59 protein-coding genes and 1 tRNA gene (1 of these 60 only partly in view) are annotated in these 55,174 nt (G+C 52.7%); 39 read left to right on the forward strand and 21 right to left on the reverse strand.

The window, feature by feature from the left end; genetic code table 11:
* The 3 genes in view from ACWAU0_RS09200 to ACWAU0_RS09210 are tightly spaced (at most 28 nt apart) and all read left to right on the forward strand, a layout consistent with a single transcriptional unit that may run on beyond the window.
* Positions 1-28, forward strand: partial view of a chemotaxis protein CheW gene (locus ACWAU0_RS09200; protein WP_033159399.1) — the 3' end only. It extends 446 nt beyond the left edge of the window; only the last 28 of its 474 coding nucleotides appear in the window; its start codon lies off the left edge, out of view; the stop codon is at positions 26-28.
* Positions 29-56: 28 nt separating this feature from the next.
* Positions 57-221, forward strand: a complete 165-nt coding sequence (locus ACWAU0_RS09205) for a hypothetical protein (RefSeq protein WP_458138986.1) — start codon at positions 57-59, stop codon at positions 219-221.
* Positions 221-643: a DUF2802 domain-containing protein gene (locus ACWAU0_RS09210; protein ID WP_033159398.1), complete on the forward strand. Its 423-nt coding sequence runs from the start codon at positions 221-223 to the stop codon at positions 641-643. Before ACWAU0_RS09205 ends, ACWAU0_RS09210 begins: the two co-directional genes overlap by 1 nt.
* Here ACWAU0_RS09210 and ACWAU0_RS09215 read toward each other — a convergent pair.
* From ACWAU0_RS09215 to ACWAU0_RS09235, 5 genes are all read right to left on the reverse strand, one after another.
* A complete protein-coding gene (locus ACWAU0_RS09215; protein ID WP_458138987.1) occupies positions 640-1,473 on the reverse strand; it encodes a glycosyltransferase family 2 protein in 834 nt (277 codons plus the stop codon). The two genes, ACWAU0_RS09210 and ACWAU0_RS09215, sit on opposite strands and share 4 nt — an antisense overlap.
* On the reverse strand, positions 1,470-2,219 hold the full coding sequence (locus ACWAU0_RS09220) for a glycosyltransferase family 2 protein (protein WP_458138988.1): 750 nt from the start codon (positions 2,217-2,219) through the stop codon (positions 1,470-1,472). Before ACWAU0_RS09220 ends, ACWAU0_RS09215 begins: the two co-directional genes overlap by 4 nt.
* Positions 2,212-3,432, reverse strand: a complete 1,221-nt coding sequence (locus tag ACWAU0_RS09225) for an O-antigen ligase family protein (protein ID WP_033159423.1) — start codon at positions 3,430-3,432, stop codon at positions 2,212-2,214. Before ACWAU0_RS09225 ends, ACWAU0_RS09220 begins: the two co-directional genes overlap by 8 nt.
* Before the next feature lie 11 nt (positions 3,433-3,443).
* On the reverse strand, positions 3,444-4,172 hold the full coding sequence (locus ACWAU0_RS09230; protein ID WP_033159395.1) for a glycosyltransferase family 25 protein: 729 nt from the start codon (positions 4,170-4,172) through the stop codon (positions 3,444-3,446).
* Between the two features lie 69 nt (positions 4,173-4,241).
* Positions 4,242-5,354: a glycosyltransferase family 9 protein gene (locus tag ACWAU0_RS09235; protein WP_458138989.1), complete on the reverse strand. Its 1,113-nt coding sequence runs from the start codon at positions 5,352-5,354 to the stop codon at positions 4,242-4,244.
* 57 nt (positions 5,355-5,411) lie between these two features.
* Here ACWAU0_RS09235 and msbA point away from each other — a divergent pair, with 57 nt between their 5' ends.
* Positions 5,412-7,175 (forward strand): lipid A export permease/ATP-binding protein MsbA, encoded by a 1,764-nt coding sequence (gene msbA, locus ACWAU0_RS09240; RefSeq protein WP_458139213.1) that lies wholly within the window; start codon positions 5,412-5,414, stop codon positions 7,173-7,175.
* A 45-nt stretch (positions 7,176-7,220) separates the two neighbouring features.
* Here the strand turns inward: msbA and pqqE are convergent, their stop codons facing one another.
* The 7 genes from pqqE to ACWAU0_RS09275 all read right to left on the reverse strand — a co-directional run bounded on the left by pqqE (position 7,221) and on the right by ACWAU0_RS09275 (position 11,973).
* On the reverse strand, positions 7,221-8,345 hold the full coding sequence (gene pqqE / locus ACWAU0_RS09245) for a pyrroloquinoline quinone biosynthesis protein PqqE (RefSeq protein ID WP_033159393.1): 1,125 nt from the start codon (positions 8,343-8,345) through the stop codon (positions 7,221-7,223).
* Complete coding sequence (gene pqqD / locus ACWAU0_RS09250) at positions 8,323-8,595, reverse strand: pyrroloquinoline quinone biosynthesis peptide chaperone PqqD (RefSeq protein ID WP_033159392.1); 273 nt, start codon at positions 8,593-8,595, stop codon at positions 8,323-8,325. The genes pqqE and pqqD overlap by 23 nt, the downstream gene beginning before the upstream one ends.
* Positions 8,596-8,628: 33 nt before the next feature.
* Positions 8,629-9,192 (reverse strand): Uma2 family endonuclease, encoded by a 564-nt coding sequence (locus ACWAU0_RS09255; protein ID WP_033159391.1) that lies wholly within the window; start codon positions 9,190-9,192, stop codon positions 8,629-8,631.
* 2 nt (positions 9,193-9,194) lie between these two features.
* Positions 9,195-9,923 carry a pyrroloquinoline-quinone synthase PqqC gene (pqqC, locus tag ACWAU0_RS09260; protein WP_033159390.1) on the reverse strand — a complete coding sequence of 243 codons (729 nt, stop codon included), beginning with the start codon at positions 9,921-9,923 and terminating at the stop codon, positions 9,195-9,197.
* 11 nt (positions 9,924-9,934) lie between these two features.
* Entirely contained in the window at positions 9,935-10,846 is a 912-nt protein-coding gene (pqqB, locus tag ACWAU0_RS09265) for a pyrroloquinoline quinone biosynthesis protein PqqB (RefSeq protein WP_033159389.1), read from the reverse strand.
* A gap of 109 nt (positions 10,847-10,955) precedes the next feature.
* Complete coding sequence (gene pqqA, locus ACWAU0_RS09270) at positions 10,956-11,030, reverse strand: pyrroloquinoline quinone precursor peptide PqqA (protein WP_054760176.1); 75 nt, start codon at positions 11,028-11,030, stop codon at positions 10,956-10,958.
* Positions 11,031-11,184: 154 nt separating this feature from the next.
* Positions 11,185-11,973: a sulfite exporter TauE/SafE family protein gene (locus ACWAU0_RS09275; RefSeq protein ID WP_458138990.1), complete on the reverse strand. Its 789-nt coding sequence runs from the start codon at positions 11,971-11,973 to the stop codon at positions 11,185-11,187.
* Between the two features lie 93 nt (positions 11,974-12,066).
* On the opposite strand from ACWAU0_RS09275, the gene ACWAU0_RS09280 reads away from it, so the two are divergent.
* The 6 genes from ACWAU0_RS09280 to pmbA are packed head-to-tail and all read left to right on the forward strand — an operon-like array spanning position 12,067 to position 17,902.
* Positions 12,067-13,314 (forward strand): multifunctional CCA addition/repair protein, encoded by a 1,248-nt coding sequence (locus ACWAU0_RS09280; RefSeq protein ID WP_458138991.1) that lies wholly within the window; start codon positions 12,067-12,069, stop codon positions 13,312-13,314.
* A complete protein-coding gene (locus tag ACWAU0_RS09285; RefSeq protein ID WP_033159387.1) occupies positions 13,311-13,661 on the forward strand; it encodes a DMT family protein in 351 nt (116 codons plus the stop codon). Before ACWAU0_RS09280 ends, ACWAU0_RS09285 begins: the two co-directional genes overlap by 4 nt.
* A 41-nt stretch (positions 13,662-13,702) precedes the next feature.
* Positions 13,703-14,569, forward strand: a complete 867-nt coding sequence (locus ACWAU0_RS09290) for a 23S rRNA (adenine(2030)-N(6))-methyltransferase RlmJ (protein WP_205451524.1) — start codon at positions 13,703-13,705, stop codon at positions 14,567-14,569.
* 2 nt (positions 14,570-14,571) lie between these two features.
* On the forward strand, positions 14,572-15,036 hold the full coding sequence (locus tag ACWAU0_RS09295) for a hypothetical protein (protein WP_033159385.1): 465 nt from the start codon (positions 14,572-14,574) through the stop codon (positions 15,034-15,036).
* A 43-nt stretch (positions 15,037-15,079) separates the two neighbouring features.
* Complete coding sequence (gene tldD / locus ACWAU0_RS09300; protein ID WP_101053255.1) at positions 15,080-16,519, forward strand: metalloprotease TldD; 1,440 nt, start codon at positions 15,080-15,082, stop codon at positions 16,517-16,519.
* Positions 16,520-16,570: 51 nt separating this feature from the next.
* The gene (gene pmbA, locus ACWAU0_RS09305) at positions 16,571-17,902 is read left to right on the forward strand and encodes a metalloprotease PmbA (RefSeq protein ID WP_033159383.1); all 1,332 of its coding nucleotides are present in this window, start codon (positions 16,571-16,573) and stop codon (positions 17,900-17,902) included.
* 174 nt (positions 17,903-18,076) lie between these two features.
* On the opposite strand, the gene ACWAU0_RS09310 is transcribed toward pmbA, so the two are convergent.
* Positions 18,077-18,556, reverse strand: coding sequence for a tautomerase family protein (locus ACWAU0_RS09310; protein ID WP_033159382.1), 480 nt, complete (start codon positions 18,554-18,556; stop codon positions 18,077-18,079).
* Positions 18,557-18,857: 301 nt separating this feature from the next.
* On the opposite strand from ACWAU0_RS09310, the gene ACWAU0_RS09315 reads away from it, so the two are divergent.
* Positions 18,858-19,814: a LysR family transcriptional regulator gene (locus ACWAU0_RS09315; RefSeq protein ID WP_458138992.1), complete on the forward strand. Its 957-nt coding sequence runs from the start codon at positions 18,858-18,860 to the stop codon at positions 19,812-19,814.
* On the opposite strand, the gene ACWAU0_RS09320 is transcribed toward ACWAU0_RS09315, so the two are convergent.
* Together ACWAU0_RS09320 and ACWAU0_RS09325 are read right to left on the reverse strand one after the other, a co-directional pair.
* The gene (locus ACWAU0_RS09320) at positions 19,775-20,500 is read right to left on the reverse strand and encodes a glutathione S-transferase family protein (protein WP_101053251.1); all 726 of its coding nucleotides are present in this window, start codon (positions 20,498-20,500) and stop codon (positions 19,775-19,777) included. The two genes, ACWAU0_RS09315 and ACWAU0_RS09320, sit on opposite strands and share 40 nt — an antisense overlap.
* 171 nt (positions 20,501-20,671) lie before the next feature.
* Entirely contained in the window at positions 20,672-21,115 is a 444-nt protein-coding gene (locus tag ACWAU0_RS09325) for a winged helix-turn-helix transcriptional regulator (protein WP_101053249.1), read from the reverse strand.
* A 101-nt stretch (positions 21,116-21,216) separates the two neighbouring features.
* Here ACWAU0_RS09325 and ACWAU0_RS09330 point away from each other — a divergent pair, with 101 nt between their 5' ends.
* The 7 genes from ACWAU0_RS09330 to ACWAU0_RS09360 all read left to right on the forward strand — a co-directional run bounded on the left by ACWAU0_RS09330 (position 21,217) and on the right by ACWAU0_RS09360 (position 30,405).
* Positions 21,217-22,032: an oxidoreductase gene (locus ACWAU0_RS09330; protein WP_101053247.1), complete on the forward strand. Its 816-nt coding sequence runs from the start codon at positions 21,217-21,219 to the stop codon at positions 22,030-22,032.
* 84 nt (positions 22,033-22,116) lie between these two features.
* Positions 22,117-22,575: a PaaI family thioesterase gene (locus ACWAU0_RS09335; protein WP_101053245.1), complete on the forward strand. Its 459-nt coding sequence runs from the start codon at positions 22,117-22,119 to the stop codon at positions 22,573-22,575.
* A 141-nt stretch (positions 22,576-22,716) separates the two neighbouring features.
* A complete protein-coding gene (locus ACWAU0_RS09340; RefSeq protein ID WP_458138993.1) occupies positions 22,717-23,910 on the forward strand; it encodes an efflux RND transporter periplasmic adaptor subunit in 1,194 nt (397 codons plus the stop codon).
* The gene (locus tag ACWAU0_RS09345) at positions 23,907-26,978 is read left to right on the forward strand and encodes an efflux RND transporter permease subunit (protein ID WP_458138994.1); all 3,072 of its coding nucleotides are present in this window, start codon (positions 23,907-23,909) and stop codon (positions 26,976-26,978) included. Before ACWAU0_RS09340 ends, ACWAU0_RS09345 begins: the two co-directional genes overlap by 4 nt.
* 161 nt (positions 26,979-27,139) lie before the next feature.
* A complete protein-coding gene (locus ACWAU0_RS09350) occupies positions 27,140-28,618 on the forward strand; it encodes an efflux transporter outer membrane subunit (protein ID WP_171697364.1) in 1,479 nt (492 codons plus the stop codon).
* 84 nt (positions 28,619-28,702) lie between these two features.
* On the forward strand, positions 28,703-29,647 hold the full coding sequence (locus ACWAU0_RS09355; RefSeq protein ID WP_171697365.1) for an ABC transporter ATP-binding protein: 945 nt from the start codon (positions 28,703-28,705) through the stop codon (positions 29,645-29,647).
* On the forward strand, positions 29,644-30,405 hold the full coding sequence (locus ACWAU0_RS09360) for an ABC transporter permease (protein WP_171697366.1): 762 nt from the start codon (positions 29,644-29,646) through the stop codon (positions 30,403-30,405). Before ACWAU0_RS09355 ends, ACWAU0_RS09360 begins: the two co-directional genes overlap by 4 nt.
* Before the next feature lie 51 nt (positions 30,406-30,456).
* Here ACWAU0_RS09360 and ACWAU0_RS09365 read toward each other — a convergent pair whose 3' ends face one another.
* Together ACWAU0_RS09365 and ACWAU0_RS09370 are read right to left on the reverse strand one after the other, a co-directional pair.
* Complete coding sequence (locus tag ACWAU0_RS09365; RefSeq protein WP_458138995.1) at positions 30,457-31,470, reverse strand: quinone-dependent dihydroorotate dehydrogenase; 1,014 nt, start codon at positions 31,468-31,470, stop codon at positions 30,457-30,459.
* Positions 31,467-32,570 carry an NAD(P)/FAD-dependent oxidoreductase gene (locus ACWAU0_RS09370; protein ID WP_171697368.1) on the reverse strand — a complete coding sequence of 368 codons (1,104 nt, stop codon included), beginning with the start codon at positions 32,568-32,570 and terminating at the stop codon, positions 31,467-31,469. The genes ACWAU0_RS09365 and ACWAU0_RS09370 overlap by 4 nt, the downstream gene beginning before the upstream one ends.
* Before the next feature lie 298 nt (positions 32,571-32,868).
* Between ACWAU0_RS09370 and ACWAU0_RS09375 the strand changes: the two genes are divergently transcribed.
* The 8 genes from ACWAU0_RS09375 to ACWAU0_RS09410 all read left to right on the forward strand — a co-directional run bounded on the left by ACWAU0_RS09375 (position 32,869) and on the right by ACWAU0_RS09410 (position 40,790).
* Complete coding sequence (locus tag ACWAU0_RS09375; RefSeq protein WP_458138996.1) at positions 32,869-33,798, forward strand: hypothetical protein; 930 nt, start codon at positions 32,869-32,871, stop codon at positions 33,796-33,798.
* Between the two features lie 67 nt (positions 33,799-33,865).
* Positions 33,866-34,810 carry a prolyl aminopeptidase gene (gene pip, locus ACWAU0_RS09380; protein ID WP_458139214.1) on the forward strand — a complete coding sequence of 315 codons (945 nt, stop codon included), beginning with the start codon at positions 33,866-33,868 and terminating at the stop codon, positions 34,808-34,810.
* An 11-nt stretch (positions 34,811-34,821) separates the two neighbouring features.
* Positions 34,822-35,403, forward strand: coding sequence for a UbiX family flavin prenyltransferase (locus ACWAU0_RS09385; RefSeq protein WP_101053228.1), 582 nt, complete (start codon positions 34,822-34,824; stop codon positions 35,401-35,403).
* Between the two features lie 220 nt (positions 35,404-35,623).
* The gene (hxlA, locus tag ACWAU0_RS09390) at positions 35,624-36,271 is read left to right on the forward strand and encodes a 3-hexulose-6-phosphate synthase (RefSeq protein WP_033159367.1); all 648 of its coding nucleotides are present in this window, start codon (positions 35,624-35,626) and stop codon (positions 36,269-36,271) included.
* A gap of 148 nt (positions 36,272-36,419) precedes the next feature.
* Complete coding sequence (gene tkt, locus ACWAU0_RS09395; protein ID WP_033157851.1) at positions 36,420-38,435, forward strand: transketolase; 2,016 nt, start codon at positions 36,420-36,422, stop codon at positions 38,433-38,435.
* Between the two features lie 77 nt (positions 38,436-38,512).
* Entirely contained in the window at positions 38,513-38,797 is a 285-nt protein-coding gene (locus ACWAU0_RS09400; protein WP_101054514.1) for a hypothetical protein, read from the forward strand.
* A gap of 79 nt (positions 38,798-38,876) precedes the next feature.
* Positions 38,877-40,274: a hypothetical protein gene (locus ACWAU0_RS09405; protein WP_101054511.1), complete on the forward strand. Its 1,398-nt coding sequence runs from the start codon at positions 38,877-38,879 to the stop codon at positions 40,272-40,274.
* Positions 40,275-40,436: 162 nt separating this feature from the next.
* Positions 40,437-40,790, forward strand: a complete 354-nt coding sequence (locus ACWAU0_RS09410; RefSeq protein WP_033157684.1) for a DUF2782 domain-containing protein — start codon at positions 40,437-40,439, stop codon at positions 40,788-40,790.
* Positions 40,791-40,828: 38 nt separating this feature from the next.
* On the opposite strand, the gene ACWAU0_RS09415 is transcribed toward ACWAU0_RS09410, so the two are convergent.
* Positions 40,829-41,239, reverse strand: coding sequence for a hypothetical protein (locus ACWAU0_RS09415; RefSeq protein WP_205451506.1), 411 nt, complete (start codon positions 41,237-41,239; stop codon positions 40,829-40,831).
* Between the two features lie 163 nt (positions 41,240-41,402).
* Between ACWAU0_RS09415 and ACWAU0_RS09420 the strand changes: the two genes are divergently transcribed.
* Both ACWAU0_RS09420 and ACWAU0_RS09425 read left to right on the forward strand, forming a co-directional pair.
* Positions 41,403-41,702, forward strand: a complete 300-nt coding sequence (locus ACWAU0_RS09420) for a hypothetical protein (RefSeq protein WP_308441618.1) — start codon at positions 41,403-41,405, stop codon at positions 41,700-41,702.
* On the forward strand, positions 41,703-42,434 hold the full coding sequence (locus ACWAU0_RS09425; protein ID WP_458138997.1) for a pteridine reductase: 732 nt from the start codon (positions 41,703-41,705) through the stop codon (positions 42,432-42,434).
* A 13-nt stretch (positions 42,435-42,447) separates the two neighbouring features.
* Here ACWAU0_RS09425 and folK read toward each other — a convergent pair whose 3' ends face one another.
* Complete coding sequence (folK, locus tag ACWAU0_RS09430; RefSeq protein ID WP_033157688.1) at positions 42,448-42,930, reverse strand: 2-amino-4-hydroxy-6-hydroxymethyldihydropteridine diphosphokinase; 483 nt, start codon at positions 42,928-42,930, stop codon at positions 42,448-42,450.
* A gap of 2 nt (positions 42,931-42,932) precedes the next feature.
* A complete protein-coding gene (gene folB, locus ACWAU0_RS09435; RefSeq protein ID WP_033157689.1) occupies positions 42,933-43,286 on the reverse strand; it encodes a dihydroneopterin aldolase in 354 nt (117 codons plus the stop codon).
* Positions 43,287-43,378: 92 nt separating this feature from the next.
* On the opposite strand from folB, the gene plsY reads away from it, so the two are divergent.
* On the forward strand, positions 43,379-43,948 hold the full coding sequence (gene plsY, locus ACWAU0_RS09440; RefSeq protein WP_458138998.1) for a glycerol-3-phosphate 1-O-acyltransferase PlsY: 570 nt from the start codon (positions 43,379-43,381) through the stop codon (positions 43,946-43,948).
* On the opposite strand, the gene tsaD is transcribed toward plsY, so the two are convergent.
* Positions 43,949-44,959, reverse strand: coding sequence for a tRNA (adenosine(37)-N6)-threonylcarbamoyltransferase complex transferase subunit TsaD (tsaD, locus tag ACWAU0_RS09445; RefSeq protein ID WP_458138999.1), 1,011 nt, complete (start codon positions 44,957-44,959; stop codon positions 43,949-43,951).
* Positions 44,960-45,063: 104 nt separating this feature from the next.
* On the opposite strand from tsaD, the gene rpsU reads away from it, so the two are divergent.
* The 10 genes from rpsU to ACWAU0_RS09495 all read left to right on the forward strand — a co-directional run bounded on the left by rpsU (position 45,064) and on the right by ACWAU0_RS09495 (position 55,095).
* Positions 45,064-45,297, forward strand: a complete 234-nt coding sequence (gene rpsU / locus ACWAU0_RS09450; RefSeq protein WP_020483611.1) for a 30S ribosomal protein S21 — start codon at positions 45,064-45,066, stop codon at positions 45,295-45,297.
* 8 nt (positions 45,298-45,305) lie between these two features.
* Positions 45,306-45,755 (forward strand): GatB/YqeY domain-containing protein, encoded by a 450-nt coding sequence (locus ACWAU0_RS09455; protein ID WP_033157692.1) that lies wholly within the window; start codon positions 45,306-45,308, stop codon positions 45,753-45,755.
* Positions 45,756-45,770: 15 nt separating this feature from the next.
* Positions 45,771-47,510, forward strand: a complete 1,740-nt coding sequence (gene dnaG / locus ACWAU0_RS09460; RefSeq protein ID WP_458139000.1) for a DNA primase — start codon at positions 45,771-45,773, stop codon at positions 47,508-47,510.
* A 76-nt stretch (positions 47,511-47,586) separates the two neighbouring features.
* Positions 47,587-49,398: an RNA polymerase sigma factor RpoD gene (gene rpoD / locus ACWAU0_RS09465; protein WP_171697379.1), complete on the forward strand. Its 1,812-nt coding sequence runs from the start codon at positions 47,587-47,589 to the stop codon at positions 49,396-49,398.
* 33 nt (positions 49,399-49,431) lie between these two features.
* Positions 49,432-49,508, forward strand: a tRNA-Ile gene (locus tag ACWAU0_RS09470).
* Between the two features lie 68 nt (positions 49,509-49,576).
* A complete protein-coding gene (gene metK, locus ACWAU0_RS09475) occupies positions 49,577-50,737 on the forward strand; it encodes a methionine adenosyltransferase (RefSeq protein WP_171697380.1) in 1,161 nt (386 codons plus the stop codon).
* Positions 50,738-50,756: 19 nt separating this feature from the next.
* The gene (gene ahcY / locus ACWAU0_RS09480) at positions 50,757-52,049 is read left to right on the forward strand and encodes an adenosylhomocysteinase (protein WP_171697381.1); all 1,293 of its coding nucleotides are present in this window, start codon (positions 50,757-50,759) and stop codon (positions 52,047-52,049) included.
* Between the two features lie 54 nt (positions 52,050-52,103).
* Positions 52,104-53,474, forward strand: a complete 1,371-nt coding sequence (locus tag ACWAU0_RS09485) for an adenosylmethionine--8-amino-7-oxononanoate transaminase (protein ID WP_458139001.1) — start codon at positions 52,104-52,106, stop codon at positions 53,472-53,474.
* Positions 53,474-54,202 (forward strand): 16S rRNA (uracil(1498)-N(3))-methyltransferase, encoded by a 729-nt coding sequence (locus tag ACWAU0_RS09490; RefSeq protein ID WP_458139002.1) that lies wholly within the window; start codon positions 53,474-53,476, stop codon positions 54,200-54,202. Before ACWAU0_RS09485 ends, ACWAU0_RS09490 begins: the two co-directional genes overlap by 1 nt.
* A complete protein-coding gene (locus ACWAU0_RS09495) occupies positions 54,199-55,095 on the forward strand; it encodes a CPBP family intramembrane glutamic endopeptidase (protein ID WP_458139003.1) in 897 nt (298 codons plus the stop codon). The genes ACWAU0_RS09490 and ACWAU0_RS09495 overlap by 4 nt, the downstream gene beginning before the upstream one ends.
* The last annotated feature ends 79 nt before the right edge of the window (positions 55,096-55,174 follow it).

Here is a 55,174-nt window from a genome sequence, read left to right on the forward strand (position 1 = left end):
CGAAAAAGCCGAGCTGGATATGTTTTGATTGCCTGACTAGGCATGCGAGGTGCAACATGACCGAAATAACACCGATCACGCCTTTTTCCCCAGTACACACGATATACAAGGTTGAGCGCGAAGAGCGTGAAAAGCGCCAGCCGCAAAAACAACCGCAGACCAAACCCGACCCAAACAAAGACAATAAACAGCCTGCCGAGCATGTTGACGAAATAGTGTGATGAGCGAATATTTAGTGCTGGTTTTGGCGGGGGTAGTCGTATTTATGCTAGCGGTGTTAGTTCGGCTGTTGCGCCAGCAGCAAACACTAAAACAACAATTTCAGCGTCTTGAAGAGCGGGTGCAGCGTAGCAACGAGGATGTGGCCGGCCTTTGCTCTGCCGCTGTGGCTGTTGATCGGCGGCTGGCGGCGAACGACTCGCGATTGAATAGCATTGTCGATCAAGTCAACACGCAACGGCAAACCGTTGCTGACGTGGCGCCCGCTGAACCTATCCCCGCAGGTGGCTATGAAGATGTCATCCAAAAAATCCGCAGCGGGGTTGGCATTGAGGCGCTGGTCCGGGATTGCGGCTTGACCCGTGATGAAGCGGTGTTATTAATGCGTTTGCATGGCGGCGGCAAACGTTCCGGTTTGGGTTAGGCGCTGGTCGTTTCCAGATACTGGTCCACGCCCCGTTCCGCACGAGTTATCGATATATCCGCTACCCTCTGTAACAAACGCCGGTAATTTTCATCGTGTTGACTTCTATCGTTATGCCGGTGCCAAAGATGTAATACCGGTACCGCAAAGCGGCCTTCTTTCCGTTTGACGCCTTGATGAATCAGGCGGATCACTAAGTCCGAATCTTCATATCCCCAGCCTTCGAAGACTTCATCAAAACCATTTGTTGCCAGAAAATCGTCTTTCCAGACCGCCAGATTGCAAGTCATGGCTTTTTGCCAATTCTGCGGTTGCCGATAACGCCAGCTGTGCAGCGGTAAGTACAGTAAAGGCAACAAACGGTTAATGCGGCCTTGCAGCCGTTGCCATAAAAAAAAGCCAAGTGACTGTTTGTGCAGGGGTATTTTTTGCCCTAATACCAGTGATGTGTAAGCTTCGTTCAATAACAGCCGGTTGCCCGGAACGAAATAACCGGTTTCGGCCAATTGTCGATGATTTCTAATAAAATCCGGTAGCGCGACGCAATCGCCGTCCATAAACAGCAGATAATCGCCGCGACTTGCGGCAACCGCTTTGTTACGGATAGTGCCGGCCCGAAATCCCTTATCCTCATGCCAAACGTGCCGCAATGGAATTTCGCTGGTTTCGATAAAGCCTTTGATCAATTCCTGCGTTGCAGTACCGGAACCGTCATCGGCGATGATGATTTCAAACCGGCGATCTTGTTGAGCCATCAGGGCGAGTAAACAGGCGGAAAGCGCGTCCGGCCAGTTATAGGTGGTGACGATGACAGAAATCAAGCTGTTCATTTGCTGGCTGTTTTACTGCAAAGCTCGCGTAGTTTCAGGTATTTGTAATAACTGCCCTCGGCGTTGGATATGGCCAACATTAAGCCTTCCGAGCCATCCAGAATGGCTGCCTGGACGAAGTAAGTGCGGATGAAGGTCCACAGGCCCTTGCCGATGGCTTTGCCCAAGCTGGCCCGCTTACCGTGATTGAACATTTTCTCGGCACCCAGCGAAGAATAAGCGTTGATCTTATGCAGCACCTCGGCGGGATCGACGAAGGCTTCGTGCCAAAGCGGGTTTTTGAGCCGACCGATAACCCCTTTAACCTCAATACGCTCATGCACGACTTCGCTGCTGAAGCGTCCGACATCGCGGCGAAACAGCCTAAGCACGTAATCCGGCCACCAGCCGCCATGCTTGATTGGCTTGCCGCAGTAGCTGGATAAGCGGGGGATTTCGAAGCCCTGCACCTCGTTTTGCTGCATGGCTTGCAGGATTTCGGCTTTTAACGCCGGCCCGATTTCTTCGTCGGCGTCGATAGATAGCACCCAGTCGCCGCGCGCCTTATCCAAGGCCCGCTGTTTTTGCGGGCCAAACCCGGGCCAGTCGGTGATGAAGACTTTGTTGGTAAATTGTCGGCAAATCGCGACAGTCTCATCGCTACTACCCGAGTCGAGAACAATGATTTCATCGGCCCAAGCAACCGATGCCAGGCAGCGGCCGATATGTTGCGCCTCGTTTTTGGTGATGACGATAACGCTAAGCATTGGCCTGACGAAGGGTGGAGTCGGCAGGATGACTGAGTAAGGCACCGAGAAAAAACGCCAGCAAATAGCCTTCAGCAAAAGTTTTGAAATGCGAGTTGAACAGGCTTGAAGCACAAATTGCCACCAAAAAACTGGCGGCAATCGGCCCGTAGGGCTTGTTATTCATGCCCTGGCGCAATGCGACGACAATATAAGCAAAGAACAACAGCAAGCCGACCAAGCCGTTTTCCAGCCAAATAAACAGGTATTGATTATGCGGGTCGCTAGTGCTGGTGCCTTGCCATCCCTGGCTTTTGGCCAAGGCATAATTACTGTAGGTCGGCTTGAACGATGACGTGCCATAGCCAAACCAAGGCGCTTTCTCGATGAGTTCCACGGTGTTTTTGTAAAAGACCACCCGAATGCCTACCGATGTTAAATCCTGGCTGCTTTGATAGCTTGATTGTTCGTCCCAGGCCAGTCTGAATCGGTCTTGCAAGGTGTTGGAGCTCAGGCCAAAGGCCACCAGCACGATGGCGGCTATCCCAATAATTTGTGGTAGTTTGCTGTAGCCATATATCGAGCCCAATGCAAAAACCGCGGCGATGGGTACGGCCAAATAGCCACTCCTACCGGTACTGATGAAGAAAATATTGAATAAAAATATGGCAATTCCCGCCCACACGGCACATTTCCAACGAGGGGTTAGCGGTTCCTGCACCAGGAAGATAGCGCATAGCAGGGCCGCCACAAAAGCAGTGCTCTGGGTGGCGTGATTGGTCATGAAAATACCGGCTTCCCGGCCGTCTCTAACGATAAGATCCAACGCCCAAAGCGGCATCGCAATCATGCCAGCCACCACCATGGCGACAAAATAGCTGTAGACAAAACGTTTTTGCCACTGCGATTGCTGAAAAACACCGAGTAGCAGAAACACGTAAAGTAGTTTTTTCCAGCTGGATAAGGTTTCCAATTTGCTGTGCCAGTCTGTTTCGGCGTAAAGCGTGCCGATGATTAACCAGGCAAAGAAAAGCACGATCATTTTTCCGACAGGCTGTTGCCAGGATAACTTAAGGGTCTGCACTGCCTGGCCGGAAAGTAGCCAGAATATCAGCAACGCCACGCTGGCTATGCTGGCAACCGCCGTGGAAACGGGGGCGGCGATAGCAGCGGCAATAGTGAGGCAGCGACAGATGTTGAGCGATGTCTCGGATGTCAGGGGGGATGCAAGCATATTTTGTAGCCTTAGCGCCATAACTGATAAATGTATTTACGCTTGAGTTTTTCCCAGCGGAAAAACAGTCCTTTCAGCCAGATGGGCGGATCGGCTTCCAAAGCACTTTTGAACAGGCCGTTTTTACTGCCTTGTTCGATGACAGGATCTTCCAGCCAAATCATTTGAATGCCGAGCTGTTTGTCGATTTTTTCGAACTGATTGTCAATCGGTTCGGCTATTTTGTTAGTTTTAATCCAGTCTAGTCTCTGGCGGGCGGTGCTGGAATCAATAAGATAGGAATCGGCAAAGCGACCGCGATGCCCGAGATACAGGTATTGATCCGGTTTGCGCTGACTCTTGGGCGTAAAAAAATTACCGCCGGAGCCGACGTAGATGACTTTGTTGTCGGGAAATTGCCCGCTCTGACTGAGCGCGCGTTGCAAACCGAGCTGAATATCCTTACTGAACACGGCATCGTCTTCCAGTACCAAACAGAATCCTTGGCCATTACCGTCCGCAATTCTCTGTAAGGCTGCCACATGCTTTAATGCGCAGGATTGCTGAGCCGTAGTCAGATGATGGTCGTCACGGAAATACTCGGCCACCACGCTGTCTGTCAAATCGCCTATATCCCAGTCGAAAATAAATTCCGCCGACATCCCGAAATCGCGTAGTTGTTGTTCCATGAACATACGGCGTTGACTGAACGCTTTGACATTCAAAACCAAAATGCGGTCAAGGCTAGGCGATTGCATCATGCGAAATTGTAGTTAGGCTGCTGAAAAAAGCGGCGATTATCGACGGTTTTGTGGAAAATAACATCATCGTTATGGCCGTTTGGCTTGCAATGTTTGCGCGATCACGTCGATCACCCGGCCACTGGATAACTGATCAAGGCAGGCGCTGTAGCTCTCACGGTGCCGGTCGCAACCTTCCAGTTGGCAGGGTAGGCAGTTTTGTTCGGTTTGGCCTTGCAGCAGATACACGTTATTTACTTGGCTTGCACCACGAGACGCGAATGGCGTTTTATCTTCGCCGTATCCGCACGGCCAGGGTGCCCATTTTTCCGGATCGGTGGGACCGAATAAGGCAAAAGTCAGTGTGCCGGTGGCCGCCGCCAAGTGGGTGATGCCGGTGTCTGGGCCGACGAAGAATGCGGCTTTGCCAATCAAGGCGGACAATTGCGCCAGCGACAGATGACCGGCAAGATTGATGACATCTGTTGGCAGTTGTTGCTGTATTTCTCGCAAGGCTGCCAACTCGGCGGGATTGCCGCTGCCGGTTAATACGACTTTAAAACCTTGCCGGTCTAAAAAGGCGATGAGCTCGCACCAGCCCTCGGCGTGCCACTGTTTATAGCGCCATTGCGGCATAATATGTAGAACGACGTAGGGATCAGTTATGCTGGGTATCGGCGTCGAGCTTTGCGGCGGAGTCAGGCGATAGCAAGGCGCTATTCCCAGTAACTTGCAGAAGCGCAAGTTTTCCAAGACGGCGTGACCGTAATCGCTGCTAAATACCAGCCAGCGCTTGAGTAGCGCTTTTTTCCACCAAGCCTTAGTAGCATCGCCAGGCACAAAGCCGATGCTGATTTTCCCGGCTATCGCTGCGCACAAAGTTGGCCGGTCGCCAGCTTGCGTGGAAATGGCTAAATCGTAACGCCGAAATAGGCTGAATAACAATTTGCCGAATGCCAAGCCGCCAGGCTTGCCCGCTACGGTTAATAAGCGCCGGATGTCGGGATTGCCTTCCAGCATACCGGCGTTGCTGGAAGGCAGTAGAACGTCAATGTCAGCGTCCGGATAGGCTTGCTTCAGCGACGAGATGAGTGGGGTAACCAGCAGCGTATCGCCTAGATAACGCAGGGTTATCACCAAAATGCGTTTAGGTTGTATATTGAGCGGTTTTTGGTTGGGCATGGAACGCTGGCTGATCAACATGGCTGTACATTTTAAAGGTAAACAGTATTGAACACGTTACAAAATTCGCGCAAAACCATGACGGACAGCCAGGTGTACAAACGCTTACTTGCGTTTGTGTTGCCGTATTGGCGTTTATTTTTGGTAACTGCCATCGGTTTTGCGATCTATGCCGCGACCGAGCCGGCGGTGGTCATGATTATTCAGCGCATCATCGACAGCTTTGGGGCGCCGGATCGGGGAGATATTCAATATCTGCCGCTGGCCTTCGTGGTGTTGTTTCTGGTACGCGGCATAGGCTCGTTTTTGGGTAATTATTACCTGGCGCGAATTTCCGGCAATTTGATTCACAAGCTGCGTTGCGAGATTTTTAATCAGTACACCCGCTTGTCGGTGCAATATTTCGATGCGCATAACAGCGGCTACATGATTTCGCGGATTACCAATAATATCGGCGAAGTCACGCGGGCGACGTCCGATTCGATTCGTTCTTTCGTGCGCGAAGGTTTTACTGCGGTGGGCTTGCTGGGTTATCTGGCTTATACCAACTGGCAGCTCTCCTTGGTGTTTTTGGCGATAGCACCGGTGGTAGCGATCATGGTGCGTTATGTCGGCAAACGTTTAAAACGGCTGAGCCGCAATATGCAAGACACGGTCGGTGATTTGACGCACATCACTTCGGAGATGGTCTCCGGAAACCGTATCGTAAAAAGTTTCGGCGGGGAAGATTACGAGCGGCAACGCTTTAAGAAAGCCAGTCTGGAAAATCGTGGTCAACATCGCAAGCTGATCATGACCGTATCGCTAAATAATCCGTTGATGCAACTGGTCATTTCTTTTGCCTTGGCCGGCATGATGTATCTGGCCTTGATCATGATGAAATCGTCCAGCCCGGGTGAATTTGTCGGCTTTTTTACCGCGGCATTCTTGTTGCCCAAGCCGATTCGGCAATTGAGCGATGCCAATTCCGAGATCTTGCGCGGTATCGCGGCGGCGGAGTCTTTGTTCGAAGTATTGGACGAGCCGGCGGAAATCGATGGTGGCGACTATCAGGTTGAGCGCAGTCAAGGCCGCATCGAATTCAAAAATCTCAGTTTTAGCTATCCCGGCAGCGAAACCCCGGCATTGAATAATATTAATGTGACAATTGAACCCGGCCAGACCGTAGCTTTGGTGGGTGCTTCAGGTGGCGGCAAAAGCACGATGATTAACCTGTTGCCACGTTTTTATGACTACGAGCAGGGCGAGATTTTGATTGATGGCGTGCCGTTAAAGCGTTACCGCTTGGACAGTTTGCGCCGACAGATTGCCTTGGTCACGCAGAATGTCACCTTGTTCAACGCTTCCGTCGCGAATAATATCGCCTATGGCGCGTTACAAGGCGCGGCCAGAGAGCAGATAGAGCAGGCCGCGGTCGATGCCTATGCGATGGACTTTATCAGCAAAATGCCGCAAGGATTGGAAACCGAAATCGGTGAGAACGGCGTGAAACTGTCCGGCGGCCAACGCCAGCGCTTGGCCTTGGCGCGAGCTTTGTTAAAAGATGCGCCGATTTTGATTCTGGATGAAGCCACCTCAGCGCTGGATACCGAATCGGAGCGCTATATTCAGGCGGCATTAAATCGGGTGATGCAAGGCCGCACGACTTTGGTGGTGGCGCATCGCTTGTCCACCATCGAGAGTGCGGACGTGATCTTGGTAATGGACAAAGGCCGGATTGTCGAACAAGGTTCGCATCGCGAACTGTTGGCTCGCGATGGGGCGTATGCCAAATTGCATAAGATGCAGTTTCAGGATGGCGGTCAAACAGAGCAGCCGGAGACTGCTGTCGGGCAGGAGTGAAGAGTCAGCCGGCGGCTCAGATGATCCGCCGGCTGGGATAGGCGTTTAAAATTGTTTGGAGTTTTTGCTGTTGCGGAATATCAGCGGCTTTTCCCGGTCGGACAAGGCGAGTTCGCGCGCCGAATCAATCGCGGCGTCAATTCTGTGTCGCTCCGGCGATTTGCTGCATACCGGGTCAGTACTGTACATGTCGCCATTGAACAAGAAGGCCTGGCAGCGGCAACCGCCGAAGTCTTTAAGCTTCTCGTCGCAGCTGCGGCAAGGCTCCTGCATCCACTCGGTGCCGCGGAAGAAGTTGAAGGTTTTCGACTCATTCCAGATTTCTTCGATGCTGAAATCCTTGACGTTCGGGCAATCTAGGCCGGGCAATTCGCGAGCCGAATGGCAGGGCAACGCGGTACCGTCCGGGGCGATGGTCAAAAACGTCGTGCCCCAACCGTTCATGCAGGCTTTTGGCCGGTCTTCGTAGTAGTCTGGCACCACGTAATAAATTTTCATTTTGCCGGCTACTTTTTCTTTATAAGCCTGGGCAATTTTTTCCGCTTCCTGAAACTGCTCGCGGGTGGGCAGCAAGGCGTCTCGATTCAAATGCGCCCAGCCGTAATATTGGGTGTTGGCCAGTTCCAGATAATCGGCGCCGAGGTTTTCGGCCATCTGCAAAATTTCCGGCATTTGGTGAATATTTTCGCGGTGGATCACCACACACAGCACCATTGGATAGCCGTGTTTCTTGATCAGCTTTGCCACTTCTTGCTTATGCTGATAAGTCGAAGTGCCGGCGATGTGGTCGTTCAGTTCCTGGGTGCTGGCCTGAATACTGATCTGGATATGGTCCAAACCGGCTTGTTTCAATTCGACGATTTTTTCTTCGCTCAAGCCATAACCCGAAGTGATCAGGTTGGAGTAATAACCCAGTTCGCGCGCGTATGCTACCAATTCTGTCAAGTCCTGGCGGGTTAGCGGTTCGCCGCCGGAAAAGCCTAGCTGTACCGCACCCATTTTGCGCGCTTGGCTTAATACGCGCTTCCAATCCTCGGTACTTAATTCGTTCGGATATTTAGCGTAATCCAAGGGGTTGGAGCAATAAGGGCATTGCAGCGGGCACTTGTAGCTCAGTTCCGCCAGCAGCCAGCGCGGTGGGGTGATATTAAGCTTGTCTGATCCAGCCATTTTGCAATGCTACGTTCAAAAAATTAGTGATGTCGTTGGTCAGGCCGGAGGTGGCGAATTTCTCCTCCAGTTCGCTGACGATTTGTGCCAGCAGCCGGCTACCGTCGCATAGCTTGAGGATTTCTGCCGAACTTTGGTTTAACTCGACCATGCCTTCGGGATAGAGAATCACATATTTTTGCTGGGCTTCTTCCCATTGCAGCCTGTGCAGGGGCGAGAATTGGATAAGTTGGTCTGGGGCGATGGTCATGGGGTTCCGGTGTTTAAGCAAACGCCTGGAGAATCAGGTCGTTTCGATGTCTTCAAAAATTTCCGCGAGCGGCAGGCTGAGGCTCAAACTGTGTAGTTGGCAATCGACGTCGCCTATGTAATCGTGCAGTAGCCAATCGTTTTCGGCTGTGCGGCGGAAGCACTCGACGCGGCGCGCGTCGATGTCGACGATCAGGTATTCCTGTAGCGACGCGAGTTTGCGGTAGGCGGCGAATTTGCCGCCGCGGTCGTAAGCAGCGGTCGAGTCGGATAGAACTTCGACGATCAGCGTTGGGTTGGAAATATATTGCTGGTTGCCTAGATCGCCAGGATGGCAGGATACCATCACATCAGGATAGAAAAACGCTTCGGCTGCTTCGACTTTCAATTTCAAATCTGCGATATAAGGCCGGCAAAACGTGCCGCGTAAGCGTTGTTTCAAGGCGGATGCGATATTCAGGCTGACGACGACATGATCCTGTCGAGCTCCCGTCATCGCAAACACTTCGCCGGCGACGAACTCGTGCTTCTCGGCCTGGGTTGCTTCCCAAGCCAGATAATCCTCGGCACTAAAATGAAGTCGCTCGGCGGTTTGCATGGTTATTTTTCGATATTGAAATACGGCGGCATGTCGGCGACATAAGCCAGATACATCGCATCGGCCATGCTCCACAATACATCCAGTTTAAATTTCAGAATTTGCACCATGCGTTCCTGCTGTTCGCGGGTTTTGTACCAGTCTAGCGTCAGTTCCAAGCCGTGTTCCACATCGCGGCGGGCTTCGGTCAGGCGTTTGCGGAAGTAAGTGTAACCCTCTTGTTCTACCCAAGGATAGACGTCGGGCCAGTTGTCCAAGCGCTGTTGATGAATTTTGGGGGCGAATAGTTCCGTTAGAGAGGAACTGGCGGCTTCATGCCACTCGGCGCGGCGGGCGAAATTGACGTAAGCGTCCACGGCAAAACGTACGCCGGGCAGCACGTGTTCCAGCGAAGTAATTTCTTCGCGGCTCAGGCCAACCGCGATGCCTAAACGTATCCAGGCTTCGATGCCACCCGGGTCGCCGGGATGGCCGTCGTGGTCGAGTATGCGTTGAACCCATTTGGCGCGGGTTTCTCGATCAGGACAGTTGGCCATGATATTGGCGTCCTTGATCGGAATCATCACCTGGTAATAAAAGCGGTTGGCTACCCAGCCTTGCAATTGTTGCTTGGTCAGTTTGCCTTCATTCATCAGCGTGTGCATCGGATGATGGATGTGGTAGAACTTTTCCATCCCACGCAATTTGGCTTCGAATTCTTCGCGGCTCCACGGTTGATTATCTGCAGTCATGTCACACCTTTTTATAAGTCAATTTCCAGTCCGTCGTAAGCCACTTCGATGCCGTTGGCATCCAGGGTTTTACGCTCCGGCGAATCTTCGTCGAGAATCGGGTTGGTGTTGTTGATATGAATCAAAATCTTGCGAGCGTTCGCCACGCCATTCAATACTTCAATCATGCCGCCAGGCCCGGACTGCGGCAAGTGGCCAATGTCGCGAGCACGTTTTTGGCTAATGCCGCGTGTCACCATTTCGTCATCGGTCCAGAAGGTACCGTCTACCATTAGACAGTCAACGTTCAGCATCGCTTGCAGGACGTGAGGCTCGATCTCACCGAGGCCGGGTGAGTAATACAGTTTTTTACCGGTGGAAATTTGCTCGACGATGACGCCGATGTTGTCGCCGTCGTGCGGATCGTGGCGGTGCGGCGAATAGGGCGGTGCCTTGCTTTTCAGGGCGTGGGCATAAATGCGGATGTCATCAATGCCGGGAATCTCGAACGGGGTTTCGTCGCAGGCAATCGGATGGTGATTGACGGTGCAATAGTCTTTCAACATGTTGAATAGCGGAAAACCGCTAGTCAAATCCTGCCTGACCATCTCGGTACAATACACGTTCAACGGTTTGCCTTCGCGCAGCATCAGCATGCCGGTGGTATGGTCGATCTGGCTGTCGATCAAGAGCACGGCCTTGATACCGGTATCGCGGATGCCTTCTTTAGGCTGAATGGCGGGAAACGCCTCCAATTGGGCGCGAATGTCCGGCGAGGTGTTAAACAGCAGCCAGTTGCGGTTGTCGGTACTGATCGCGATTGATGACTGGGTGCGGGCTTTGCCGTTGAATTGGCCATTACGCAGGCGTCGGCAATTGTCGCAGTTGCAGTTCCATTGCGGAAAGCCGCCGCCGGCGCCGGCGCCGAGAACTCTAATCTTCATGTTTGCCTAAGGGGAATGATGAATGAGCGCCGCATGATACGGGATTAAAAAACGCCAGGCAAAAAAAAGGGGCAGGAAAATGCCCCTTTTTTATCGTCATCCCTAAGGATTAACGGTTGTAGATGTACATGGTAACTTCAAAACCGAAACGCATGTCATTGTAAGCTGGTGTTTCCCATTTCATTTATATACCCTCCAGAGGTTTTGTTGTTGTGTGCGATAGCTTGATCGAGAAAGCTGCGCCGAAGTATACGATGAAGTTTTTCTTTGCGCAACAGAGCAATCAAACCGGAACTAACAGCACTTGGAGCGATGTCTCTGCGCTTAAGTTCCCGGCCTTACCAGGCCATTTTCAGCGCAAGTGCCAACAGCACAATCGCAAAGTAACGCTTCAATTTTTGCGCCGGCAAACTGTGCGCCAATTTGGCGCCTAACGGTGCGGTAAATATGCTGGTTAAGACTATGCCGGCGAAGGCGGGCAGGTACAGATAGCCGAAACTGCCAACAGGTAAATGACTATCTTGCCAACCCAATACCGCGTAACTGGTCGCAGCCGCCAGGGCAATAGGGATTGCGCAGGTGCTGGAGGTGGCGACCGCGTTTTTCATCGGCAGGCCGTTGCTCGCCAGATAAGGTACGGTCATGGTGCCGCCGCCGATGCCTAAAATGGCTGATAGTACGCCGATCAACAGACCCATCGGGTAATCCAGGGAGAATTTGGCTGGGTGTGATGACGCTTTGTTGGGCTTGGGTATAGCCATTTGTACGCTGGTATATATTAGATACGCAACAAAAAACCAACGGAGTGAGTCGGCGCTGATATATTCGGCCAATACGGCACCGCCAACGGCGCCCAGCAGCATGCTCGGGGCTAAATGTTTTGCCCGATGCCAGTCGATGTTCCCAAGTTTGTGGTGAGTACGCACAGAGGCCAGCGAAGTAAATATTGCGGTTGCTAAAGATGTGGCCACGGCGATCAGCATGATTTGCTCGGGATCAAAGCGCTGAGCTTGGAACGCCCACACCAGCACCGGCACAATCAATGCGCCGCCGCCTATACCGAACAAACCGGCGGCGACGCCGGCTAGAATGCCCAGCAAAAGGCTGGCTAAAAAAATTTCCGTCATGATGATTAATGGCTGGGGAATAAGCAAAGCACTATGTTAGCGACTCATTTATACTGTGTCTTTTGATCCATTAAGTAGGCGAGTGGCTAAGGCATGAAAACGTATCTGGTCGGCGGCGCAGTTCGCGACCGTTTGCTGGATTTTCCGGTTAAGGAGCGTGACTGGCTGGTGGTAGGTGAGACTGCGGACAGTATGCTGGCCGCCGGTTTTCGGCCGGTGGGCAAAGACTTTCCGGTATTTTTGCATCCTATCGATCACGAAGAATATGCCTTGGCGCGTACCGAGCGTAAAACGGCCCCGGGTTACAAGGGATTTGCGGTGCATGCCTCACCGGATGTGACGCTGGAAGAGGATTTATTGCGGCGGGATTTAACCGTCAATGCGATGGCAATGACGGATGACGGCGAATTGATTGATCCGTTTCATGGACGGCGCGATTTGGAAAACCGCATCTTGCGGCATGTGTCACCCGCTTTTAGTGAAGACCCGGTGCGGATCTTGCGTGTGGCCCGTTTCGCTGCCCGTTATGCCCATTTGGGCTTTACTGTCGCCGAGGAAACGCTGGAATTGATGCGCAAGATGGTGGTGGCCGGCGAAGCGGATTTTCTGGTTGCCGAGCGGGTGTGGGCCGAATTGCACAAAGCCTTATTGGAACGGACGCCGGTGGCGTTTTTCCAGGTGCTGAAAGACTGTGGCGCATTGCGAGTGGTTTTTCCCGAGCTCGACGCTTTATTCGGCGTACCGCAACCGGAGAAATATCATCCGGAAATCGATACCGGCGTGCATGCCTTGATGGTGCTGGAGCAGGCGGCGCGGCTTTCCGAAAAGCCAGAGGTACGCCTAGCGGCCTTGTTACATGATCTAGGTAAGGCCTTGACCCCCAGCCAGCATTGGCCCAGCCATCATGGGCATGAGCAAAAAGGTTTGCCGGTGCTTGCCAAACTGTGCCAAAGATTGCGGGTGCCGAATCATTTTAAATCGCTCTGTGCGCAGGTCATGCAATACCACACCCATTGCCACCGGGCTTTGGAATTGCGGGCGGATACCTTGACCGATATGTTGCAAACCCTGGGCGCATTCAAGCTCGATAGCCATTTGGCTGAATTTCTCCAGGCGTGCGAAGCCGACGCGCGCGGCCGGACCGGATTCGAAGACCGGCCCTACCCGCAAGCCGACTACATTCGCTCGGCGGCATTGGCGGCCACCGCTGTCGATACCTCGGTGGCTTTGCTGAAAGGCTTGCAAGGCGAGCAGATTGGTATCGCTATCCGCAAATTGCGGGCCCAAGCCGTCAACGATTACAAACAACGCTATCAGCAACTAACAATTGAATCAGCATGAATGCCATCCTGGTCTCCGCCGGCTTATTGATTTGCAGCAACGTCTTTATGACCTTTGCCTGGTACGCACATCTAAAGGAATTGAATAACAAACCTTGGTTGCTGGCCGCATTCGTCAGTTGGGGCATCGCCCTATTCGAATATCTGTTACAAGTGCCCGCCAATCGTATCGGATACACGCAGTGCAGTGTTGCCCAACTGAAAATTATGCAGGAAGTGATAGCGCTGAGCGTCTTTGTACCGTTCTCGGTGTATTACATGAAAGAACCGTTGAAACTGGATTATCTCTGGGCCGGGCTATGTTTGCTGGGTGCGGTGTTTTTTATGTTCAGAGCCAAATTAAGCTGAAATTGAACGGAATGGAATAACAATAATAATGGGTGAACAGCATGCTTAGTTACCGCCACGGCTTCCACGCCGGCAATTTTGCCGATGTTTTAAAGCACAGTCTGCTGACGCTGGCGATCAACGCCTTGAAACAGAAAGACAAACCGTTTGTTTACATCGATACCCACGCCGGAGCCGGTAAATATTCTTTTAAATCCGAGTTTGCCCAAAAAACCGGCGAATACCAGCAAGGCATCGCCAAACTTTGGGATAGCCAGGACGCGCCGCCGGAATTAAAAGATTATCTATCCGCAGTACGTGCGGAAAACACCGGACGGCAACTGGTGCGCTATCCCGGCTCGCCGCAATTGGTCAAGCGTTTGGTCAGGCAACAAGACCGCTTGGTATTGTCGGAATTGCACAGTAGCGATGTCGAAGCCCTTCAACAATTGTTCGCCGGCGACAAGCAGGTCAGCGTCTCCAAGGAAGACGGCTTGCAGACCTTGAGCAAGAAGTTGCCGCCCATCCAAAAGCGCGGCTTGATTCTGATCGATCCCAGTTACGAAATGCGCGACGAATACAAAAAAATCATCGCAGCGCTGACGACCGCATATAAACACTTCGCTACCGGTGTTTATGCGCTGTGGTATCCGGTCATCGACCGCACGGCCACTGAAAACTTCATGCGGCAACTTGAGCAAAGCGGCATTCCTCGCCAGCTGCGCATCGAGCATTGTATAGCCGATGACGGACCGGGGCGTGGCATGACCGGTTCCGGCATGTTATTCATCAATCCGCCGTGGCAACTGGATAGTCAAGCCGAAGCCTTGTTGCCTTACTTGAATCCAGCGTTGGCGGATGGCCGGGGGCATTGGCGGGTAGAGTGGCAGGTGCCCGAAGCGACAGTGGCGAGCGCAGTAAGGAATTAGCCATGATTAGAAAGAATCTCGACTTGATCATCGTCGGTTTTGTGGTACTCGCTATCGTCATGTACGATGTGACGCTGGAGCTGCTGGGTGAATTGATGCATCTGGTGTTCGAAGGATTTCATGTGGCCTTCGAGTATGTCGAATTGGGTATTGAAGAAGCCGTCGAATTGGTGTTCCACGTTTTGGATGTCGGTGAAATCATCGAGTATCTATTCGAGTCTGACCGCCACGGCAGCCAGGTGGTGACGTTTTATATTTTGGTCACCATTGCGTGGTTCGGTTTTTATCGACTTTCGAAATTAGTTCCCCGGCTTTGGGCCTCTTTTAAGCAAATGCTTTTGAATACCTGGGTACGGCGGAAGACCGAATTAGAGTTGTATTGGCTGTCGCTGACGATAAGGGACAAGGTGACTATCGCTTTTACTGCCGTGGCTGTTGCTTATATCGCGTCATTTTTCGTGATGTGATGGCGTGCACCGTTGACGAAACCGTTTTATTTTTAATTTTCTTATGCCATTACTAGAACAAGTTACCCAATCCATTCTGGCCGGCAACGGCCTGCAAACCCAGGACGTAGACCGAGTGATGGCGGCGCTGCTCAGTGCGCCGGTCGACGCGGCCGATATTTATTTTCAGTCCAGTCATTTCGAGTCCTGGTCCATGGAGGGCGGCATCATCAAGGAAGGTAGTCATTCCATAGAACACGGCGCCGGGGTGCGCGTGGTGAGCGGCGATAAGACCGGCTTTGCTTACAGCGACCGCATCGAATTGCCGATTCTGCTGGAGGCCGCCAATAACGTCAAAGCCATTGTCAGACACGGTCAGCAGGCGCGGCGCCAGATCGAAGTCGCCAAGAGTTGGCCGCAGTTATACCAACCGGTCAATCCCTTAAAGTCTCTGGACGATCAGGCAAAAATCGACTTACTAAAACGTGTCGATAGCGAAACCCGCAAGTTGGACAGCCGGATCGAAGAAGTGATGGTCAGCTTGATTGCGGCTTATGACAGCGTGTTGATTGCCAATCAGGATGGCTCGTTGGCGGCCGATGTGCGGCCCTTGGTGCGGATGAACGTGACGGTGATTATGGTCGAAAACGGTCGCCGCGAGCAGGGCAGCATGGGCGGCGGCGGGCGCAGCGATTACAGCTTTTTTCTGGAAAATGATCGGGCTTTCGAATACGGCCGCGAAGCGGTGCGTTTGGCCCAGGTTAATTTGCAGGCCCAGGAAGCACCGGCCGGCAATATGACCGTGGTGTTGGGGCCGGGCTGGCCGGGGATTTTGTTGCACGAAGCGATCGGTCACGGTTTGGAAGGCGATTTCAACCGCAAAGGCACTTCGGCGTTTAGTGGTAGAGTCGGCGAGCGGGTGGCTTCTGATTTATGCACCGTAGTCGACGACGGTACGCTGGTTGGCCGGCGCGGCTCCTTGAATATCGACGACGAAGGCACGCCCACCGAAAACACCGTGCTCATCGAAAAAGGTATTTTAAAAGGCTATATGCAAGACAAGCTCAATGCGCGCTTGATGGGCGTCAAACCCACCGGCAACGGCCGCCGGGAATCGTATGCGCACTTGCCGATGCCGCGCATGACCAATACCTATATGCTGCCGGGGCAGAGCGATCCGGAAGAAATTATCCGTTCCGTTAAGAAAGGCTTGTACGCCCGTAACTTTGGCGGCGGCCAAGTGGATATTACCTCCGGCAAATTTGTATTTTCCACCAGCGAAGCCTACTTGATCGAAGACGGCAAAATTACCCGCCCAGTGAAAGGTGCCACGCTAATTGGTAATGGTCCGGACGTTCTGACCAAAGTATCGATGGTCGGCAACGACATGGCCCTGGATAGCGGCGTCGGCACTTGCGGCAAAGACGGGCAAAGTGTGCCGGTTGGCGTCGGTCAGCCCACCTTGAAAATCGATGGTCTAACCGTCGGCGGTACCAGCGTTTAATGCCCCGGGCCGCTCGGCCCACACCTGCAATCGAATTCTAAGAGACTTACCGTGCAAAATCAGGAAGAAATTAATCGCTTAAAAAATGTCGTTCAACAGTTATTGGACGAAGCCAAACAACAAGGAGCCAGTGGTGCCGAAGCGGCGTTCAGCGTAGACAACGGGCTGTCGGTGTCGGCGCGGCTAGGGGAAGTGGAAACCGTCGAGTATCACTGCGATCAAGGCATCGGGGTTACCGTCTATTTCGGCCAGAAAAAGGGCTCGGCCAGTACCAACGATATTTCCAGCGATTCGCTAAAAGAAACCGTCAAGGCAGCCTGTAGTATCGCCCGTTACGCCAGCGACGATGCCTATTCCGGCTTGCCGGATGCCGAGTTATTGGCAACCGAGTTTCCGGATCTGGAGCTGAACCACCCCTGGGATATTAACGCCGAGCAAGCCATCAATATCGCCATCGAATGCGAAAACATCGCCCGCGGCTACGATAAAGCGATTAGCAATTCCGAAGGCGCGTCGGTGAATACGCATCAAGGCACGCGGGTATTCGGTAATTCGCTGGGCTTTTTGCAAGGTTACCAATCCAGCCGGCATTCTCTAAGTTGCTCGGTGCTGGCCGGCAGCGGCGACGCGATGCAGCGCGATTATTGGTACAGCGTGGCGCGTGATGCGGCAGCTCTGGAATCGGCTAGACAAGTCGGCGAAAAAACCGCGCAACGCACCATAGCTCGCTTGAACGCCCGTAGTCTGAGTACGAGGCAGTGTCCGGTATTGTTTGCATCGGAAATGGCGTCCGGTTTGATCGGGGCGTTGATCGGTGCGATCAGCGGCGGCAGTTTATATCGCAAATCTTCGTTTTTGCTGGATACGCTGGATACGCAAATTTTGCCGGATTTCGTGCGCATTCATGAGCAACCCTTCCTGCGCGGCGCGCTGGGCAGCGCCAGTTACGACTCGGAAGGTGTCGCGACTAAGGCCAGGGATATTGTCAGCGACGGTATTTTAAGATCGTACGTGCTCAGCACCTACTCGGCCCGCAAGTTGGGCATGCAAACCACCGGCAATGCCGGCGGCGTGCACAACTTGACCGTCGAACCCGGCAGCAACGATTTTGCCGGCATGCTGAAATTGCTGGATACCGGTTTGCTGGTCACCGAATTGATGGGGCAGGGCGTGAACCGGGTGACCGGCGACTATTCGCGCGGCGCCTCGGGGTTTTGGGTGGAAAACGGCGTTATTCAATACCCGGTACAGGAAATCACGATTGCCGGAAATTTAAAGTCCATGCTGCGCAACATCGTCGCCATCGGCAACGATGTGGATTTGCGCGGCAATATCCGGGTGGGCTCGATTTTGCTGGAACAGATGGCGATTGCGGGCGAGTAAATGCCCGGTGGGTTGTCTGTTCAGCCGCTATATAAGTCTAAGCGTCTCAGACGACTTCGGCATTATTAACCCGGCCCTTAAATCCTGTTTGCACTGTCGAGAGGCAATCCAGCCAGGGCTTCCGCTCAGCCCGAACGGAATACCCGTGATAATTAGGGCCGGGTTAATAGTCAATCAACCCGTTACGCCAGGGGTCAGTAAAAAGTGGCCTGCGGGGAGTTTTTCTGGGTATGTGTAAGGGCTAGCCTTGTTTTCCTCGACCCAGCGTTTTTCCGCTATCGACTCGAAAGGCGGCGGCAATTCGCCCTGCAGCGACCAAAGATCGAACGGAGTTTCGTCAATTGAAATCTCCCAATCGAAACCACGCTCTTTGACAAAAGGCGCAATCACGTCGTCAAGCGTTCGCATCCACCATTCTCGTATGATTGGCCCCGGCAATGTCCGGGCGATTTGGTCAACCTTAAAGCGAATAAACTTGTCATTCCGCACGCCACCGACAAAACAATTGCCTTTAACCACTTCTTCGAAAATAACGACGGCGTAAAATCTTGGGATTGGCACCGCCGCATAGACGCTGGTGATTTGTTCAGCCAGTTCCTGTTTGTCTTCTGCGCTGAAGGCTCCGCTGGGATGGTAGACTTTCCACAAAGGCATGATGATTCTCCTGATAATTGAGTAAGTTTTGGTGATCCACTGACCGCCTTGTTGTTCTTAATCAGCATCCCGCCAAAAACTGAGGCTTGATGCACGATTGAGAGTGAGGCGACGCCACCGCGTTGACTTGCAAATTCCTTGGGGGGATCTAAGCGCCGGCGGCTGCGTCGGCGGTAAATCTATGCCTGAGGAGGCAAACGGTAAAATGCTTTGTATTCATGCGCCTATGAAAATAATTGATGCCAAACGCCCCAGGCATTTTCGGTAACATAGCCTGCGTTTACATTCCGGAAACCCAGCCATGGCCGACTTAAGAACGTTTGATTTGAATCTATTGATCGCCTTCGATCTGCTGATGAAGGAACGCAACGTGTCGAGGGCCGCGGAAAAAATGTTCATTAGCCAATCGGCAATGAGCCACGTGCTGCAACGCTTGCGGCAACAATTGGAAGACCCCTTGCTGGTGAAAACCCCGGAGGGTATGACTCCGACGCAACGCGCCCTGTCCCTGGTGGCTCCCGTAACAGCGGTACTTAAAGAGGTGGAAAGCTTGATTCGCGCGCCGGCGCCGTTCGATCCCGCCACCTGCCGGCGCGCTTTTACCATTGCGGCAACGGATTACGTGGAAGCCTTGCTCTTGCCGATACTGGCGCCGCGCATCGCCCGCCAGGCGCCCGGCGTGGATATTCATTTCAAACGTACCAGCCGCCGCTTTCCTATTAATGCCTTGGAGCAAAGCGAGATAGACCTGATACTGGGTTTTGAGGTGATGTTGAATCCACCCAAGCATCTACATTGCGAACGCCTGTTCGACGATTTCATGGTCTGCGTGGCCCGCATCGGTCACCCGCGCGTGAATACGGTATTGACGCTGGAAGACTATATCGACTTGCCGCATATTCTGCTATCCAGAACCGGGGCCGGCATGGGCCAAGTGGACGCCTGGTTGGCGGAACACGGCCGCGAGCGGCGAGTGGCGCTGACCGTGTCGCATTTTCTGTCCGCATCGTTGATCGTGGCACAAACGGACATGGTCATGGCTTTTCCCAAACGAACGGCCGAGCAATTCGTCCGGAACTTGCCATTGCAATGGGTGCCCTTGCCGCTGGATTTACCGCATTACGATACGGTCCTGGTCTGGCATCCGCTGCAAGACCAGGACCTTGCCAACCGCTGGCTAAGGGATGAAATTCGCGCCGCTTGCGCCATGCTGGACCATCATTCCCCAAACTTCGGTTCACCCAGTTCGGGAAAATAGCGGTCTTGAATGCGCCGACAATAATCGACTAAAGCGGATTGCGTTAAGGCGTAATCCTTGACGGGCGAACTGACCGGGCAGGCCAATAGATTGATCAATAAGCCGAAGGTCGAAGCATCGACGCTGCTGGGCCGGTCTCCCAACAAAAACGCCTTGCCGTGAAGCGCGGCGGCAAGAGCCGCCACATCGCGCCGACCTAATTCGAAAATGTCGGCAGCGGCTAGTCGGCCAATGCCATGGCCGCGTAGTTGTCCCCGAATCCGCCGCTTATAGATTGCGGCAACTATGTCCATCATGGGTTGGGACAAACCTTGAAAGATCGCCTGCTTATTGATCTGCCAATTCTCCGCTCCGTATTGCCAGCGGCTATACATGCACACCCAATACAAATGTTCTTCCAATAAGCGTTGCCAGGCCAGAGCTTGCGCATTTTGCTCGGCCGACAGATGCCCATCCAGGCTGTCGCCGTAATGCTGTTGCAGATAGCGAATAATCATCCGGCTATCGGCAAGCTTTTGGCCGTTGTCTTCTATAAAAGGTAGTTTGCCCAATGGGGCATAAAGCGGCAGGGTTTCAGCGATCCGATACTCGATGCCGGCCATGCGCAGATAAGTTTCCAGCTTTACGCAAAACTGGCCTGGATTGGGGATGTTCCAGGCTCTGGGAAATTGATACAACGTAATCATGCGGAACTTTGTTTATGTCTCTGTAAACACTGGCGACAGGCTCCGTAGAAATAGCTGGTCATTGCATCCTCTATAAAACAAACGGTGTCGTGATCGAATAGTACCATGCAGTGTTTGGCTGAATCCGGCTCTTGACATGCGGTTGGTCTATACGCAGAAATGGGCCAAAGATTAGCCACCATCCGGCAACACAAAGCGAATCGGCCGTGAACCGATCTTTGCACCCGTCACCTCGTCGATGGCCACCGGTTTAATTGCCTGCCCGGTTTCGGCGTCCTCGATATACACCAGTTTGCCGCCACTACGGTGTTGGCTACCCCATGCACCTATCATGATCAACACCGGCAGAAAATCGCGGCCGGCGGCCGTCAACACATACTCCTCGCGCGGCGGACGCTCCGAGTAAAGCCGCTTTTCCAAGATACCTTCCTCTGTCAGCGTCGCCAAGCGCCGGGTCAACATCGTCGGCGCGATACCCAGGCTTTTCCGAAACTGGTCGAAGCGCGTCAGGCCAAAATGCGCGTCCCGCAGAATCAATAGACTCCAGGCGTCGCCGAGAAAAGCCAGGCTGCGCGCGATAGGGCAAGGATCAGCACAAATATTTTTATCGTTCATACGTTTTTAGTAGTGACTTAATATTAAATTGATAGTAACATTGATTTCAAAATGATAGTAACACTTAAGCGATAGACAATCCACCTCACGGGAGACTTGATATGAATAATAAAGACCAAGCCGTAGCCTTGATCACCGGTGCATCCTCCGGCATTGGGTTGGTAACGGCCAAGGCCCTGCAACGCGCGGGTTACCGCGTATTCGGCACCAGCCGCAAGGCAGCGGCAAGCGTCGACGGCATCACGATGCTGAGCTGCGACGTCAGCGACGAAGCCTCGGTAAACGACACGGTAGCCGAGGTCTTGAAACAGGCCGGACGCATCGATCTGCTGGTCAACAATGCCGGCGTCGGCTTGCTAGGAGGCGCGGAAGAATCGTCCACCGCGCAAGCCCAGGCTTTGTTTGACGTCAACGTCTTTGGCATTACTCGCGTGACCAATGCCGTGTTGCCGGCCATGCGCAGCCAAGGTAAAGGCAGAATCGTCAATATCAGCTCCGCCCTTGGTTTTATCCCAGCGCCTTACAACGCGCTGTATGCCGCGACCAAGCATGCGGTCGAAGGCTATTCCGAATCGCTGGACCACGAACTGCGCAGCTTCGGCATCCGGGTGGTCCTGGTTGAACCGGGATATACCCGCACCGCGTTCGAAGCCAGTCTAACCAAGCCCGATCAACCGCTGGCCGTCTACGACTCGGTGCGTGCCGGTATGGAAGTGGTCATGCGCAACGGCGTGAATGCGGGCGACGCTCCGCAGGTGGTCGCCGACACGGTGTTGAAAGCCGCGACTGCCGTGGCTCCCAAAAGGCGCTATACCGCCGGAAAACAGGCAACCCAAGTGCGCGTTCTGCGCCGTTTCATGCCGGAAGCCTTGGTGGACAAGAGCTTGCGCCAGTTTAACCAGCTGCCGATAGTCTGAATGATTGGAAGATAAGCACATGATCTATTCATCTAAGAATGCCATGACAGTGGGTAAGCATGTCCGAGAAGGAACGGTAGCGATATGAGTCTTGTGACAGAAACCGGCGCCGGGCTCAATGGCTTAAACCAGTTGCGCGCCCTGATGGCCTCCGAGCGTAAGCCGGGAATGTTGATGTCGCTGGATTTCGAGCTGGTGGAAGTCGATCTAGGCAAAGCCGTGTTTGCCGGCAAGCCTGGCGAACATGCTTATAACCCCCTGGGCACCGTTCACGGCGGCTATGCGGCCACTTTGCTGGATTCCGCCTGCGGCTGTGCCGTTCATTCCAGACTAACCGGAAAGCAGGCCTATACCACCTTGGAATTGAAAATTGCCTATCATCAGGCCATGACCAAGCACACGGGCTTGGTAAGAGCGGAAGGCAGGGTTTTGTCGTTAGGTAAGCGAGTCGCTTTTGCCGAAGCCCGTCTGATTGATGCAGAAGACCAGCTCTATGCCTCGGCGTCATCGACATTATTGATTTTCGGGCGAGAGGCTAATTGATGGCCATTGCTTTGCCGAACCATTGCAGCGTAATTCCCCTGCAGCCGTCGATGCCAAGTTGGCCGCCGAGATCCTGATCAATAACAGCAGCGAATGATTATTTCGAATATCACTCAACCTTTTACCGAAGGAGGCAGCCACATGCCGAAACCAAATACGCCGTTTACACCGATTGCCCCTGACCGGCCGCAATTCCGCTTCACCAACAAAGGCTGGCTGCTGGCTGGGCTGTTGCCGCTTATGATGAATGCCAGCTGCAGCGACCAGGACAAACCCACACAATCGGTTGTCCGCCCGGTGAAGGTGTTTCGCATCGAGCAAAACGCCGTCGCCGGCGCCAGAAGCTTTGCCGGGGAAGTCAGGGCAAGATTCGAGACGCCCTTATCCTTCCGGGTGGGCGGTAAACTGCTGGAGCGCAAAGTCGACGTCGGCGACCCAGTGCACAAAGGCCAACTGCTGGCGATACTGGATGGCAACGATTACCGCCTCGCCGTGCAGGCCATTAAGGCTCAGCTGGTTGCCGCTCAGGCCGACAGCGCTTTTCTACGCGACGATCTGGTGAGATACCGCGAACTGCTGGCCCAGCAAGTCATCAGCCCGCCGGAGTTCGAACGGCACGAAACCGCCTATACCACGGCGCGGGAGCGGACGGCGGCGCTGGCAGCGCAATTGGCCGAGGCGCATAACCAACAGAGCTATACCGAATTGCATGCCGACCGCGACGGCGTGGTCACGGCCTTGGCTGTCGAGGCCGGGCAAGTGTTGGCGGCGGGTCAGGCAGTGGTGACGTTGGCCCAGCTCGACGAAAAGGAAATCCATTTCGACGTGCCCGAGCATAGACTGGCGGAAATCCAGCGCCAACAAGAAGTTAATGTGTCGTTGTGGTTAGACGATGATCGGCCGCTCAAGGCCAGAATCCGCGAGATCGCCTCGGCCGCCGATCCGGCCAGCCGCACCTATCGCGTCAAGGCCAGCTTGCTAGAAGGTCTGGACGCCGCGCAATTGGGCATGACGGCGACCGTTCATATAACGGCGAACACCGCTTCCGGTATCGCCATCCCGCTGTCCGCCGTCTATACCCCGCAAAACCAACCCGATCATCCCGCCGTGTGGTTGATCGATGAGCAGGCCGCCACCGTCAAAGCCGTGCCAGTTAAGTTGGGCGAGACGCAGCCCGGCGAACGCATTGCCGTCGATGGAGTAACTCCCGGCCAATTGCTGGTCAGCGCCGGCGTGCAGCGCCTGGCCGAGGGCCAGGCTGTCCGCTTGCCGGAACAACCGGGATTGCCTAACAATCACGGTGGCCAGGAACCTCTATCCAAGGAACAGCTATGAAAGCATTCAACCTCAGCGAATGGGTGCTAAACCACCGTTCCTTCACCGGCTTCATGCTGGTATTGGTGATGCTTGGTGGGATATTTGCTTATTACACGCTGGGCCAGCAGGAAGATCCGCCGTTCACCTTCCGTATCATGGTGGTCAAGACCCTCTATCCCGGCGCTACCGCTTTGGAAGTCGAGCAGCAGTTGACCGATAGGTTGGAAAAGAAAATTCAGGAATTGCCTAACCTGGATTATCTGCGCAGTTACTCCAAACCCGGCGAATCGGTGATTTTCGTCACCCCGCGCGAAGATACGCCACCCAAGGAGATTCCCGAGCTTTGGTATCAAGTGCGCAAAAAAGTCGATGACATCCGCATGACGCTGCCGCCCGGCAGCATCGGGCCGTTTTTCAACGACGAGTTCGGCGATACCTATAGTCTGCTCTATGCCTTCTCTGGCGACGGCTTTAATTATGCCGACCTCAAACTGGCGGCCGATTCGGTTCGCCAACAGCTGTTGCGGGTCAAGGATGTCGAGAAAGTCGATCTGATCGGCGTGCAGGACGAAAAGATTTTCGTCGAGTTTTCCGACAAGAAGCTGGCCGAACTGGGCTTGGACACGGCGGCGGTTGCTCAGGCTTTGCAGGCACAGAACGGCATGGCCCCGGCCGGCACGGTATATTCCGCGCAACGCAATCTGCCGATACGCCTGACCGGCTCGTTCGACTCGGAAGACAGCGTCGCCAATATGGCGGTACGCATCGCCAATCGCACCTTCAAGGTCAAGGATTTTGCCCAGGTGACGCGCGGCTATATTGATCCCGCCGAATTCAAGATGCGTTTCAACGGCAAGCCAGCTCTTGGTCTCGGCGTGACGATGAACAAGAAAGGCAATGTGATCGACCTGGAGCACGCCTTGGATGACACGCTTGCCGGTATGGCAAGCGAGTTACCGTTGGGTATGGATGTGGAGCCGGTCGCCAATCAAGGGCATGTCGTAAAAACGCAAATGTCTGAATTCGGCGGCACTTTTTTCGAAGCTCTGGCCACCGTGTTGGTGGTCAGCTTCTTGAGCCTGGGTTGGCGCACCGGTTCCGTGGTGGCGCTGACCGTGCCGCTGGTGCTGGCCGCTACCTTGCTGGTCATGCTGCTGTGCGGCATCGATCTGCAACGTATTTCCTTGGGCGCGTTGATTCTGGCGCTGGGCCTGCTGGTGGACGATGCGATGATTGCCGTCGAGATGATGGCCCGCAAGCTGGAGGAAGGTTGGGACCGAATGCGTGCCGCGACCTATGCCTATACTGCCACGGCTTTCCCGATGCTGACCGGTACCTTGATCACCATCGCCGGTTTCCTGCCGGTGGGGCTGGCGCAATCCTCGGCCGGCGAATATACCGTGGCGATTTTTCAGGTGGTCGGCATATCGCTGATATTGTCCTGGATAGGCGCGGTGGTGTTCACCCCGTATTTGGGATTTCTGATCCTCAAGGTGCATGCCAACGCCGAAGGCCCTATCCACGACCTGTTCGATACGCCGTTCTACAACCGATTGCGGCGTTGGGTGGATGCCTGCGTGGCGCACCGCAACAAAGTCATTGTCGCCACGCTGGCCTTGTTCGGTCTCGGTGTCGTGGCGTTAACCCACGTTCCCGAACAGTTCTTCCCGCTGTCCAATCGGCCGGAAGTCATCGTCAACCTGTGGTTGCCGGAGGGCAGTGCCTTCGAGCAAACCGAAGCCGCCGCCAAGCGCATGGAGGCTTTGCTGGCTAAGGACGAAGACGTGGAACACGTCGCCAGCTATGTCGGCAGTGGCACACCGAGGTTTTTCATGTTGATTGTGCAGCAATTGGCGAATACCAATCTGGCCGAATTGGTGGTGATGACCAAGGATAACCAGGCCCGCGAACGGGTGATGCAGCGCGTCCGGCAGATTCTGGAGACGGATTTCCCGAATGTCAGGGGCCGGGTGAAGCGCCTGAATGTCGGGCCGCCTATGGATTATCCGCTGGCGTTCCGGGTGCTCGGCGAAAACCCCAATATCGTGCGCGGCATCGCCGAGCGGGTGGCTGAGGTCGTGCGCAACCATCCCGGCACCGTGGACGTCAACGACGACTGGCATGACCGCATGCCGTCGTTCCGATTGATGTTGGATCAGGACAAGGCCCGCGCCCTCGGCGTGTCGACGGCCAGCCTGTCGCAAGCCTTGCAGGCGCATTACACCGGCATCCCGGTCGGGCAATTGCGCGAGCAGGATAAATTGATCGACATCGTCTGGCGGGCCAGCCCTGAATTGCGCACCGCTGCCGACGAATTGCCGGATGTCGCGGTTCGCACCGCCAATGGCAAGGCGGTAGCGCTGTCGCAGTTCGTCAAGTTCGAGACCGTGTTCGAGGACGGCGTGCGCTGGCGGCGCAACCGCTTCCCGACCATCTCGGTGCGCGCCGACGTGGCCGACGGCAAGATGGCCCCGGACGTCGCGGCGGAAATCGTCCCGAAACTTAAACCGATCCAGGACAGCCTGCCGGCCGGTTATTTCATCGAAACCGGCGGTTCCAAGGAAGACGCGGTGAATGCGCAAAAGTCGATTCTGATCTGGATTCCGCTGGTGCTGATCGTCACGCTGATCTTGTTGATGATGCAGTTGCATAACCTGTCCAGGACATTCCTGGTGTTCAGCACCGCGCCGCTGGGCGTGATCGGCGCCGCCTTCGGCTTGCTGCTGTTCCGGGCGCCGTTCGGCTTCGTGGCCTTGCTCGGCATCCTGGCGCTGGCCGGCATGATCATGCGCAACTCGGTGATTTTGGTGGATCAGATCGATCAGGATGAAAAATCGGGCCTCGACACCTGGTCGGCCATCGTCGAATCGACGGTGCGGCGTTTCCGGCCAATCATGCTGACCGCCGCAGCGGCCATTCTGGCGATGATACCGCTGTCGCGCAACGATTTCTTCGGCCCGCAGGCCATCGCCATCATGGGCGGGCTGACGGTGGCGACCGCGTTGACGGTGTTCTTCCTGCCTGCGCTGTATGCGGCTTGGTTTAGGGTGGAGCGTGCGAACGAAGGTCATAAAGCCCTCACCTAATGGCTTTTCATCAAGCCAACAATTCTTCCCCCTTTGAAAAAGGGGGATCGAGGGGGATTTATTAAAAAAATCTCCCCCAGCCCCTCTTTTTCAAAGAGGGGAGAAAAAATAGCTGTAGGGTACGCAGTGCGTACCCTACGCGGCACCCACGGAGTTTTACGATGAATAAACGATATTTAGCAGCGCTGCCCCTTCTATTACTGGTCAGCCTAATCGCCTGTACGCCAACCCGCGTCGGCGACCAAGTAGCGCTGAATAGCCCGGCAAACTGGCAACACGCGCCCAATGCTCAAACCACCGAAGCGGTTGATCTAAAGACGTGGTGGCAAGGTTTCAACGACCCCTTGCTGAATGAATTGATAGACAAGGCCTTAAGCGCTAACCACGATTTGAAGATCGCTTCCGCTCGCGTTCGCGAAGCCAACGCGATGGTCACCGTTGCCGAAGCGGCGATGTATCCCAGCCTCGATTTCTCAGTCTCCGGCGGCAGGGAAAAACGTATCGACCGTATCGTCGGCGTGCCGAGCGGGCAAGGCATCAAATTGATTACGCCGACCGCCGACGCCGTCAGCGGCGGACTGGCGGCGCGCTGGGAAATCGACTTGTTCGGCGGCCGGCAATTGGAAGCGGAAGCCGCCGCCGCGCAAGCCCAAGGCAGCCAGGAAGGCTTGCATGCGGCGCAAGTCGGTTTGCTGGCCCAGGTGGCGACCAATTATCTGGAGCTGCGCGGCGTGCAGCAACGCACCGGCATTCTGCAAAACAATATCGCCTTGCAGCGCGAACGCTTGCGGACGGTACAGGTATTTGTTAAAGCCGGGCTGGCTAACGAGGCTGACCTTGCCCGTCAGCAAACGCTGTTGCAGGGTACGGAAGCGACGCTGCCGGGAATGACCAACGCCGAGCAAAACCTGATCCATCGCTTAGGCGTATTGCTGGGCGAGCCGCCGGAAAACCTGGGAACGCGGCTGGCCGCCGCCGGCCCGTTGCCGAAGCAAGCGCCGGCCATGCCGCACCTGCTACCGGCTGATTTACTGGCACAACGGCCCGATTTGCGTCTGGCGCAAACCGAAGTCAGCGCGGCGGCGGCCAGCCTGGGTTCGGCGCGGGCCGATCTTTATCCCAAGATAGTTTTGTCGGCGAGTGGCGGTCTAGGCGCGATTGCGGTCGGCGGTTTTCCGAGTCTGGCCGATAGCGTTTACGCGCTGGGCTCGGGTCTTTCCGCACCCATCTTCAATGCCGGACGCATCCGCGCCCAGATTACCGCCGCCGATGCGCGGCTGGAGCAAGTTGCGGCTAATTACGAGAAGACTTTTTTGCTGGCTTTGGAAGATGTCGAAAACGCCTTCGTCGCGCACCGTTCCGCGAACGATAGCTTAGGAAAACTGACCGAAGCGGAAGCCTCGGCGGAAAAAGCCTACCGGCTGGTCGATACCTTGTATAGTCGCGGCGCAGGGAATTATTTGGCTGTTTTGGATGCCCAACGCAGCAAGCTGTCTGTCAGCGACGAACGCGCCAAAGCCGAAACGGCAGTCGGGGTGGCGATGGTGTCGTTGTACCGGGCGTTTGGTGGCGGCTGGATAGTTGATTCATCGGTGAGCGGGATCGACAATAAATTGATCGTTAGCCGCGACAAGCAATAGCAAAATCAACGAAAGTCATATCATTTTGCATACAGGAAACCACATGACGAAACCTTATCGGCAACCCTTAACCGCGTATTGTCCATGAATAACGACCCTATTATTTCCATACGCGGGGTCAGCAAGACCTACGCCGGTGGTTTCCAGGCATTGAAAAACATCAACCTGGACATAAAGCGCGGTGAGATATTTGCTTTGCTCGGCGCCAATGGCGCCGGCAAAACCACGTTAATCGGCGTCATCTGTGGCATCGTCAACGCCAGTGCCGGCACCATCATCGCCGACGGCCACGACACCGTCCGAGACTACCGCGCCGTGCGCGCCGCCATCGGCTTGGTGCCACAGGAATTGCACACAGACGCCTTCGAGTCGGTGTGGGCCACGGTCAATTTCAGCCGCGGGCTGTTCGGCAAGCCGCCCAACCCTGACTATGTGGAAAAAGTGCTGCGGGATTTATCGTTGTGGGACAAGCGCGACGCGAAAATCATGTCGCTGTCCGGTGGTATGAAACGCCGGGTCCTGATCGCCAAAGCCCTGGCACATGAGCCGACGATATTGTTTTTGGATGAGCCGAGCGCCGGTGTCGATGTGGAACTGCGCCACGACATGTGGCGCATGGTGCGCGAACTGCGGGCCAACGGCACCACCATCATTTTGACTACCCATTACATCGAGGAAGCCGAAGACATGGCGGACCGGATTGGCGTCATCAACAAGGGCGAATTGATCATCGTGGAAGACAAAGCCGTGCTGATGCGCAAGCTCGGCAAGAAGCAGCTGACGTTGACTTTGCGCCAGCCCATGTCCGAGATTCCGGCCGAGCTTGACGCCTGGGCGTTGACGCTGACAGCAGACGGCGAACGCTTGGTCTACAGCTTCGATACCCAGGAAGAGGAGACCGGTATTGCCGAGCTACTGCGCCGGCTGAGCGAACACGGGATCGATTTCAAAGACCTTAGCTCCAGCGAAAGCTCGTTGGAAGACATTTTCGTCAGCCTGGTTCACCAATCACAAGGGGTGCAATCATGAACATATACGGCATTCGCGCCATTTACCGCTTCGAAATGGCCCGCACCTTTCGCACGCTGGCGCAAAGCATCGCCGCGCCAGTGCTGACCACCTCGCTGTATTTCATCGTCTTCGGCAAAGCCATCGGTTCACGGATGGGCGACATCGATAGCGTCAGCTACGGTGCCTTCATCATCCCCGGATTGGTGATGCTGAATCTGCTCAACGAAAGCATCTCCAACGCTTCGTTCGGCATCTATATGCCGAAGTGGGCAGGCACGATTTACGAACTGCTGTCGGCGCCGGTGTCTTGGATCGAAGTGCTGCTGGGTTATGTGGGCGCGGCGGCGACCAAGTCGGTGCTGTTGGGGCTGCTGATTCTGGGTACGGCCCGGATTTTCGTGCCTTACCAGATCGCCCATCCGCTGTGGATGATAGGCTTTTTGTTACTGACGGCCGTGACCTTCAGCCTGTTCGGTTTCATTATCGGCCTGTGGGCCGACAGTTTTCAGAAGCTGCAGGTGGTGCCGATGTTAGTTGTGACGCCGCTAACTTTCTTGGGCGGCGCGTTCTATTCCATCAATATGCTGCCGCCCTTGTGGCAGAAAGTTACCTTGTTCAATCCGGTGGTGTATTTGATCAGCGGCTTTCGCTGGAGCTTTTACGGCATGGCCGACGTGGATGTGGCGATGAGCATAGGCATGACCTTTGGCTTTCTGACCGTGTGTTTGATTTTTGTCTGGTGGGTATTTAAGACCGGGTACAAGATTAGAAATTAAGTCGGACTCAACGCAGCTTGGTAGGGTACGCACCGCGTACCTTTTGGCTTATCAGATAGTGCTCAGTATCTCTTCGATCAAAGCCGGGCCTTTATAGATCAAGCCGCTATAAATTTGCACCAGACTGGCGCCTGCGGCGAGTTTTTCCTGGGCGTCTGTGCCGCTCAATATGCCGCCGGCCGCGATAATCGGCAGTTTGCCGTTCAATTCCGCTGCCAAACCTTTCACGACCCGAGTCGAACTGTCTTTAACCGGGGCGCCGCTCAAGCCGCCGGCTTCATTGGCATGGATATGGCCCTGGATTTTATCGCGGGCGATGGTGGTGTTGGTGGCAATCACTCCGTCCATGCCAAATTTCCCCAGCAATGCCGCGATGTGGCTGATTTCTTCATCCGTTAAATCCGGCGCGATTTTTACCGCGATGGGCGTGTATTTGCCCTGCGCCGCTTGCAATTTCAGTTGTTCTTCCTTCAAAGCACTGAGCAATTGCTTGATCTCGTCGCCTTGCTGCAGTTGGCGCAAATTCTTGGTGTTGGGCGAGGAAATGTTGATGGTGATATAGCTCGCCGCTGCGTAACTTTTCCTTAGACCGATCAAATAATCTTCAGTCGCGTTTTCCAAAGGCGTATTGGCGTTCTTACCAATATTGATGCCCAAAATGCCGCGATACCGGCAGGTGCCGACTTGCGCCAATAAATGATCGATACCCTGGTTGTTAAAGCCCATCCGGTTGATGATGGCCTGGTGTTCCGGCAAACGGAACAGGCGCGGTTTGGGGTTGCCGGGTTGCGGGCGCGGCGTGACGGTGCCGATTTCGATAAAGCCAAAACCCAGATCGGCCAATGCGTCGATGTAGTCGCCGTTTTTGTCCAGACCGGCCGCTAGTCCCAGCGGGTTTTTAAAGTTCAAGCCCATTACTTCGACCGGCTTGTCGCTGACTTTGGGTTTGCTCAAAACCGACAAGCCGCTGTGCTGGGCCAGTTTTAACAAATCCAGCGTGACATGATGCGCGGTTTCCGGGTTCAGGGAGAACAGTAGAGGGCGTAGCAAGGGATAAAGGTTCATGGCGCGGTTGCTCGAGTTAGCGAATACGGGGTCGGGTCAATTTCGGTGGGGCGCTGCAGAATCAGGTCCGCCAACAGCTTTGCGGAAGCGGGCCCCATCACCAAACCATTTCTAAAATGGCCGGCGTTGATGCTGAGATTCTCAATTTCGGGATGTTGTCCAACCGTAGGTATGCCTTGCGGGCTGCCGGGACGCAAACCGGCCCAATGATGGCAAACCGGATAGTTTTTCAAGGTCGGCAGTAATTCGGTGGCGAATTGGTAAAGCTGTTGTTTGGCGTCTTCGGTGGTGACTTTGTGAAAGCCGGCTTGCTCCACGGTGCTGCCCGCCAGGATTTTGCCATCGCGGCGCGGGATCAAATATTGATCGCCATCCAGCACCATATAAGGCAAGGTTGTTGGTGTGGCGTCGAACAGCAGCATCTGCCCTCTGACCGGCTTGATTTGCAGGTCTACCGGCCAATCCGGCAATAAATCCCGCATTAAATCGGTGGTCCAGGCGCCGGCGCTGACGATCAGGTGCCGAGCGGAGTAGGTGCCGTTGTTGGTGTCAATGCGTTCAACTCGGTGGTTGGCGATGCCGATCTTGCGAATTTCGGTACTATCCAGAAATTTCGCGCCGGATTGTATTAAGTAAGCGTGGAGTGATTTTAACAATCTGGGGTTACGGGCTTGGGCAATTCCTGGCAGCCATAGCGGTTGGTCGAGATCGCTGGTAAACGGCTCGGTCAATGACGTTGCTGCCGGCTGGTAGTCGATGCAGTAATGCTCGCACCATTCTATGGCTTGTGCGTAGTCCGGGTTTTTGCAGATCAGCATGCCGCAGTCATACCATTCAGGGTCGATACCGGTCGCGGCGAGCAGGTCCCGGCTTAAGGCCGGGTATTTTTTTAAGCTGTTGACCGCCAAATCAGAGATCGCTGCGGCTTGGCGCCAGGGATAAATCGGCAACAAAATGCCGCCGCCGGCCCATGAGGATTCCTGGCCCGGTTTGGATTTGTCGAGGATGGTGACGTCGCGGCCGGCCAGGCGCAGTTCGCGAGCGGCTAATAGGCCGCTGATACCGCCGCCGATGATCAGAATATCCAGGTGTGTGGTCATGCAAATGCCGAGGAAAACGGGTGTAAGAAGGCTTTTTTAAGGTAACACGAAGGCGGCTTATTTTGATAGGGTTTGCCGATTGTCCATGGGTGTGTGAAAAAGCAAATGGCTGTTGTTAATTTTTGACAAATATGGATTATAGTTTACAAAGTATTTGTATCTTATTGATATAAAACAAATTTTTTGAGTAAAAAAAATAGACTTAAAACTTGTAAGGCTAGTGTTTTGCTGCTATTATTGCCCACGTGAAGAAATCCTGTGTTGCTTTAAAGCTATTCAGTCTTAACAATAATTACCCTTGGGGGGAACAACAATGAGTTTTACTAAAAGCAAATTAGCGCTGGGTGTTGCCGCAGCGTCTTTAACAATGGCTGGAGCATTCATTGCCCCACAAGTCCAAGCAGCGGGTTCAAGTGCTGAGCGCGTCGCTGACGCTGCTGCCAGAAAAACCGAAGCTCTGGAAGCACAAATGCAACAAATGGCCGAGCAAATGCAAGCCATGCAAGCGGAATTGAGTCGCGTTAAATCTTCATCCGCCAGCTCCACTGCCGCTAACGCGAAAGTGCAAGAGTTGGATCAATGGATGGCGTCTGTTAAATCAACTCCTGCGCAAGCGTCTGCAAAAGATAACTTGGTAGCGGTTCGTGGCGGTTGGGCTTCTCTGGATCAAGATCGTGGCGGTGCCTTAAATGAAAAAGGTTCGTTGTTGTCCAATAACTCAAATAACGACGGCTTTTACTTTGGTGGTGCGTTCGACTTCAATGTCAATAACGACTTGTTCGGCTTGATGGATGATACGTCTTTCGCTATCGAGTTGGGTATTGAATATGCTCAATACGGCACAGGCACAAACACAATCACAAATGGTACTGCTGTTGTGCCAGTAGCGGTTGGTGGAACCGGTGCTGTGGCAATTAATGCTGGGTCACCGACATCAACCGATGCCCGCCTGAGAATCAACGCCTCACCAAAAATCAAATTCATGCATGACAGCAAACTGCGTCCATGGATTATCCCTGTTGGTTTGGATATCAACATCCTGGGTGTTCCATCCAACGCGGTTTCCGTGTTGAACGCCGGCATGAACTTCGGCGCCGGTGCAGAATATGACCTCTACAGAGGCATTGTTCTGGGTACTGACGTGCGTTACCACTATGCAACCAGCAGCCTCGACGGCACACCAACCGACGGTTTCAATGCTGGCGGTTACGTGGGTTTCAAATTCTAAGTTGACCCTTAGTTAGCACGCAAAAGGGAAGGTGTCACAGCCTTCCCTTTTTTTATGGATGAAAACAATGAAAACCCTCTATCCGGATATTGCGCCGTTCCATACCTTTTTTCTGGAAACTGATAGCGAGCATCGCGTCTATGTCGAGCAATCCGGCAATCCGGCCGGTATTCCGGCGATTTTTTTGCATGGCGGGCCGTGTTCCGGCACCAAGCCGGATCATCGGCGGTTTTTCGATCCCGAGCGCTACCACATTATCCTGATGGACCAGCGTGGCTGCGGATTATCCGAGCCGTTTGGTGAATTGCAAGGCAATACCACTCAGGATTTGCTGGCCGATATGGAGCGCATCCGCCAACAGTTACGCATCGAAAAGTGGTTGTTATTCGGCGGTTCCTGGGGCGGCACCTTGGCTTTGCTTTATGCGCAGCAGTATCCGCAACAGGTATTAGCAATGATTTTGCGCGGAGTGTTTTTAGCGAGGCAGGCCGATATGGAGTGGTTTCTGGGTAACGGCGTCAATAAAATCTACCCCGAACGCTGGCAGATCTTGCTGGATGCTTTGCCCAATTTGCCGGATGCGAATGTCCTGGAGCGATTGGTGGAGGCGATTTTTGGTGCCGATCAGGATGTAGCTAAACGTGCTGCTCAACAATGGCAGGCCTGGAGCGGACAAGTGGCTCTGGGAAATGACTATTTGGAGAGTATGGAGTCGGTTAGCGAGCAAATGCTACGGCAAGTAAAAATGGAATTGTCTTATGCCATCCATGATTATTTCATCCGCGAAAATCAAATCCTGGAAAACTGTGCGGCGTTTCAGTCGATACCAACTATCATCATTCACGGCAGAAACGATTTGACCTGTCCTATAGAAGCCGGTTGGCGCCTGCATCAAGCGTTGCCGCAATCTCGTTACCTAGTGCTGCCAAATGCCGGCCACATTGCGCGGGGCGACGAAATGATCGATGCGTTAGTATCCGCGACCGATGAGATGGCCAGGCTTTTAGCGTAGACAAGGGCATTATGAGCAATAAAAAACGACTGGTCATCGGCATGACCGGCGCAACCGGGGCTATTTACGGCGTCAGGATGCTGCAAATATTGCGAGAGCAAGACGAATGGGAAACGCATCTGGTGGTATCGTCCGCCGGTTTGGTTAACCTGAAATACGAACTAGATATGGATCGGGCTGCTTTGTATGAACTGGCGGATGTTACGCATGGCATAAACGATATTGCTTCCTGTATTGCCAGCGGCTCTTTCAAGACCGAAGGCGTGGTGATTGCGCCGTGTTCGATGAAGACGCTGGCGGCGGTAGCGCATGGGTTTGGCGATAACTTGATTTCCAGAGCGGCGGACGTGGCGTTGAAAGAGCGCCGCAAAACGGTGCTGGTGCCCCGCGAGACCCCGTTAAATTTGGCGCATATCCGCAATATGGCCAGCGTTACGGAAATGGGCGGGGTTATCTATCCGCCGATGCCGGCTTTTTACAACAAGACCGATTCCGTGCGGGCAATGGTTGATGAGGGGGTGGGGCGAATTCTGGATATGTTTGGGGTGGACGCGACAGGGCTATTCAAGCCTTGGACGGGTCTGGGCGGTTAAGTTTTTATCGGTCTCGACTAAATACAGGGTTTTTGCCGGGTAAATAGTCGGTCTTCAATTGACAGGGTGCCTTATTCTGATTTAGAGTTGCCGCACTCGCGAAAAATGCCCATCGACAAAGGCTTGCGGCGCTCTCGACTTAAAGACCTGAAAATGGTGTTTGGTTGGGGGGTGGGTCTTAAAACAATAACTGTAACTATAACAATCGGAGCACATAAATATGGCAAGACCATTAATTCAAATGGCGTTGGATTCACTGGATTTCAACCAAACTGTCGAATTGGCTGATAAAGTAGCGCCTTATGTCGATATTTTTGAAATCGGCACTCCTTGCATTAAATACAACGGTATCAACCTGGTTAAAGAACTGAGACAACGTTACCCAGACAAATTGTTGTTGGTTGACCTGAAAACCATGGACGCAGGCGAGTACGAAGCAGGCGCTTTCTACGCTGCAGGCGCAGACATCTGCACCGTGTTGGGCGTATCCGGTTTGGCTACTATCGCTGGCGTTATCAAAGCAGCAAAAAAACACGCTGCCGAAACCCAAATCGACTTGATCAACGTGGCTGACAAAGCCGAGTGCGCGAGAGAGTCTGTTAAATTGGGCGCGCAAATCGTCGGTATTCACACCGGTTTGGATGCACAAGCGGCAGGCCAAACCCCATTTGGCGACTTGAACGACATCGCTCGTTTGGGCTTGGGCGTACGTATTTCTGTTGCTGGCGGTATCAAACAAGCGACTGTTCAACAAGTCGTTGAAGCTGGCGCTAACATCATCGTGGTTGGTGCTGCTATCTATGGCGCACCATGCCCAGCAACAGCTGCTCGCGAAATCCGCGAACTGGTTGACGCTGCTGCTGCATAAACCAGCTTTGTCAATTCCTATTTGTTAGGAAATATAAGGACGGGTGGTTAGCGCCACTCGTCCTTTCGTTCGTTATAACCCCCAGTTTTTACCGGGCACGGCCGATCACGAGCCGGCTCGCACTACCAGATTCAAAGGAGAATTAAACATGCCTTCGCGCCGAGACTTAGCGAACGCCATCCGCGCACTTAGCATGGACGCCGTACAGAAAGCCAACTCCGGTCACCCCGGAGCCCCGATGGGGATGGCCGACATCGCAGAAGTATTGTGGAATGATTTTCTGCAACACAACCCCAGCAACCCCAAATGGCCCAACCGCGACCGCTTCATCCTGTCCAACGGTCACGGCTCCATGCTGATTTATTCCTTGCTGCACTTGGCTGGCTACAACCTGCCGATCGAAGAACTGAAACAGTTCCGCCAACTGCACTCGCAAACCCCAGGACACCCTGAATACGGTTACACCGAAGGTGTGGAAACCACCACAGGGCCCTTGGGACAAGGCATCACCAATGCCGTCGGTTTCGCTTTAGCCGAACGCACCCTGGCCGGCCAATTCAACCGTCCCGGTCACGACATCGTCGACCACCACACCTACGTATTCCTGGGTGACGGTTGCTTGATGGAAGGTATCTCCCACGAAGCCTGCTCCCTGGCCGGCTCCATGAAACTGGGTAAACTGATCGCCTTCTACGACGACAACAACATCTCCATCGACGGCGAAGTCCGTGGTCATGGCAACGTTGCCGGCTGGTTCCTCGACGACACTCCGAAACGCTTTGAAGCCTACGGCTGGCATGTCATTCCTAAAGTCGACGGCCACAACCCCGACGCCGTCAAAGCCGCGATTGAAGAAGCCAAAAAAGTCACCGACAAGCCTTCTATCATCTGCTGCCAAACCACCATCGGCTTCGGTTCGCCGAACAAACAAGGCAAAGAAGAATGCCATGGTGCAGCCTTAGGTGAAGCTGAAATTGCCTTGACCCGTGAAAACCTGGGTTGGCCGCATGCGCCGTTCGACATTCCTGCTGACATCAAAGCCGGTTGGGATGCCAACGCCAAAGGCGCCACGCTGGAAAGCGCCTGGAACGCCAAATTTGCCGCTTACAAAGCCGCACATCCTGAACTCGCGGCCGAATTTGAACGTCGCGTGATCAAAAACCAACTGCCTGCCGATTGGGCTGAAAAATCCAAAGCGTTTATCGCTGCGGTGGATGCCAAAGGCGAAACCATCGCCAGCCGCAAAGCCTCACAAAACACCCTCAACGGTTTTGGCCCCTTGTTGCCCGAATTACTGGGCGGCTCTGCCGACTTGGCGGGCTCCAACCTGACCCTGTGGTCCGGCTGTAAAGACGTCAACCAACCGGGCTTCGATGGCAACTACGCCTACTACGGTGTGCGTGAATTTGGTATGTCCGCCATCATGAACGGCATTACCTTGCACGGCGGATTCAAACCTTACGGCGCCACCTTCCTGATGTTCTCGGAATACGCCCGTAACGCCTTGCGTATGGCCGCATTGATGAAAATCCCGACCATCTTCGTTTACACCCACGACTCCATCGGTCTGGGCGAAGACGGCCCGACCCACCAACCGGTCGAACAAACCGCCACCCTGCGCATGATCCCCAACATGCACGTCTGGCGTCCTTGCGACGCCGTCGAGTCGGCCGTGTGCTGGAAAGCCGCCATCGAACGTCAAGACGGACCGAGCACCCTGATCTTCTCTCGTCAAAACCTGCCGCACGTGCCCCGTACTGCCGCACAAATTGACGCGATCAGCAAAGGGGGCTACATCCTGAAAGACAGCGATGGCGCGCCGGACGCGATCATCATTGCCACCGGCTCTGAAGTGGAATTGGCGTTGAAAGCCGCTGACGCATTGAGCGCGAAAGGCAAAAAAATCCGCGTGGTGTCACTACCGTCTACCAACGTCTTCGAAGCGCAAGATCAAGCTTACAAAGACAGCGTATTGCCGCCAAGCGTGACCCAGCGCGTGGTAGTAGAAGCGGGAGTAACCGACAGCTGGTGGAAATACGCCGGCAGCGCGGGTAGAGTCGTAGGATTGGACCGTTTCGGCGAATCGGCCCCGGCAGGTCAGCTCTTCAAAGAGTTCGGCTTTACCGTGGACAATGTCGTCGCTAATGTGGAAGCTGTGCTTTAATAGGCGCTAAGTGAAAGGCCTGTCGGTGACGAGTTTGCCGGCAGGCCCGTCTTTAATCAATAGAGTAAGGTGGAATCATGATAAACACGCAATTGATTAAGAAGTTTTTAACGGGCTTGCTGTTTGCTGCATCGGCTGCTGTCAGTGCCCAGGAATATCCTGCCGCGGATTTTCAACCTAAGGTTCTCTACAGAGATCCTGCTATTGCGGAGGTAGCCAAGGCCAGTTCTCCGGTCGCCGCTACCAGTAATGCTAGTGCGCCTTGCGCCGAAGCAAAGCAGGAGCCGACCTCAGAAGTTGATGCCAAGTACCCGGCAGCCAGTTTTCAGCCTAAAGTATTATTCAGCGCGGCGGGTTCCTAGTATTTTTAGGCTATACCGTGAATTTGATGAACTCGTCGTCTAGACACATAACAATTATTACATTCAGGAGTATTCTCAAATGGCAACAAACAGTTTGATGAATAGCTTATTCGGCTTTTTGTTCGACAATTCGAGCAGTAGTGATAGTCGGTCGGAAGCTTATTCTCGTGTCGACAGCGAAGACGCGCAATTGACCGGTGTAGCCCGTTATCTGCAAAAACTTGAGCCGCCAAAGCCGGAGCTCGACGAAAACGGTCAGCCGTTGACCGGGGTGGCGAAATATCTAGCCTTGCAAGCGCAATTGGAAAAAGCCCGGCAAGCCGTCGAAGAGGCGGCTGTCGTGGATCCGGTTGTCGAGGAAACAGTAGAAGAAGAAATTGAAGAAGTTGCCGAAGTAGTAGAAGAGCTTGTTGAAGAGGTGACCGAAAGCGTGCCGGTTGCGACGGGTGTCGATAAATATCTGACGCAACAAGCGGAAAATCCGGTTACTCGAGTTGCCAAATACCTGATCAAGCAGTCGATTTTGTCTAAAGAAGCGCCGGTGACTGGGGTTTCTAAATACATTACCAAAAATGATCGCGAAGACCATGCGGTGACCAATGTTGCTAAATACGTCATTCGGCAAAATATGCAGAGCGGTTCGACGCCATCGGTTACCGGCGTTGCCAAGTATGTGTTGAAACAAGATGTCTTGGCAAAAGACGCGCCAATCGCAACTGGTGTGAGCAAATACGTCACCAAGCAAGCTTTGTTGGCGAAAGATGCGCCACTAGTAACCGGTGTGGCTAAGTATGTCGCTCAACAGGAGCGCTTATTGAAAGAGCAGGCACCTTTGACCGGCGTTGCTAAATTTTTGGCGGAGCAGGCGGCGGCGGATAGAAAAGCGGCTGCTGCGGCTTTGATTGCCCGATATGTTGCAGCGGAAGCGCTAGCGCAACAGGAAAAAGCGGAGGCTCAGTTGAATCAAGAACAAAATGCTCAGCAAGAATTGGCCGAGGAATTGGCATTTGAGGGTTCCGCTGTAGAGCGTTATCTTGCTAGGCAGGCTGCGTCTGCCCAGCAAGCGCCAAAGCCAACCGGTGTTGCCAAATATTTGGCGAAACAGTTGCAATTGCAAAGCCAGGCAGAGCCTTTAACCGGGGTTGCCCGTTACCTTGCCAAGCAAGCAATATTGACCAGACAACTGCCGCCGCCTACTGGTGTCAGCAAGTATTTAGCCAAGCAAATATTGGCGCAAAAACCGGTTGCTGAATTGAGTTCGGTTAGCCGGTATGTCACTAAACATGAGTTGTTGGATAAAGATTCGAAAGAACTCACTGGTGTAGCCAGATACATGTCTAAACAAGATGCATTAGCAAAGGATGCTCCTGGCGTGTCGGGTGTGGCGCGTTACATGGCAAAGCAAGCCTTGCAGTCCAAGGATGAGGTCGTCGCTAGAACTACTGGGGTAGAGAAATACTTACGTAAACAGGCTTAGTGCCTGCCTGAAGAAGCCGGCACTTCCTTTTGGAAGTGCCGGTTTTTTTATGCCTGCTGGTTTTAGTGTGTCGATGGGAGCCGGCAAACCATGGATTTATACGGCTTTACCGAATCTGTATTATCATGACTACCCACATTCAAATTTTTTGCAGGGATCTTGATGTCTCGTTTATTGGGTTTTAGCTTGATGCTGTTTTTGCCGATCGTTGCTTTTGCCGCAGGCCCTGATGCCAACGAATTGGCGCCAGTTCCGGAACCGCCTGATTTACCGGCTCCGGTGCAGTCAGGGGAAGAGATGGAGCCCGACATTACCATTATTCGTAAAGGCAAAGATACTATTCAGGAGTTTCGCCGCAACGGCAAGCTATACATGGTGAAAATTCAGCCCCAGGTTGGCCCTGCTTACTACATGCTGGATACCAACGGCGACGAGCAGATGGATGTGAAAAAAAATGATTTGGACGAAAACACCAATATCAATAAGTGGACTTTGTTCGAATGGGATTTCAATTGATCTATTTGAATGTATCTTCTCGATACTCCCGCCTTAGATTACTCGGAAACTTTCAGTAACCAGCCGCCGTCAGCATCGCATTTACTGACTTTTGCTTTAGCTTTCACCGAGATCCTCACGACCGTGTTTTTAAGGTCCTCAGGCAGTTTACCTTTTACCAAGTAGAAGGTGTCCTTGTCTTCAACTTGAACCGAGACAGGTTGCTGTTTAATGCTCACGTGAATGTGGCCCGGGCCATTGCTGCCGGAAACCGCGAATGAAAACTCCGAGCCCGGTTTGACTGTGGCTAAATGTTCCGGCGTGTAGCGGCTAATTTTAGCGTTGATGCACCCGCTGCCCTCTACGCCGCTCGCTCCGCCGTGGCCGCCGTGGCTGGGTGTGGATTGCGACCAAGCAGAATTGCCGAAACCGATAGTCAGCAATGCGATGGCAAAAAGACGTGCGTGCATGGGTGTTCCTCATGTTCTTGTTTTAGGATGGCTGCGATTATATGTTTTAAGCCTGCAAGTTTGAAGCACAAGCTATAAAGGGTCTGACGGTATTGATTTGATCTTTCTGCCGGGATTGGTTTACATTGCGTTACGGTTTGGTTTGCATATTAACAACAATACAATGGGGGAGAAGATGTTATTTCTGGCTAAGTTATGCGGTATTTTGACCTTGGTTTGGTTTTATATGGCGGCGAAAAATCATGGCGGCCCGTTAATTAATTGGTCTGTGATCGGTCTGATAGGGTATTGGCTGACTTGGTGGTTATCTAAAATGCTGATTGTGGTGCCATTGGCCGGCATGGTAACCAAGCATTCGGTGACTGAGTTTTTACTTACCCAATTACCCGTATTCGTCGCATTGGCAGCTTGCTATCTGATTAGAAAAAAATTGATCGCCAGTTTGCCGGCCGCTGGGCAATAAATGCCCAAAAATGTGCTGATAACCGGTGCGGCAAGACGCATTGGTGCGGCGTGTGCCCGCTTACTGCACGGTGAGGGTTGTAATGTGATTTTGCATTACAACCGCTCCGATGCAGACGCTTTAGGTTTAGCTGCCGAGTTGAATGCCGTGCGAGCCGAATCGGCACGGGTATTAAGCGGCGATTTATCGGTGTTTAGCAGCATCCAGAAGTTGGCCGAAAATGCAGTAGCTCAGTGGGATGGTGTCGATGTTTTGGTGAATAATGCGTCCTTGTTTCAATCCGTGCCTTTTGGGCAAGTCACGGAACAGGACTGGGATTTGGCCATGGCTAGTAATCTGAAAGCGCCGTTTTTTTTGTCGCAAGCGTTGTGGTCGTCACTAAAAGTTAAACACGGCTGTGTAGTCAATATCGCCGATATTCACGCCGAGACAGGTTTGCCGGGCTTTCCGGTTTACAGCATGGCTAAAGCCGGTTTGGTGGCAATGACGCGGATATTGGCAAGGGAAATGGCGCCGGAAGTCCGCGTTAACGCGGTGGCTCCGGGCGCTATTTTATGGCCGGAGCAAGATGTAGATGAAGCGGAGCGGGTGGAAATCTTAAAAAAAGTGGCCTTGCAGCGTCGCGGCGAAGCAGGCGATATTGCCAAAGCAGTAAGGTTTTTGGTTGGCAGCGCCGATTATATTACCGGCCAAGTGCTGACGGTAGATGGTGGACGGACACTGTTTCGCTGAAGTTTACAGAGCGTTATTTCTCGAGTTTGGTTTGGCGTAAATCGTGTTTGTCGAAATCGTGCCACAGATCTTTGTAACAACGCTTGCTTATCGGGTGTGTAGCGTTTGGTGCAATTTCCGCCAAAGGTTCCAGCACGAAGGCATAGTGTTCTATTTCATCGCGCGGAATTTGCAGTCTGCCGTCACTGATGATTTGGTCGCCGTATAAAATCAAGTCCAAATCCAGAGTTCGGGCAGAGAATTTTTGACTTTCCCTGCTACGGCCGTGGTCCAGTTCAATTTGCTTCAGCAATTTGGCGACTTCTTTCGCGGATAACGCCGACTCGAATTGCACGACGAGGTTATGAAAGCTGTCGCCGACAAAGCCTACCGGCTCGCTTTCGAAGATACTGGAAATGGTCAGCTCTCCGAACAATTCGCGTAGCGTGAGCAGGCTGGCTGGAATGTGAATTTCCTTATCTATATTGCTGCCGATGCTGATATATCCGGTAGGCATGACTATCTTTCGCCGCGTTCGATGATGATGCCGACGTCGCGAGCACGGCTAATCGCGCCTTTCTTGTTTAGGGTGATTTTTACCCAGGGAATCGCAAATTCGCTGCGTAAAATGCCGGCAATTTCTTCTATCAGCTTTTCCACTAAATAAAATTCGCTGTGCTCGACAAAGCTGACAACGCGATCCGAAACGGCTTTATAGTCCAGTGTGTGGGCAATATCGTCGCTGGCGGCGGCTTTTTGGATGTCAAAGCCCATTTCAATGTCCAGGATGATTTTTTGTTTAATCTTCCTTTCCCATTCGTAAATACCTATCACAGTATCGATTTCAAGCCCGCCTAAAAAGATGATGTCCATCGTTGCTTTCCGGTTATTATATTTCTTGAAGAGGCGGCAGTATCGAGTAAATAGCGCCGCTGTACAAGTATTGACGAGAGGTTGATTAAATTATGGATTGGTTGTTGGTGCCTTTGGCTTACTTAACTGGCTCGGTGTCTAGTGCGATTATCGTCTGTAAGATGATGGGCTTGGCGGATCCTCGGGAAAACGGTTCCGGTAATCCGGGGGCAACCAATGTTATGCGTATCGGCGGTAAAAAGGCTGCGGCGATTACTTTGCTCGGTGACGCTTTGAAAGGGCTATTACCGGTGTTGTTGGCGAAGGCGTTGGCGGTCGATACTCTGGTTCTTTCCTTGGTCGTGTTTGCCGCTTTTTTGGGGCACCTTTATCCGATTTTTTTTGAATTTAAAGGTGGCAAAGGTGTGGCAACATCGCTGGGCGTGACACTCGGTGTCGCTTGGTTGTTGGGTTTGGTGGTTGCTGCCACCTGGTTTGTTGTTTACAAAATAGGCAAAATTTCGTCGTTGGCTGCTTTGGTGGCGGCAACATTAACTCCTCTGTATGTTTGGCTGATTGTTGGCGATGTCAAATTGATTATTACCTTTACCGTTATTTCTCTGATTTTGCTGTGGCGGCATAAAAGCAATATTCAGCGCTTATTGGCTGGGCAAGAGTCTTGATCAAAGGCTGATTAGCTGCTCCATCGGCCAGCGCGGACGGGCGAAAATTTCCAGGTTTTGGGTTTGCCCCGCCATTAAGCGCTGACATCCTGCATAGGCAATCATCGCGCCGTTGTCAGTGCAAAATTCCGGGCGAGGAAAGCGTATTTCGGCCCCTTCTTTGGCGGCCATCTGTTGTAATTGTCTCCGAATTTCGTGGTTGGCGCTCACGCCACCGGCTACGATTAATGTTTTCAACTGCGTCTGTTGTAACGCCCGTTTGCATTTGATGCTTAATGTTTCCGCGACGGCCTGTTGAAATGCGAAAGCGATATCGGCTTTGTCCTGCTCGGTTTGCTCGGTGGCATGCAATGCGTTCATTGTGAAGGTTTTCAGGCCGCTAAAGCTAAATTCCAATCCTGGTCTGTCGGTCATCGGTCTGGGGAATTTGAAGCGATTTTGACCATTGCGCGCTAACTCAGCCAATTTCGGGCCGCCGGGATAGTCCAGGCCTAATAGCTTTGCGGTTTTGTCGAAGGCTTCGCCCGCGGCATCGTCCAGTGATTCGCCAAGTAAATGGTATTCGCCAATCGCGCGGACTTCGATAAGCAGGGTATGGCCGCCTGAAATGAGTAATGCGACGAACGGGTGGGCGGGCGGATTATCCTCCAGCATCGGTGCTAATAAATGGCCTTCCATATGATGCACGGCAATAGCAGGTATTTGCCAGGTCCAGGCTAAGCTTTGAGCTGTGGCGGCGCCGACTAGTAGCGATCCCATTAAGCCGGGGCCGGCGGTATAGGCAATGCCGTCGATGTCGTTGGCGGTTAATTTGGCTTCTTTTAATAGCGTTTTGATCAGCGGAACCAATTTGCGGATATGGTCTCTTGAGGCTAGCTCAGGAACGACGCCGCCATACTCGGCGTGCGTGGCAATTTGGCTGTATAGGGTGTGCGCAATTAAGCCCTTACTGGGCTGGTAGACGGCGACAGCCGTTTCGTCGCAAGAGCTTTCTATGCCTAAAACATACATTAGTTTTTGAATTAAAGAATTTTATGAGTATAATCGGCCGTTTTCGGCGGGCTTGCTATCGCCGATAGCGTCAAAAGATACTAACATAAATCGGATTATTGATAATGCCATCAGTTAAAGTTAAAGAGAACGAACATTTTGACATCGCGATTCGTCGCTTCAAACGTGCGTGCGAAAAAGCCGGTGTATTGGCTGAAGTACGCCGCCGCGAGTTTTATGAGAAGCCAACCACCGAGCGTAAACGCAAAGGTGCTGCGGCAGTTAAGCGTCATTTGAAAAAGTTGGCTCGTGAAAGGTATGCGCTGAAAAATCTGCGTCGTGGTCGTCCACAAATTTAAGGCAGACCATGGATGCGTTAAAAAAGCGTATCACGGACGATATGAAAGCCGCGATGAAAGGCGGCGAAAAAGGCAGGCTGGGTGTAATCCGCATGATTTTGGCTGCTATCAAGCAGGTTGAAGTCGACGAGCGTATCGAGCTAAGTGATGAGCGAATCATCCTTGTGCTCGATAAAATGCTGAAGCAGCGGCGCGAGTCCATCAAGCAGTTCCGAGACGCTAGTCGCAACGATTTGGCCGAAATCGAGGAAGCTGAAGTGCTGGTTATTCAAGATTTTCTACCACAACCGCTCAGTGATGCTGAAATCGATGGCATGGTCGCCGACGCTATCGCTAAAGTGGGCGCCACATCGGTAAAAGACATGGGTGGTGTGATGGCTTTGCTTAAGCCGCAAATGCAAGGTAGAGCTGACATGGCGAATGTCAGTGCGAGAATCAAGGCCTGTTTTATCGCTTAATATCTTGTCGGTAAGATGTCCGGCAGGATACCTCGTCAGTTCATAGATGATCTTTTGGTGCGGGTCGATATTGTCGATCTAATCGATTCGCGCGTCCCTCTTAAAAAGTCCGGCAGCAATTTTACGGCGCGCTGCCCGTTCCATACCGAAAAAACTCCCAGCTTTTCAGTCAATCGCGGTCGGCAGATATATCATTGCTTCGGTTGCGGAGCCAGTGGTAATGCAATCGGCTTTTTGATGGAATTTAACCATCTGGGTTTTGTTGAGGCGGTCGAGGATTTGGCAGCCTTTGCCGGCGTGGATGTGCCTAGGGAGTTGATCGATGGCGAATCTGGGCGGCCGGATAAAAAAACTGTGTCGCACATTTACGAGCTGTTGGCGGGAGTTGCTGGGTTTTACGCCGAGCAATTGCGCGGAAATGCCGAGGGTCGGATCGCTGTAGATTATTTGAAAGCCCGGGGGGTCAGTGGTGAGGTGGCGCGGGATTTTTCTCTGGGGTATGCGCCAAATAAGTGGGACGCCCTGTTGGGGCGTTTCGATCAAGCGGATTTGATCGAGGCTGGTATGCTGGTAGTCAGGGATGACGGCAAGGTTTACGACCGCTTTCGTGGGAGATTGATGTTTCCGATTCGAGACAAGCGGAAACGAGTAATAGGGTTTGGCGGCCGAGTATTGGATGATTCTTTGCCAAAATACCTGAATTCGCCGGAGACTGCGGTTTTTTCTAAAAGTAAGGAGCTTTATGGGCTTTGTGAACTTTTAGAAAAGAATAGTAAGCCTGGTCGGATACTGGTGGTAGAGGGTTATATGGACGTGATTGCCCTGGCTCAGTTTGGTATTTCCAATGCGGTCGCTGCGCTGGGTACTGCAACTTCCAAAGCGCAAATCGATTTATTGTTCCGATTCACCTCTGAATTGGTGTTCTGTTTCGATGGTGACAATGCCGGCAGGCAGGCGGCCTGGAAGGCTGCCGATGCTGCTTTGCCTTGTTTGCGTGATGGCAGGCAAATCAAAATAATGCTATTGCCACAGGGTCAAGATCCGGATTCTCTGTTGCGTTCTGAAAATTCATCCGCATTTATGGAACGAATTGCTAATGCGCAGGTCTTGTCTGATTACTTTTTCGAGAATATTGTCGGGCAATTGGAATTGACAACCGTTGAGGGGCGGTCTCAGTTGCTAGCGACAGCAACGCCTTTGCTGGAAAAGGTTCCTGCCGGGTTTTTTAGGGAAATGATGTTTGCCCGTTTGCAAGAGTTGTCGGGTTCCCGAATTGCCGTGGATGTTGTCGAAAATCAGACTAGACTTAAGTCTAAATTTTATGCTGGCAAAAAGGGCATCTCTTCGCCAAGAATCAGTTTGGCTCGCAAGGTATTAGGGTTGTTGCTTCAACACCCGCATTTTGTAAGCTTGATTGAGCGTGAGGGAGTTATTCTCGATGATTTGAGTTTTGCCGGAGTGGAGTTATTAAGAGAGGTGTTGCAACGGATTGCCCTTGAAAAGCCGGAAAATAGCGCCATCTTGTTGGAGTCTTTCCGAGGAACATCCCAGGAAAAAGCTGTAAAAGCTTTAGCTAGTTTAGATCTCGATGTACCGGTGGGCGGGGAAGAGTCCGAGTTTTGCGGTGCGTTGCGACAGCTTTGTAAACAGGCCAAGGAAGCTATGCTAACCCGATTGATCGAAAAGGAGGGTCGAGAAGGCTTAATGATTGAAGAAAAAGAGATACTGCGGAAGCTTTTAAGGGATAAGGCCTAGGTGACCGCATTAATTTTTGCCGTTATAATTTCCTGTTCTGCGGCGCTTGGTGCTGAAAACGTATTGTGAGTAAAGAATGAATCAAGAACAACAGCAATCCCAACTGAAACAACTGATAGCAAAAGGCAAGGCGCAGGGTTATTTGACTTATGCGGAAGTCAACGACCATTTGCCTAGCGATATTATCGATCCCGAGCAAATCGACGATATTATCGGCATGATCAATGATATGGGGATTCAGGTTTATGAGGTGGCGCCGGATGACGATGACTCGCTGATAACCTCAGATGCCGTCGTTACTGCAGATGACGACGAGGAAGTGGCTGAAGTCGCAGCCTTGGCGTCTGTCGATAGCGAGTTCGGCCGAACCACCGATCCCGTGCGCTTATATATGCGTGAAATGGGTTCGGTTGAGTTATTGACTCGCGAGGAAGAATTAAAAATTGCGAAACGGATTGAGGAAGGGCAACGCCAAGTAGTGGGGGCCATTGCCCGATCCGGGTTTATTGTCGAGACTTTTATCGAAGCATTTGATTCCGTTCAGGTTGAAGACTCCGGCGTACGACTCAACGATTTGGTGTTGGGTTTTGTCGATCTCACTGAGGTTGAGGATATTGACGTCAGCGGTATCGAGATTGAAGAGCCTGCTGAGGATGCTGAAGAAGAGAGCAAAACCGTTGATTACGAAGAGGTTAAGCAAAAAGTCGAGTTGCTCAGAAAAGCTTTAAAAGCCGCGACGACCTCGGTTAAAAAACATGGTTACGGCCATGATAAAACCGAAAAACTGTTTGATGCGATAGACGAAATATTTTGCGAGTTTAAATGGACGCCGCAGTATTTGAAAAAAATGGTGTCCATTTCTGAAGAGTTGATTTCAGCTATTCGCGAAGAAGAGCGTTTCATACTGGATGTTTGCGTCAAGAAAGCAAAAATGCCGCGTAAGGACTTTATCAATGCGTTTGCCGAGAATGAGGCTAACCTTGAGTGGTTGGATCAATTTATCGCTGCAAGGCCTAATTTTTCTGAGGTTTTCAGTAGTCACCGTGAGAATATTAGGGCGGCACAGCAGCGATTGGCCGATATCGAGTCTCGCTACGGCTTGAGCATTGCTGTTCTGAAAAGTATTTGTCGTAGCATCTCCTTAGGGGAAGCTAAAGCCAGGCGCGCTAAAAAGGAAATGATCGAAGCTAATTTGCGCTTGGTTATTTCTATTGCCAAAAAATACACCAATCGCGGTTTGCAGTTTCTGGATTTGATTCAGGAAGGCAATATTGGTCTGATGAAGGCTGTCGATAAATTTGAATATCGACGCGGTTACAAATTTTCTACCTACGCAACATGGTGGATCCGTCAGGCGATTACCCGTTCCATCGCTGATCAGGCCAGAACTATTCGTATTCCGGTGCACATGATCGAAACCATTAACAAGCTGAATCGCGTCTCCAGACAGATTTTGCAGGAGCTGGGTCGCGAGGCTACGCCGGAAGAATTGGCTGAGCGTATGGAAATGCCCGAGGACAAAATTCGCAAAGTGTTGAAGATTGCCAAAGAGCCGATTTCAATGGAAACACCGATTGGTGACGACGAAGATTCGCATTTGGGTGATTTTATTGAAGATTCCAAGATGCTTTCGCCGGTAGAGTCTGCTACAATCGCCGGCCTTCGCGAGTCCACTCAAAATGTATTGGCGGGCTTAACAGCTAGAGAGGCCAAGGTGCTCCGGATGCGTTTCGGTATCAACATGAATACCGACCATACACTGGAAGAGGTTGGCAAACAGTTTGACGTGACCCGTGAGCGGATTCGTCAGATCGAAGCGAAAGCGCTACGGAAACTAAGGCATCCTTCCAGATCAGAGCAGTTAAGATGTTTTCTTGACGGCGAGTAAGGCGTTTTCAGTGTTCTTAGGCTAGATAATTAAGGGCCCTTAGCTCAGTTGGTTAGAGCTTCCGACTCATAATCGGCAGGTCGTAGGTTCAAGTCCTACAGGGCCCACCACAGATAACAGGCCGTTTGCGCGGCCTTTTTTTATATGCGCAAGTTTTAATTTTGGCGAGGGTGTAACCGTGAATAAAAACTACCTTTTTACCTCAGAGTCTGTTTCGGAAGGTCATCCGGACAAAGTTGCGGACCAAATTTCAGATGCTGTCGTTGATGCCTTGCTGGCTCAAGACCCTCGTTCCAGGGTAGCCTGCGAAACACTGGTCAAGACCGGTATGGTGGTTTTGGCCGGCGAAATTACCACCAATGCTTGGGTGGATACCGAAGAGTTGGTCAGAAAAGTAGTTTGCGAGATTGGTTACGACAACGGCGAAATCGGCTTTGACGGTAATAGCTGCGCGGTATTGAATGCCATTGGTAAACAGTCAGCCGACATCGCTATGGGTGTTGATGAATCGGAAAATCACGAACAAGGTGCCGGCGACCAAGGTTTAATGTTTGGATATGCCAGCAACGAAACCGACGTGTTAATGCCGGCCCCTATTACCTACGCGCATCGTTTGGTTGAGAGACAAGCCTTGGTGCGGAAGAATAAAACCCTGACATGGCTGCGTCCGGATGCAAAAAGCCAGGTGACTTTCCGTTACGAAAACAACAAGCCGGTCGCCATTGATGCGGTCGTTCTATCTACCCAGCACTCCCCGGAAATAGGTGGCAAACAACTGGAAGAAGCGGTAATGGATGAAATCATCCTGCCGACCTTGCCGAAAGAGTGGCTGCACAAAGATACTAAGTATTTCATCAATCCTACCGGCCAGTTCATCATCGGCGGTCCCGTGGGTGACTGCGGCTTGACCGGCCGTAAAATCATCGTCGATACCTACGGTGGCATGGCTCGCCATGGTGGCGGCGCGTTTTCCGGTAAAGATCCGTCAAAAGTGGATAGATCCGCGGCCTATATGGGGCGCTATGTGGCAAAAAATATCGTTGCCGCCGGCTTGGCAGAGCGTTGCGAAATTCAGGTCTCCTACGCGATCGGCGTCGCTGAGCCTACTTCCATCAGCATCGAAACCTTCGGTACTGGCAAAATCGAAGAAGAACGCTTGGTGCAAATCGTGCGCGAGCACTTCGATTTGCGGCCGAAAGGCTTGATTGCCCAATTGGATTTATTAAAACCGATTTATCGTCCAACTGCCTCTTACGGCCATTTTGGTCGTAACGAAGCCAGCTTCAGCTGGGAAAAAACCGACAAAGCCGAAGCATTGAAAGATGCTGCGGGCATTTAATCCGGATCAGGAAAACATTATGAGCCAAGCCGATTACAAAGTTGCCGATTTAGCCCTAGCTGAATGGGGTCGTAAAGAAATTAATATCGCCGAAACCGAAATGCCGGGTTTGATGGCTTTGCGCGCCGAATTCGGCTCTCAACAGCCACTGAAGGGCGCGCGTATCGCCGGTTGTTTGCATATGACCATTCAAACTGCGGTATTAATCGAAACACTGACGGCATTGGGTGCGGAAGTCCGCTGGTCCTCCTGCAATATTTTCTCCACTCAGGATCATGCAGCGGCTGCGATAGCCGCTGCCGGAATCCCTGTTTTTGCCTGGAAAGGCGAGACCGAGGCGGAAGCGGAATGGTGTATCGAACAAACCATTCTTGGCCCTGACGGTTGGCGTCCGAATATGATTCTGGACGATGGTGGGGACCTGACCACCATGATGCACAATAACTTCCCCGAATTGATGGCGGATGTGAAAGGCTTGTCCGAAGAAACCACCACTGGTGTGTTGCGTCTGACCGAAATGGTGGCGAAAGGCACTCTGAAAGTACCGGCGTTTAACGTTAACGATTCGGTCACCAAATCCAAATTCGATAACCTTTACGGTTGCCGCGAGTCTTTGGTCGACGGTATCAAACGTGCCACCGACGTAATGGTAGCCGGCAAAATTGCCGTGGTCTGCGGTTATGGCGATGTGGGTAAAGGTTGTGCGCAATCTCTACGTGGATTGGGTGCAACTGTTCTGATTACAGAAATTGATCCGATCTGCGCATTGCAGGCAGCAATGGAAGGTTATCGTGTAGTAACAATGGACGAAGCAGCGCCTATTGCCAACATCTTTGTTACGGCTACGGGCAACGTCGGAGTCATTACTCACGATCACATGAAAGCGATGCGTGATCAGGCTATCGTCTGCAATATCGGCCATTTCGATTCGGAAATCGATATTGCGTCCTTACGCCACTACACCTGGGAAAACATCAAGCCGCAGGTCGATCATGTCATTTTCCCTGACGGCAAGCGCATTATCGTGTTGGCAGAAGGTCGTCTGGTGAATTTGGGCTGCGCCACCGGCCATCCTAGCTTCGTTATGTCCAACTCGTTTTGTAACCAAGTATTGGCGCAGATCGAGCTTTGGACCAACGCATCCAGCTATGAAAACAAAGTTTACGTATTGCCGAAGAAACTTGATGAGAAAGTCGCGCGTTCGCATTTGGCGCAAATCGGCGTAAAACTAACCGAATTGACGAAAGAACAGGCGGCGTATATTAATGTACCGGTGGAAGGTCCTTACAAACCGGATCATTATCGTTATTAAGGCTTAGATCAATCTAACCGGAAAGGGGGCGCAAGCCCCTTTTTTATGCAAGCTATGAATAATCAAACTATCGCTCAGCGCGATCTTGCCGTGCTCTGGCACCCGTGTAGTCAGATGAAAGACCACGATGCTCGGGCATCTGCGGCGGATGCGTTGCCGTTGATTCCGATTAAATCGGGCCAAGGCGTCTGGCTGGAAGATTTCGACGGTAACCGCTATCTGGACGCAATAAGTTCCTGGTGGGTAAATCTATTCGGTCACGCCAATCCCATTATCAATCAAGCGCTACGAGAGCAGCTTGAAACGCTTGAGCATGTCATCCTCGGTGGGTTTACCCATGAGGCGGCGTTAACACTGGCGGAAAAGCTGGTGGAAATCACACCGCCGGGTTTGGATAAATGTTTTTACGCGGATAACGGTTCATCGGCGGTCGAAATCGCGTTAAAGATGAGCTTTCATTATTGGCGTAATCTCGGGCAAACTCAGAAAACCAAATTCATCACACTGGAAAACAGCTATCACGGCGAAACCCTGGGGGCTTTGGCGGTTGGCAACGTGGCTTTATACAAGGACACCTACGCGCCGTTGTTGATGGATGTGATCACGGTAGCTGGACCCGATTGCTACTATCGCGAAGATGGCGAAAGTTGGGAAGCCTATTCCACCCGCCGTTTCGCGGCCATGGAGCAAGCCTTGGCGCGACACGCTGATGAGGTTTGTGCGGTAATTATCGAGCCTTTGGTGCAATGTGCCGGCTGTATGCGCATGTATCATCCGGTGTACCTAAAATTGCTACGTGAAGCCTGCGATAAATACCAGGTACATCTAATTGCCGACGAAATTGCAGTGGGCTTTGGCCGTACCGGCACCTTGTTTGCTTGTGAGCAAGCGGCAATCAGCCCGGATTTTATCTGTCTATCCAAAGGCCTGACCGGCGGTTATTTACCCTTGTCTGCGGTCTTGACCAGTAATCAGGTCTATCAAGCTTTTTACGATGATTATCAAAATCTTACTGCCTTTTTACACTCGCATAGCTACACCGGCAACGCATTGGGCTGCCGGGCGGCTTTGGCGACGCTGGGGATATTTGAGCAGCAAAATGTGATCGCTAATAATCGGTATTTGGCGGAGTTAATGACTAAAGCCGTAGAGCGATTTAAGGAGCATCCCAACGTCGCCGAAGTACGGCAAACCGGCATGATCGTAGCAATCGAATTGGTCAAAAATAAGCATACGCGCGAGGCCTATCCTTGGCAGCAACGGCGCGGATTGGCCGTTTATCGCTATGCTTTGAGTCGGGGAGTGTTGCTGCGGCCCTTGGGGAATGTGATTTATTTCATGCCGCCTTATGTGATCAATGAGCAGGAGATACAACTGATGGCAGACGTGGCCTGGCAAGGTATCCAATTGGCGGTGCAGGACTAATGCGAGTGTCGCGTTTATATGTTGCTGAGCCGCTCAATGCGGGTGGGCGCATCGAATTAGATGACGATGCTGCGCATTACGTGCGCAGTGTGCTGCGCTTAAAGGAGGATCAGAACATCGTGCTGTTTAACGGCCACGGCGGAGAATATCTGGGGCGTTTTTCTGAGGTCAGTCGTAAGATCGTGCGGGTAGAAATCGAGCAATTTGTTGAGCGCAATGTCGAATCATCGTTGGCGATCAATCTGGGTTTGGGTATTTCTCGCGGCGACCGGATGGACTGGGCGGTACAAAAAGCCGTCGAACTGGGTGTCACCTGCTTAACGCCGTTGGCAACCGAGCGTTGCGTGATCAAATTCAACGACGATAAAAAACAGCAACGCTTGCAGCATTGGCAGCATATTGTCCAGCACGCGGCCGAACAATCCGGAAGAACTTATTGTCCGCCAATTGGCGAGATAACGAATTTAGCTGATTGGGTTGCCAGCCAGCAAGGCTTAAGAGTCTTTCTCGATCCCTATGCCGAGCAATCCCTGGCGGACCTAAAGCCGGAAAATCCCTGTGTTACCTTGCTCTCCGGACCGGAAGGCGGATTTAGCGAGCAAGAACGACAAGCTGCCAAGGCGGCGGGATTCGTTCCGGTGCGAATGGGTGCCCGGATCTTGCGTACCGAGACTGCGGTGTTATCGGCATTGACCGCTGTGCAAACCTTATGGGGAGATTTTCGTTGATCCGCTGGATTGTCTATGCGTTGCTGCCGTTGCTTATATTGGTCATTGCCGCCACGATTGCGAGCCTGCTGGGTTTCGGTTTGCTGTGGCTTGCCGGCGATATTTTGCCGTTGGCAAAAGTTATCAGCAAAATTACCTTGGTGCTGTTGCTGCTGAGTATTTTTCCGTTAAAGAACTATCTGCAATTCAGTTGGGCGGATTTGGGATTTGCGCCCAAAGCGATATTTTTCAAACAAATGCGCCAAGGTCTGGCCTTGGGCTTATTGACCTTGCTGCCGGTGCTGTTGACGCTGTATTGGCTGGATGTTCATATCTGGGACGATACCCGGCATTGGACGGTGGGCAAAATAGCTGAAAAAATCGGATTGGGTTTGTTTTTTGCGATGCTGATTGCGGTCGGCGAAGAAATGCTATTTCGCGGCCTGCTGCTGGGGGCTTTAGGCCGGAAAATGTCAATGATGGCAGCCGTGACAATTAGCTCAATCTATTATGCGGCGCTACATTTTTTAAAAAGTAAGTCGCAACTGGCTTACGCCGATTTAACGCCGGGCAGTGGTTTAAAATTAATGGCGGAAGCCTTTGCCAACTGGTTGAATCCCCAGATAATTAGCGCCTTGCTGGCTTTATTTGTGGTTGGCTTATTTTTAGCAATCCTCAGAAGTCGGGTGCCGCAAAGCCTGGGTCTATGTATCGGTTGTCACGCCGCGTGGGTCTGGCAGATTAAAGTGAGCAGAGATTTGTTCAATGTCAATTTGCAAGCGGATTCGCTGTTTCTGGTCAACACCTATTACGACGGCGTGGTGGGCCCTTTGGTCAGTAGCTGGTTGGTATTCGCGCTAATTGTTTATGGGGTATGGACCCTGTGGTCAGCTAAACCCTCACGCGGCGATTAGACCAAAACGCCATACCAACTTGAAAAAATGATTGCCAGATACCATGGTGTTTTGCAATATTTCTCTCCATCATTTCCAG

The sequence above is a fragment of the Methylomonas sp. Uni0009 genome, from assembly GCF_054188105.3.

Coding starts and splice junctions, on each gene's coding strand:
- pqqD (WP_033159392.1), bottom strand. CDS start 8,595: ATGACCATCGCCCCAGACCAACTTATCCAATTCTCGCCCCTGCACAGG.
- pip (WP_458139214.1), top strand. CDS start 33,866: ATGAAAACCCTCTATCCGGATATTGCGCCGTTCCATACCTTTTTTCTG.
- dnaG (WP_458139000.1), top strand. CDS start 45,771: ATGTCCGGCAGGATACCTCGTCAGTTCATAGATGATCTTTTGGTGCGG.
- ACWAU0_RS09420 (WP_308441618.1), top strand. CDS start 41,403: ATGGGGGAGAAGATGTTATTTCTGGCTAAGTTATGCGGTATTTTGACC.
- ACWAU0_RS09290 (WP_205451524.1), top strand. CDS start 13,703: ATGCTTAGTTACCGCCACGGCTTCCACGCCGGCAATTTTGCCGATGTT.
- pqqB (WP_033159389.1), bottom strand. CDS start 10,846: ATGAAGATTAGAGTTCTCGGCGCCGGCGCCGGCGGCGGCTTTCCGCAA.
- ACWAU0_RS09335 (WP_101053245.1), top strand. CDS start 22,117: ATGAGTCTTGTGACAGAAACCGGCGCCGGGCTCAATGGCTTAAACCAG.
- ACWAU0_RS09280 (WP_458138991.1), top strand. CDS start 12,067: ATGAAAACGTATCTGGTCGGCGGCGCAGTTCGCGACCGTTTGCTGGAT.
- ACWAU0_RS09455 (WP_033157692.1), top strand. CDS start 45,306: ATGGATGCGTTAAAAAAGCGTATCACGGACGATATGAAAGCCGCGATG.
- ACWAU0_RS09235 (WP_458138989.1), bottom strand. CDS start 5,354: ATGTTGATCAGCCAGCGTTCCATGCCCAACCAAAAACCGCTCAATATA.
- ACWAU0_RS09410 (WP_033157684.1), top strand. CDS start 40,437: ATGTCTCGTTTATTGGGTTTTAGCTTGATGCTGTTTTTGCCGATCGTT.
- tsaD (WP_458138999.1), bottom strand. CDS start 44,959: ATGTATGTTTTAGGCATAGAAAGCTCTTGCGACGAAACGGCTGTCGCC.
- ACWAU0_RS09275 (WP_458138990.1), bottom strand. CDS start 11,973: ATGACGGAAATTTTTTTAGCCAGCCTTTTGCTGGGCATTCTAGCCGGC.
- ACWAU0_RS09285 (WP_033159387.1), top strand. CDS start 13,311: ATGAATGCCATCCTGGTCTCCGCCGGCTTATTGATTTGCAGCAACGTC.
- ACWAU0_RS09225 (WP_033159423.1), bottom strand. CDS start 3,432: ATGCTTGCATCCCCCCTGACATCCGAGACATCGCTCAACATCTGTCGC.
- ACWAU0_RS09210 (WP_033159398.1), top strand. CDS start 221: ATGAGCGAATATTTAGTGCTGGTTTTGGCGGGGGTAGTCGTATTTATG.
- msbA (WP_458139213.1), top strand. CDS start 5,412: ATGACGGACAGCCAGGTGTACAAACGCTTACTTGCGTTTGTGTTGCCG.
- ACWAU0_RS09415 (WP_205451506.1), bottom strand. CDS start 41,239: ATGCACGCACGTCTTTTTGCCATCGCATTGCTGACTATCGGTTTCGGC.
- hxlA (WP_033159367.1), top strand. CDS start 35,624: ATGGCAAGACCATTAATTCAAATGGCGTTGGATTCACTGGATTTCAAC.
- ACWAU0_RS09485 (WP_458139001.1), top strand. CDS start 52,104: ATGAATAATCAAACTATCGCTCAGCGCGATCTTGCCGTGCTCTGGCAC.
- ACWAU0_RS09345 (WP_458138994.1), top strand. CDS start 23,907: ATGAAAGCATTCAACCTCAGCGAATGGGTGCTAAACCACCGTTCCTTC.
- ACWAU0_RS09205 (WP_458138986.1), top strand. CDS start 57: ATGACCGAAATAACACCGATCACGCCTTTTTCCCCAGTACACACGATA.
- pqqE (WP_033159393.1), bottom strand. CDS start 8,345: ATGGCTGGATCAGACAAGCTTAATATCACCCCACCGCGCTGGCTGCTG.
- ACWAU0_RS09365 (WP_458138995.1), bottom strand. CDS start 31,470: ATGAACCTTTATCCCTTGCTACGCCCTCTACTGTTCTCCCTGAACCCG.
- ACWAU0_RS09230 (WP_033159395.1), bottom strand. CDS start 4,172: ATGATGCAATCGCCTAGCCTTGACCGCATTTTGGTTTTGAATGTCAAA.
- ACWAU0_RS09490 (WP_458139002.1), top strand. CDS start 53,474: ATGCGAGTGTCGCGTTTATATGTTGCTGAGCCGCTCAATGCGGGTGGG.
- rpsU (WP_020483611.1), top strand. CDS start 45,064: ATGCCATCAGTTAAAGTTAAAGAGAACGAACATTTTGACATCGCGATT.
- ACWAU0_RS09330 (WP_101053247.1), top strand. CDS start 21,217: ATGAATAATAAAGACCAAGCCGTAGCCTTGATCACCGGTGCATCCTCC.
- folK (WP_033157688.1), bottom strand. CDS start 42,930: ATGCCTACCGGATATATCAGCATCGGCAGCAATATAGATAAGGAAATT.
- ACWAU0_RS09315 (WP_458138992.1), top strand. CDS start 18,858: ATGGCCGACTTAAGAACGTTTGATTTGAATCTATTGATCGCCTTCGAT.
- plsY (WP_458138998.1), top strand. CDS start 43,379: ATGGATTGGTTGTTGGTGCCTTTGGCTTACTTAACTGGCTCGGTGTCT.
- ACWAU0_RS09255 (WP_033159391.1), bottom strand. CDS start 9,192: ATGCAAACCGCCGAGCGACTTCATTTTAGTGCCGAGGATTATCTGGCT.
- ACWAU0_RS09320 (WP_101053251.1), bottom strand. CDS start 20,500: ATGATTACGTTGTATCAATTTCCCAGAGCCTGGAACATCCCCAATCCA.
- tkt (WP_033157851.1), top strand. CDS start 36,420: ATGCCTTCGCGCCGAGACTTAGCGAACGCCATCCGCGCACTTAGCATG.
- ACWAU0_RS09385 (WP_101053228.1), top strand. CDS start 34,822: ATGAGCAATAAAAAACGACTGGTCATCGGCATGACCGGCGCAACCGGG.
- tldD (WP_101053255.1), top strand. CDS start 15,080: ATGCCATTACTAGAACAAGTTACCCAATCCATTCTGGCCGGCAACGGC.
- ACWAU0_RS09340 (WP_458138993.1), top strand. CDS start 22,717: ATGCCGAAACCAAATACGCCGTTTACACCGATTGCCCCTGACCGGCCG.
- ACWAU0_RS09295 (WP_033159385.1), top strand. CDS start 14,572: ATGATTAGAAAGAATCTCGACTTGATCATCGTCGGTTTTGTGGTACTC.
- ACWAU0_RS09350 (WP_171697364.1), top strand. CDS start 27,140: ATGAATAAACGATATTTAGCAGCGCTGCCCCTTCTATTACTGGTCAGC.
- rpoD (WP_171697379.1), top strand. CDS start 47,587: ATGAATCAAGAACAACAGCAATCCCAACTGAAACAACTGATAGCAAAA.
- ACWAU0_RS09310 (WP_033159382.1), bottom strand. CDS start 18,556: ATGCCTTTGTGGAAAGTCTACCATCCCAGCGGAGCCTTCAGCGCAGAA.
- ACWAU0_RS09425 (WP_458138997.1), top strand. CDS start 41,703: ATGCCCAAAAATGTGCTGATAACCGGTGCGGCAAGACGCATTGGTGCG.
- ACWAU0_RS09370 (WP_171697368.1), bottom strand. CDS start 32,570: ATGACCACACACCTGGATATTCTGATCATCGGCGGCGGTATCAGCGGC.
- ACWAU0_RS09405 (WP_101054511.1), top strand. CDS start 38,877: ATGGCAACAAACAGTTTGATGAATAGCTTATTCGGCTTTTTGTTCGAC.
- ACWAU0_RS09400 (WP_101054514.1), top strand. CDS start 38,513: ATGATAAACACGCAATTGATTAAGAAGTTTTTAACGGGCTTGCTGTTT.
- ahcY (WP_171697381.1), top strand. CDS start 50,757: ATGAGCCAAGCCGATTACAAAGTTGCCGATTTAGCCCTAGCTGAATGG.
- ACWAU0_RS09220 (WP_458138988.1), bottom strand. CDS start 2,219: ATGCTTAGCGTTATCGTCATCACCAAAAACGAGGCGCAACATATCGGC.
- ACWAU0_RS09215 (WP_458138987.1), bottom strand. CDS start 1,473: ATGAACAGCTTGATTTCTGTCATCGTCACCACCTATAACTGGCCGGAC.
- ACWAU0_RS09325 (WP_101053249.1), bottom strand. CDS start 21,115: ATGAACGATAAAAATATTTGTGCTGATCCTTGCCCTATCGCGCGCAGC.
- ACWAU0_RS09360 (WP_171697366.1), top strand. CDS start 29,644: ATGAACATATACGGCATTCGCGCCATTTACCGCTTCGAAATGGCCCGC.
- ACWAU0_RS09355 (WP_171697365.1), top strand. CDS start 28,703: ATGAATAACGACCCTATTATTTCCATACGCGGGGTCAGCAAGACCTAC.
- folB (WP_033157689.1), bottom strand. CDS start 43,286: ATGGACATCATCTTTTTAGGCGGGCTTGAAATCGATACTGTGATAGGT.
- pqqC (WP_033159390.1), bottom strand. CDS start 9,923: ATGACTGCAGATAATCAACCGTGGAGCCGCGAAGAATTCGAAGCCAAA.